Annotated in this window: 48 protein-coding genes, 4 pseudogenes and 1 riboswitch (2 of these 53 only partly in view); of the genes and pseudogenes, 15 read left to right on the top strand and 37 right to left on the bottom strand. The window is 70.5% G+C overall.

Translation table 11 applies throughout. The features are described from left to right. The 3 genes from AAFF41_RS40770 to AAFF41_RS40760 all read left to right on the top strand — a co-directional run. Positions 1-558 carry the final stretch of a Glu/Leu/Phe/Val dehydrogenase dimerization domain-containing protein gene (locus AAFF41_RS40770; protein ID WP_319752081.1) on the top strand. 669 nt of this gene lie to the left of the window's left edge, so only the last 558 of its 1227 coding nucleotides appear in the window; the start codon falls outside the window, past its left edge; the stop codon is at positions 556-558. Between the two features lie 134 nt (positions 559-692). After that, a complete protein-coding gene (locus tag AAFF41_RS40765) occupies positions 693-1112 on the top strand; it encodes a hypothetical protein (RefSeq protein WP_319752080.1) in 420 nt (139 codons plus the stop codon). A 46-nt stretch (positions 1113-1158) separates the two neighbouring features. Next, positions 1159-1758, top strand: a complete 600-nt coding sequence (locus AAFF41_RS40760; RefSeq protein ID WP_319752079.1) for a TetR/AcrR family transcriptional regulator — start codon at positions 1159-1161, stop codon at positions 1756-1758. Positions 1759-2074: 316 nt separating this feature from the next. Here the strand turns inward: AAFF41_RS40760 and AAFF41_RS40755 are convergent, their stop codons facing one another. The 4 genes and pseudogenes from AAFF41_RS40755 to AAFF41_RS40740 all read right to left on the bottom strand — a co-directional run bounded on the left by AAFF41_RS40755 (position 2075) and on the right by AAFF41_RS40740 (position 7002). Then, complete coding sequence (locus AAFF41_RS40755) at positions 2075-2860, bottom strand: SGNH/GDSL hydrolase family protein (RefSeq protein ID WP_319752125.1); 786 nt, start codon at positions 2858-2860, stop codon at positions 2075-2077. A 46-nt stretch (positions 2861-2906) separates the two neighbouring features. Beyond that, entirely contained in the window at positions 2907-3506 is a 600-nt protein-coding gene (locus tag AAFF41_RS40750; protein ID WP_319752078.1) for a DUF6250 domain-containing protein, read from the bottom strand. After that, positions 3490-4470 carry a M23 family metallopeptidase gene (locus AAFF41_RS40745; protein ID WP_319752077.1) on the bottom strand — a complete coding sequence of 327 codons (981 nt, stop codon included), beginning with the start codon at positions 4468-4470 and terminating at the stop codon, positions 3490-3492. Before AAFF41_RS40745 ends, AAFF41_RS40750 begins: the two co-directional genes overlap by 17 nt. A 4-nt stretch (positions 4471-4474) precedes the next feature. Further along, positions 4475-4631: riboswitch (cyclic di-AMP (ydaO/yuaA leader) on the bottom strand. Between the two features lie 302 nt (positions 4632-4933). Beyond that, a pseudogene (locus AAFF41_RS40740) lies at positions 4934-7002 on the bottom strand (alpha-galactosidase). A 182-nt stretch (positions 7003-7184) separates the two neighbouring features. Here AAFF41_RS40740 and AAFF41_RS40735 point away from each other — a divergent pair. After that, on the top strand, positions 7185-7982 hold the full coding sequence (locus AAFF41_RS40735; protein WP_319752075.1) for a tyrosine-protein phosphatase: 798 nt from the start codon (positions 7185-7187) through the stop codon (positions 7980-7982). Positions 7983-8022: 40 nt separating this feature from the next. Here the strand turns inward: AAFF41_RS40735 and AAFF41_RS40730 are convergent, their stop codons facing one another. From AAFF41_RS40730 to AAFF41_RS40640, 20 genes and pseudogenes are all read right to left on the bottom strand, one after another. After that, positions 8023-8139, bottom strand: coding sequence for a DUF6126 family protein (locus AAFF41_RS40730; RefSeq protein WP_054232722.1), 117 nt, complete (start codon positions 8137-8139; stop codon positions 8023-8025). Between the two features lie 59 nt (positions 8140-8198). Continuing rightward, on the bottom strand, positions 8199-8852 hold the full coding sequence (locus AAFF41_RS40725) for a helix-turn-helix domain-containing protein (protein ID WP_319752073.1): 654 nt from the start codon (positions 8850-8852) through the stop codon (positions 8199-8201). A 155-nt stretch (positions 8853-9007) separates the two neighbouring features. After that, positions 9008-10408 (bottom strand): aspartate aminotransferase family protein, encoded by a 1401-nt coding sequence (locus tag AAFF41_RS40720; protein ID WP_343325612.1) that lies wholly within the window; start codon positions 10406-10408, stop codon positions 9008-9010. Continuing rightward, the gene (dxs, locus tag AAFF41_RS40715; RefSeq protein WP_343325611.1) at positions 10405-12333 is read right to left on the bottom strand and encodes a 1-deoxy-D-xylulose-5-phosphate synthase; all 1929 of its coding nucleotides are present in this window, start codon (positions 12331-12333) and stop codon (positions 10405-10407) included. The genes AAFF41_RS40720 and dxs overlap by 4 nt, the downstream gene beginning before the upstream one ends. Before the next feature lie 28 nt (positions 12334-12361). Further along, a complete protein-coding gene (gene ispG / locus AAFF41_RS40710) occupies positions 12362-13519 on the bottom strand; it encodes a flavodoxin-dependent (E)-4-hydroxy-3-methylbut-2-enyl-diphosphate synthase (RefSeq protein ID WP_319752070.1) in 1158 nt (385 codons plus the stop codon). A gap of 4 nt (positions 13520-13523) precedes the next feature. After that, positions 13524-14546, bottom strand: coding sequence for an adenosyl-hopene transferase HpnH (gene hpnH / locus AAFF41_RS40705; protein ID WP_054232727.1), 1023 nt, complete (start codon positions 14544-14546; stop codon positions 13524-13526). 5 nt (positions 14547-14551) lie between these two features. Beyond that, the gene (locus tag AAFF41_RS40700) at positions 14552-15193 is read right to left on the bottom strand and encodes a phosphorylase family protein (RefSeq protein ID WP_319752069.1); all 642 of its coding nucleotides are present in this window, start codon (positions 15191-15193) and stop codon (positions 14552-14554) included. Then, positions 15193-17217 (bottom strand): squalene--hopene cyclase, encoded by a 2025-nt coding sequence (shc, locus tag AAFF41_RS40695; RefSeq protein ID WP_343325610.1) that lies wholly within the window; start codon positions 17215-17217, stop codon positions 15193-15195. Before shc ends, AAFF41_RS40700 begins: the two co-directional genes overlap by 1 nt. A 151-nt stretch (positions 17218-17368) precedes the next feature. Further along, positions 17369-18496, bottom strand: a complete 1128-nt coding sequence (locus AAFF41_RS40690) for a polyprenyl synthetase family protein (RefSeq protein WP_079064752.1) — start codon at positions 18494-18496, stop codon at positions 17369-17371. After that, positions 18496-19914: a hydroxysqualene dehydroxylase HpnE gene (gene hpnE / locus AAFF41_RS40685; protein WP_319752064.1), complete on the bottom strand. Its 1419-nt coding sequence runs from the start codon at positions 19912-19914 to the stop codon at positions 18496-18498. Before hpnE ends, AAFF41_RS40690 begins: the two co-directional genes overlap by 1 nt. After that, entirely contained in the window at positions 19911-20042 is a 132-nt protein-coding gene (locus AAFF41_RS51850; protein WP_351519792.1) for a DUF6380 family protein, read from the bottom strand. Before AAFF41_RS51850 ends, hpnE begins: the two co-directional genes overlap by 4 nt. An 8-nt stretch (positions 20043-20050) precedes the next feature. Beyond that, the gene (gene hpnD, locus AAFF41_RS40680; RefSeq protein WP_054232732.1) at positions 20051-21001 is read right to left on the bottom strand and encodes a presqualene diphosphate synthase HpnD; all 951 of its coding nucleotides are present in this window, start codon (positions 20999-21001) and stop codon (positions 20051-20053) included. Next, entirely contained in the window at positions 20998-21900 is a 903-nt protein-coding gene (hpnC, locus tag AAFF41_RS40675; protein ID WP_343325609.1) for a squalene synthase HpnC, read from the bottom strand. The genes hpnD and hpnC overlap by 4 nt, the downstream gene beginning before the upstream one ends. Positions 21901-22258: 358 nt before the next feature. Further along, on the bottom strand, positions 22259-23119 hold the full coding sequence (locus AAFF41_RS40670; protein WP_388413961.1) for an ABC transporter ATP-binding protein: 861 nt from the start codon (positions 23117-23119) through the stop codon (positions 22259-22261). Beyond that, entirely contained in the window at positions 23025-23954 is a 930-nt protein-coding gene (locus tag AAFF41_RS40665) for an ABC transporter permease (protein WP_319752062.1), read from the bottom strand. The genes AAFF41_RS40670 and AAFF41_RS40665 overlap by 95 nt, the downstream gene beginning before the upstream one ends. Positions 23955-24076: 122 nt before the next feature. Continuing rightward, the gene (locus AAFF41_RS40660) at positions 24077-24949 is read right to left on the bottom strand and encodes a glycosyltransferase family 2 protein (RefSeq protein WP_415925976.1); all 873 of its coding nucleotides are present in this window, start codon (positions 24947-24949) and stop codon (positions 24077-24079) included. Positions 24950-24957: 8 nt separating this feature from the next. Then, positions 24958-25737 (bottom strand): CDP-alcohol phosphatidyltransferase family protein, encoded by a 780-nt coding sequence (locus tag AAFF41_RS40655; RefSeq protein WP_319752060.1) that lies wholly within the window; start codon positions 25735-25737, stop codon positions 24958-24960. Further along, on the bottom strand, positions 25715-26776 hold the full coding sequence (locus tag AAFF41_RS40650) for an iron-containing alcohol dehydrogenase family protein (RefSeq protein WP_319752059.1): 1062 nt from the start codon (positions 26774-26776) through the stop codon (positions 25715-25717). Before AAFF41_RS40650 ends, AAFF41_RS40655 begins: the two co-directional genes overlap by 23 nt. Beyond that, on the bottom strand, positions 26764-27516 hold the full coding sequence (locus AAFF41_RS40645; protein ID WP_054232739.1) for a phosphocholine cytidylyltransferase family protein: 753 nt from the start codon (positions 27514-27516) through the stop codon (positions 26764-26766). Before AAFF41_RS40645 ends, AAFF41_RS40650 begins: the two co-directional genes overlap by 13 nt. Beyond that, positions 27513-29305 (bottom strand): annotated as a pseudogene (locus AAFF41_RS40640) (DUF5941 domain-containing protein). Before AAFF41_RS40640 ends, AAFF41_RS40645 begins: the two are co-directional and overlap by 4 nt. Positions 29306-29663: 358 nt before the next feature. On the opposite strand from AAFF41_RS40640, the pseudogene galE reads away from it, so the two are divergent. From galE to idi, 4 genes and pseudogenes are all read left to right on the top strand, one after another. Beyond that, positions 29664-30649: pseudogene (gene galE / locus AAFF41_RS40635) on the top strand (UDP-glucose 4-epimerase GalE). Between the two features lie 128 nt (positions 30650-30777). Then, on the top strand, positions 30778-31716 hold the full coding sequence (locus tag AAFF41_RS40630) for a cation diffusion facilitator family transporter (RefSeq protein WP_319752057.1): 939 nt from the start codon (positions 30778-30780) through the stop codon (positions 31714-31716). A gap of 257 nt (positions 31717-31973) precedes the next feature. After that, positions 31974-32726 (top strand): annotated as a pseudogene (locus tag AAFF41_RS40625) (class I SAM-dependent methyltransferase); the annotation flags it as partial. A gap of 375 nt (positions 32727-33101) precedes the next feature. Continuing rightward, a complete protein-coding gene (gene idi, locus AAFF41_RS40620; protein WP_067361311.1) occupies positions 33102-33695 on the top strand; it encodes an isopentenyl-diphosphate Delta-isomerase in 594 nt (197 codons plus the stop codon). 40 nt (positions 33696-33735) lie between these two features. Here idi and AAFF41_RS40615 read toward each other — a convergent pair whose 3' ends face one another. Next, on the bottom strand, positions 33736-34242 hold the full coding sequence (locus tag AAFF41_RS40615; protein ID WP_097289359.1) for an ATP-binding protein: 507 nt from the start codon (positions 34240-34242) through the stop codon (positions 33736-33738). Between the two features lie 221 nt (positions 34243-34463). Continuing rightward, complete coding sequence (locus AAFF41_RS40610) at positions 34464-35048, bottom strand: HdeD family acid-resistance protein (protein ID WP_319752056.1); 585 nt, start codon at positions 35046-35048, stop codon at positions 34464-34466. A gap of 66 nt (positions 35049-35114) precedes the next feature. Between AAFF41_RS40610 and AAFF41_RS40605 the strand changes: the two genes are divergently transcribed. Beyond that, complete coding sequence (locus tag AAFF41_RS40605; RefSeq protein ID WP_319752055.1) at positions 35115-35930, top strand: enoyl-CoA hydratase/isomerase family protein; 816 nt, start codon at positions 35115-35117, stop codon at positions 35928-35930. Here the strand turns inward: AAFF41_RS40605 and AAFF41_RS40600 are convergent. Both AAFF41_RS40600 and AAFF41_RS40595 read right to left on the bottom strand, forming a co-directional pair. Further along, positions 35917-36552, bottom strand: a complete 636-nt coding sequence (locus AAFF41_RS40600; RefSeq protein ID WP_343325608.1) for a DJ-1/PfpI family protein — start codon at positions 36550-36552, stop codon at positions 35917-35919. The two genes, AAFF41_RS40605 and AAFF41_RS40600, sit on opposite strands and share 14 nt — an antisense overlap. A gap of 50 nt (positions 36553-36602) precedes the next feature. Further along, a complete protein-coding gene (locus AAFF41_RS40595) occupies positions 36603-37556 on the bottom strand; it encodes a GlxA family transcriptional regulator (protein ID WP_319752052.1) in 954 nt (317 codons plus the stop codon). Between the two features lie 111 nt (positions 37557-37667). On the opposite strand from AAFF41_RS40595, the gene AAFF41_RS40590 reads away from it, so the two are divergent. From AAFF41_RS40590 to AAFF41_RS40580, 3 genes are all read left to right on the top strand, one after another. After that, entirely contained in the window at positions 37668-38534 is an 867-nt protein-coding gene (locus AAFF41_RS40590; RefSeq protein ID WP_319752051.1) for an SCO6745 family protein, read from the top strand. Between the two features lie 88 nt (positions 38535-38622). Beyond that, positions 38623-41016, top strand: coding sequence for a Tex family protein (locus AAFF41_RS40585; RefSeq protein ID WP_319752050.1), 2394 nt, complete (start codon positions 38623-38625; stop codon positions 41014-41016). A gap of 109 nt (positions 41017-41125) precedes the next feature. Next, entirely contained in the window at positions 41126-41695 is a 570-nt protein-coding gene (locus AAFF41_RS40580; RefSeq protein WP_319752049.1) for a putative glycolipid-binding domain-containing protein, read from the top strand. Position 41696: 1 nt separating this feature from the next. On the opposite strand, the gene AAFF41_RS40575 is transcribed toward AAFF41_RS40580, so the two are convergent. After that, on the bottom strand, positions 41697-43337 hold the full coding sequence (locus AAFF41_RS40575; RefSeq protein ID WP_319752048.1) for an ABC-F family ATP-binding cassette domain-containing protein: 1641 nt from the start codon (positions 43335-43337) through the stop codon (positions 41697-41699). A gap of 109 nt (positions 43338-43446) precedes the next feature. Further along, on the bottom strand, positions 43447-44472 hold the full coding sequence (locus AAFF41_RS40570; protein WP_319752047.1) for an oxidoreductase: 1026 nt from the start codon (positions 44470-44472) through the stop codon (positions 43447-43449). 66 nt (positions 44473-44538) lie between these two features. Between AAFF41_RS40570 and AAFF41_RS40565 the strand changes: the two genes are divergently transcribed. Next, on the top strand, positions 44539-45513 hold the full coding sequence (locus tag AAFF41_RS40565; RefSeq protein WP_343325607.1) for an FAD-dependent oxidoreductase: 975 nt from the start codon (positions 44539-44541) through the stop codon (positions 45511-45513). A gap of 13 nt (positions 45514-45526) precedes the next feature. Here the strand turns inward: AAFF41_RS40565 and AAFF41_RS40560 are convergent, their stop codons facing one another. Further along, the gene (locus tag AAFF41_RS40560; protein ID WP_319752045.1) at positions 45527-47491 is read right to left on the bottom strand and encodes a Xaa-Pro dipeptidyl-peptidase; all 1965 of its coding nucleotides are present in this window, start codon (positions 47489-47491) and stop codon (positions 45527-45529) included. Between the two features lie 180 nt (positions 47492-47671). Here AAFF41_RS40560 and AAFF41_RS40555 point away from each other — a divergent pair, with 180 nt between their 5' ends. Continuing rightward, entirely contained in the window at positions 47672-49171 is a 1500-nt protein-coding gene (locus AAFF41_RS40555; protein WP_319752044.1) for a M1 family metallopeptidase, read from the top strand. A 93-nt stretch (positions 49172-49264) separates the two neighbouring features. On the opposite strand, the gene AAFF41_RS40550 is transcribed toward AAFF41_RS40555, so the two are convergent. From AAFF41_RS40550 to AAFF41_RS40540, 3 genes are all read right to left on the bottom strand, one after another. Continuing rightward, on the bottom strand, positions 49265-49741 hold the full coding sequence (locus AAFF41_RS40550; RefSeq protein WP_143610026.1) for a F0F1 ATP synthase subunit B family protein: 477 nt from the start codon (positions 49739-49741) through the stop codon (positions 49265-49267). A gap of 134 nt (positions 49742-49875) precedes the next feature. Next, positions 49876-50355: a macro domain-containing protein gene (locus AAFF41_RS40545; protein ID WP_319752043.1), complete on the bottom strand. Its 480-nt coding sequence runs from the start codon at positions 50353-50355 to the stop codon at positions 49876-49878. A 43-nt stretch (positions 50356-50398) separates the two neighbouring features. Continuing rightward, the gene (locus tag AAFF41_RS40540; RefSeq protein WP_319752041.1) at positions 50399-51865 is read right to left on the bottom strand and encodes an amino acid permease; all 1467 of its coding nucleotides are present in this window, start codon (positions 51863-51865) and stop codon (positions 50399-50401) included. A 267-nt stretch (positions 51866-52132) separates the two neighbouring features. Here AAFF41_RS40540 and AAFF41_RS40535 point away from each other — a divergent pair, with 267 nt between their 5' ends. Beyond that, a complete protein-coding gene (locus tag AAFF41_RS40535) occupies positions 52133-52876 on the top strand; it encodes a MerR family transcriptional regulator (protein WP_319752040.1) in 744 nt (247 codons plus the stop codon). A 51-nt stretch (positions 52877-52927) separates the two neighbouring features. Here AAFF41_RS40535 and AAFF41_RS40530 read toward each other — a convergent pair whose 3' ends face one another. The 3 genes in view from AAFF41_RS40530 to AAFF41_RS40520 are tightly spaced (at most 58 nt apart) and all read right to left on the bottom strand, a layout consistent with a single transcriptional unit that may run on beyond the window. Then, a complete protein-coding gene (locus AAFF41_RS40530) occupies positions 52928-55102 on the bottom strand; it encodes a 3-hydroxyacyl-CoA dehydrogenase NAD-binding domain-containing protein (protein WP_319752039.1) in 2175 nt (724 codons plus the stop codon). Between the two features lie 58 nt (positions 55103-55160). Beyond that, on the bottom strand, positions 55161-56375 hold the full coding sequence (locus AAFF41_RS40525) for an acetyl-CoA C-acetyltransferase (RefSeq protein WP_343325606.1): 1215 nt from the start codon (positions 56373-56375) through the stop codon (positions 55161-55163). A 30-nt stretch (positions 56376-56405) separates the two neighbouring features. Then, positions 56406-56453 carry the end of an acyl-CoA dehydrogenase family protein gene (locus AAFF41_RS40520; protein ID WP_319752037.1) on the bottom strand. The gene runs 1095 nt beyond the window's last position, so only the last 48 of its 1143 coding nucleotides appear in the window; its start codon lies beyond the right edge, outside the window — the gene reads right to left on this strand; its stop codon occupies positions 56406-56408.

Below are 56453 nucleotides of genomic sequence, written 5' to 3'. Positions count from 1 at the left end.
CGCGCGGGCCTCGACATCGTCGCCGTCGCGGACGTCAAGGGCACGATCGCGAACCCGCACGGGCTGGACATCGACGCGCTGCTCGCGGCGCGGGACGCCTACGGGACGGTCGACCGTGGCGCGCTGCGCCCGGCCGACCAGGAACTCCCCGGCGACGCCTGGCTGTCCATGGACGCGGAGGTACTCGTTCCCGCGGCGGTCTCGTACGCCATCGACACCGAGAACCAGCGGCAGATCGGCGCCCGCTGGATCGTCGAGGCGGCCAACATGCCCGTACTGCCCGAGGCGGAGGAGCTGCTCGCCGCGCGCGGGGTCGTCGTGCTGCCGGACGTCGTGGTCAACTCCGGGACGAACGCCTGGTGGTGGTGGACGCTCTTCGGCGACATCGGCGCGGACGCGGACGAGGCGTTCGCGTACACCCGGCGTTCCATGCGCGACCTCATCGGCCGGATGCTGGCCCGCGCGGAGGCCGACGGGACGACACCGCGGGCCGCGGCGCACGCCATCGTCGCCGACCGGCTGCCGGTGATCGCGGAGCGGTTCGGCTGGTACCGCTGACGGGGGCCCTGCCGTCATTCCCCCTGGGGAATTGAGGCGCGGGGCCGGTGACAGCAGAGTCGGTGGAGCGAGGGCGCGCGAGCGCGAGTGACCGCCCCTCCCCACACGAAGACCGACTCGTAACGGGAGTATCCATGCCCAGCATCGACCCGCAGGACCTGATCGAGCGCTACATCGGCGTCTGGAACGAGCCCGATCCCGAGATCCGCCGCAAGACCGTGGACGAACTCTGGGCTCAGGACGGTCTGCACGTCCTCCGGCCACCCCAGCAGATGCGGGACACCGCGGTGGGCCTCGGCTTCACCACCGCCGTCCTGGAGGCCCGTGGCCACGACGAACTGCACACGCGCGTGACCCGCGCCCACGACGAATTCGTCGCCCCGGGGACCTACGTCTTCCGGATCCAGGAACCCGCCCAACAGCTGCGGGACGTCCTCACGTTCCGCTGGGAGTCCTTCCACACCGGGGAGGGACGGGCCACCGGCGGTGGCCGGGAGTTCCTGGTCCTCGACGAGGACGGCCGCATCCGGTTTGACTACCAGTTCGTCGACTGACCCCGCCGAGCATTAGGGTTACCGCGTGGCGAGGGTGCGGTTGAGCGTGGCGGAACGGCGCGAGGAGTTGCTGCGCGCCGCCATCGAGCAGATCGAGGCGCGGGGCGTGGCGGCGGTGCGGATCGCCGACGTGGCCTCGGTGCTCGGGGTGAGCAACGCGTTGGTGCTGTACCACTTCTCCACCAAGGAGAAGCTGGTCGCCGCCGCGTTCACCTACGCGGCCGAGGACGACCTCGCCCATCTGCGCAAGCTGCTCGGCCGTCGTACGTCGGCGCTGCGCAGGCTGCGCGCCGCCGTGCGCTGGTACGCGCCGACCGGCCAGGCCAAGGGCTGGCGACTGTGGATCGAGGGCTGGGCGGCCGCCCTGCGCGAGCCCGCGCTTCAGGAGGTCACGCGTGATCTCGACAAGCAGTGGAAGGCCGCGATTACCGAGGTGATCGCGGAGGGAGTGGCGGCCGGCGAGTTCGCGTGCCCGGATCCCACGGGTTCCGCCCTGCGGCTGACGGCGCTGCTCGACGGGCTCGCGGTGCAGATGACCGCCTACACGGGAGCGGTGTCGCGGGCGCGGGCCCAGGAGTGGGTGGACGAAGCGCTCGCCCGGGAACTGGGGCTCGCGCGGGAGGCGTTGACGGCCGCGGTGCGCTGAGGGGCGCGCCGGGGCACACGCCCGGACGGCTCGGTTCGGCCGTCGCCGCCCCACCGCCCACCCAGCGGGTCGGTGCGGCTGCTGCCGACCCGCCGCCGGGCCGTCCATCTCGTCGGCCGTCGGCTCACTGCCACCCGAGTCGGCTCCGCCCACCGCCGAACCACCGGGGAGGCGTGTACGGGGCACGTCCGACCCGGCGACAGCCGCCGCGCCGCAACGGCCGCAGGCGCGGCGGCGAGTTCGGCCCGGGCCCGCCTGACGGGCACCCCGTCGAGGCGGAGGCGTCCAAACCACCGGCACGTCGGAGACCCGTCGTTCAGGCCACGGACTCGATCCGCATCTTGATGTCGACCGGCGAGAGGCTGCCCTTGGCGGCCACGTGGTCACCGGAGGACTCCCCGCGCAGTCGGCGCCCGATCCACGGGACGAGGTACTCGCGCGCCCAGTGGATGTCGTCGCGCCGGACCTCGAGCGTGCCGCGGGGCGGCAGCGGAGGCCAGGGCTGGTCGGGATCCGCGGGCACTTCGAGGCCGAGGACCTGACCGGCACGCAGCGCGACCCGGGTGTGGCCCTCGGGCGAGAGGTGCAGGCGGTCACCGTCCCAGGCGCGGCGGTCCTGGATCGTCTTCAGGGACCACAGGTCGAGGACCGGACAGCCGTACCGGTCCGCGATGGCCCTTACGTGCCCGTTGTACGTGGCGATCTTGCCGCGCAGATGCTTCAGCACGGGGACGGTACGGGTGTCGAAGCCGGTCGTCACCATGACGGTGCCGACGGCGGAGGTGAGGTCGGCGACCGCGCGCTCGAAGCGCTCGGCGACCTCGTCGGGGTCGGTGCCCGGCCGGATGATGTCGTTGCCGCCCGCGCAGAAGGAGACCAGGTCGGGGGCGAGTTCCTTGGCGTCCCGGAGCTGGTCCTCGACGATCTGGTCGAGCAGCTTTCCGCGTACGGCGAGATTGGTGTAGGTGAAGGAGCCTTCGGGCCGCCGGTCGGCGAGGAGCACCGCGAACCGGTCGGCCCACCCGACGAAGGCTCCGTCGGGGCCGGGGTCGCCGACGCCTTCGGTGAAGCTGTCCCCCACCGCCACGTACGACCCGATCACTGATCTGTTGTCACTCTTCGAATCGTCTGCCACATCGGCCCATGATTCACCTTTCGATGTGAGCTACGCGACCGTAGGAAGGGGTTGACGGGTGGTGAGATAAGCCACTCGTAAAGTGTGACCGAACCCGGAATAAGGCTCTTTCAGGAGTGGTTGAACAGCCGCCACGCCTGGAAGCCCTCGATCCGGAAGTGGCTCCATGTGGTCCGGAGCCGTATCCGACGTAGTACGTCTTCAGGTAGTCGTATTCGGCCAGGGCGCCGCCCCGGGGCGTGGCGAAGAGGTCGTCCGGGGAGCGGACGTCGACGGCGTTCCAGAAGTTGTCGAGGTCGGAGACCCGGTCGTTGACGCCGCCCTCGGAGACCGGTGTGGCGGTGTACTCGATGGCGTAGGGCCCTTCGAGCCGCTGCTTGAACCAGACCGTCGCACCGCTCGGTACGTCGATCTCCAGGACGCCGTGCGAGGCGGTGACCGTGCCGCCGTCCTGCAGTTCGGCGACCCACTGGCCGAGGCCTCGGCGGAAGCCGTCGTGAGCGATGAGCCGCCCGCGACGGTGGCGCGGCGAACCGAGGGCCGGACTCCGCGATCGCGGGGTCCGGCCCTCGAAGACGTGAGAGGCGCGGCGGGCGTCAGCCGACGGCGACACCGTGCGCGCGCAGGTACGCGACCGGGTCCACGTCCGAGCCGTAGTTCGGGGTGGTGCGGATCTCGAAGTGCAGGTGCGGACCGGTGACGTTGCCGGTCGCGCCGGAGAGGCCGATCTGCTGGCTCTCGGTCACGGTCTGGCCGGTCGAGACGGACAGGGCGGACAGGTGGGCGTACTGCGAGTACCGGCCGTCGGCGTGCTGGACGACGACCTGGTTGCCGTACGCACCGCCCCAGCCGGCCGATACGACGGTGCCGGCGGCGATGGCCTTGACGGTGGTGCCGGTCGGGACCACGAAGTCCACACCGGTGTGGTAACCGCTGGACCACATGCTGCCGGCGACCTTGTAGCCGGTGCCGATGGTGGCGCCCTCTACCGGCAGGGTGTAACCGGTGTTGGTGGCGGCGCCGGTGGCCCGGGGTGCGGCGGCCTGGGCCTTGGTCGCGTCCGCCGCGCCGGACGACCCGGTGGCCGACCGCGCCGACGATCGCGTGGACGTCGTGGCGGACGACTGCGTGAACGACTTGGTCGACGGCTTGGCGTCGTCGGTCGACACGGCCCTCTCGCCGATCGTGAGCTTCAGGCCGGGGTGGATCAGCGAGGGGTCACTGCCGATGGCCTGGCGGTTGTCGGAGTAGAGCTTCTGCCAGCCGCCGCTGAGATGCTGCCGCTCGGCGATCTTGGCGAGCCAGTCGCCGACCTTCACCGAATAGGTCTTCACCGAGGCCGTGGAGGTTGTCGCGGACTTTTCCGAAACCGTCGCGGACTTTTGAGGAACCGTCGCGGAGGAAATCGTCGCGGCCTTTTCCGGAGTGGACGAAACCGCGGCCGTAGGCGTCATGGCATGGGCGCCGGCGGCCCCCATCAGCGGCAGCGCGAGCGCGGCGCCACCGGTTCCGGCCACGGCGATCGAGCGGGAGAAACGCTGGGACTTGGGTCGGCGGTGCTTACCCTTCGCAGGCATGACGAATTCCTCTCCGGCGCCTGCGAGGTGAGCTGTCGGGTGCGGGCTGGAGATGCCCGGCCACGCGGCTGCGCGGCTATACCCCTAGCCGTTCCGGAGACCGGAACAGGCGTGGTACCTGTGGGTCCCCCGCTCCTGCCGGTTACCGGTGGGTGTGCGGATACCGGGCGGCGGCAGGATTGGGCGTCCGTCCGGATTGAGGGCGAACGTAAGCGAGATGGGGGCGCATCGCCAACCATGTGGCTTTTCTGTGCGGGTGCCTTTCTTGATCCATGCCGGAATTCCGGTCACCCTCCGTGGACAATGATCTCCCCCGCCTCTCAACCCGCCTGGAAATTCAGGCGGATCGAGAAAGCGGGCCCGCAACGCATCGTCACGAATATGACGCTGCTCACCCGCGCCACACCACGGTCCCTTATCCCAGATCCAGTTGGAATCAAGGCATCAAAAAAGGACAGAACGCTCACATGCGACGCAGTCGGATAACTGCCGCATCGAAGTCCCCGCGCAGCCCCGTCCGCAACCCGTGATGCAACAGCACCGCACCTCGGTGCACTTCACCCGTTTCACGGCATTCGTACGCGGCGCTCGGATCGAGCCCGCGCAACCGGAGCGGGGCGACCGGCTCGCCGTGACGCTGGGCCTGGAGCAGGGCGAGGACGACGGTCTCGTCGCCGTGGACGTACTGCACCGCACTCAGCCCGCCCTCCGGAGGCCGCAGCCGGTAGAGGTCCCCGCGCTGCACGACCGGCCGGATCTCCTTGTAGAGGTCCACCCACTCCCGCGCCTCGACGAGCTCCGCCTCGCTCCAGTCGGCCAGGTCACCGCCGACCCCGAGTACCCCGGCCATGGCGCTCACGAACCGGAAGCGCAGCGAGCTGATCCGACCGTTGAGCTGCGCGTTCGGACTGTCCGTGACCCAGGCGGCCATGATCCGGGCCGGGTGGATCTGGCTGAAGCCGTGCTGGATGGCGAGCCGGTCGAGCGGGTCGGTGTTGTCGGAGGTCCACACCTGGTCCGTGCGCGCCATGACGCCGAGGTCGATCCGGCCGCCACCGCCCGAGCAGGACTCGAAGGCGACCCCGGGATGCTCCGCGCGCAGCCGGCCCAGGAGCCCGTACAGAGCCTCCACGTGCTCGACCCACAGCTTCTGCGGGTACGGCTCACCGGGCCAACCGGCGTCCGTGAAGCAGCGGTTGAAGTCCCACTTCACATAGTCGATCGGGGCGCTCGAGAGCAGACCGTCGAGCTGCTCCCACAGGTACTCCTGGACATCCGGGCGGGCGAGGTTGAGTACGAGCTGGTTGCGGAACTCCGTCCTGGTCCGCCCCGGCTGGAACTGCACCCAGTCGGGGTGCGCGCGGTACAGCTCACTGTCCGGATTCACCATCTCCGGCTCGACCCAGATCCCGAACTGCATGCCGAGCGCGTGCACGTCGTCGGCGAGCGGCTTCAGCCCCTGCGGGAAGCGGTCCGGGTTGGGCGTCCAGTCGCCGAGCCCGGCGCGGTCGCTCGTCCGTGCCCCGAACCAGCCGTCGTCGACGACGAAGAGCTCGACGCCCATCTCCGCGGCCCGCCGGGCCAGCTCCCGCTGCCGTTCCTCGGAGATGTCGAAGTGGGTGGCCTCCCAGGAGTTGAAGAGCACCGGCCGGTCCTGGTCCGCGTCCGGGATCACGAACGCCCTCTGGTACGCGTGCCAGGTCCGGCTCGCCGCGCCGAAGCCGCCGTCGCTCCACAGCCCCGCGAAGACGGGGGTGGTGAACGACTCCCCCGGCTCCAGACGCAACAGTCCGGAGTCGTCGTACCCCGCGCCGCCGGAGATCTGCACGCGCGCGTCGGGGAGTTGGGCCACGCAGATGCGCCACGAGCCCGACCAGCCGAGCGCGCACGCGTAGACCTCTCCGCGCTCCTCACTCGCCCCGCTGTCCAGCGCGACCCACGGCAGGTGCTGGTGACCGGTGTGCCCGCGGCGGCTGCCGATGACCTTCTCACCGTAGGTGAGGGGGAGCGCGCGAGCCGGGACTCGGCCGCCCACCGCCCGTGCAGCTGGGAGAGGCGCCATCCGTCGCGCTCGGGCAGCGTCCAGGTCGCGGAGTCCGCCCGCAGCAGCTCCAGGGACGGTCCTTCGTTGGCCAGGGTCACCCAGCGCTCGACGACGTCGCCGCGCATCCGGTAGTGCAGGGTGATGCCGAGCCCGTCGTCCGCGAAGCGCAGCCGCAGTTCGTCGCCGTCGGCCTCGTACGCCCCGAAACGCCATTCGGTGCCGCGCCGCTCCTGCGTCCGCACGGACAGCGCCGGGCGTACGAAGCGGGGGCCGCCCTCGACGGGATACTCCTCGCGCCCGTCGAGCCGGGACTCGAAGGGTCGGTACGGCGGCCCGGGCAGGGCGGCCAGCGATTCTGCGTCCGCGAGGGTGATCCGTGGCCCCCAGTGGAGATGGAGCAGTTCGTCGAGGTCGGTCAGCCGTAGTGCGTAGCTGCTCGTGGGACCCGAAAGAAGCCACGTACGACCGTCTTCGCCGATTTCGATCATCAAACCCTCACAGATTCGAACATCCGCACTCAATCGCCAACATCATCAACGGCGTCTCACCCGGGAGGCAACGGCTGTGGACAACTTCATTGCCTGAGGAACCCATGTCGTATCGTCGAAAGCGCGATTCCCGTCGGCGAGCGTCGCCGAGCAGCGCCGGCGGTCCAATGGGAGGAGCCCCCGTGACGCAGCAGGTCCCGTCGACCGAGCCGGAGCTGGCCGGAGTGCGCAACTTCCGAGACGTGGGCGGCCTGCCCACCGTGGACGGCCGGCGAGTGCGCTACGGACGGCTGTTCCGCAGTGGCCATCTCGCGCACGCCACTGAGGAGGACGCCGCGTTCCTCTCCTCTCTCGGACTGCACACGATCTTCGACTTCCGCAATGCCGCGGACCAGAAGCTGGAGGGGCCGGACGTCGAGCTCCCGGGTGTACGGAACGTGAACCTTCCGCTCACCGACCCCGCCGACGGCAGCGAGTTCTGGCAGATGGTCCGCGACGGCGACGTCGAACAGCTGCGTGGGCACCTCGGCGACGGCAAGGCGGCGAACCGGATGATCGGTTCCTACCGCACGATCGTCAAGGACCGCACCGCCGAGCACTCGCACGTGCTGCACGCCCTGGCCGAGGACAGCGTGCCCGCGCTGATGCACTGCGCGGCGGGCAAGGACCGCGCGGGCCTCTCCATAGCCGTGACGCTCCTCGCCCTCGATGTCGAGCGCGACGCGATCGTGGCCGACTACCTGGAGTCGAACGCGACCCACCGCCGCTACAAGGTGCGCCGCAACGGCTCCTCGGAAGCGGCCCGCTCCCCCGAGGTCATGGAGCTGCTCAGCCCTCTGTTCGACGCCCGCGCCGAGTATCTGACCGCGGCCTTCGAGACGATCGAGGAGACCTGGGGCGGCATCGACGCCTATTTGGAGCGGGGACTGGGAGTCACGCCCGAGCATCGGGAGCGGCTGCGCGAGCGCCTGCTGGACTGAACCCTGGCTGCCCGAAGCCTGGGCTCCTGAACCCTGTGGGCTACTGGTTCTGCCCGCCCAGCTCGAACAGCAGATAGATGAAGGCCGCGAAGAGGTGGCCGACGGCGATGTAGATGAAGAGGCGTACCCACAGGGCGCGCGGGAACTTCTCGACCATGCGCCGCCGAGTGGCGGGGTCGGCGGATTCCGTCGGCTCCGGGGGTTGCGTGGATTCCGTCATGACAGCTCTCCCATGGTCGGGTGTCCTGCCGCCGGGCCGAGGCACAGCGCGGCGGTGGGGCTCTGCAGCAGGGTGTGTACGAAGAGGAGTTCGGCCCCCGACTGATCGGCGGCCGCGATGCGGTGCGGGGTCAGCGAGTCGAAGTGCGCGCTGTCCCCGGGCGCGAGCACCTGGGCGGTGTCCCCGAGGCGCAGCCGCAACCGCCCCTGGAGGACGTGGAGCCACTCCTCGCCGGGGTGGACGCGCACGATGTCGCCCTGCGAGCCGAAGGGGACGTGCACCCGCAGGGCCTGCATTCCGCGGCCCGGGGCACCGGCCTGCCAGTAGGTCCAGCCGCCCGCCTTGGTCGGCTCCATGTCGGCGGCCCGGACGATCGCGTCCCGTTCGGCGACCGTCTCGCCCAGCAGCTCCGAGACCGTCGTACCGTAGATACGAGCGAGTGCGAGCAGCATCGGCAGCGAGGGCTGGCGCTGTCCCGTCTCCAGTCGGGAGAGGTGGGCGGCCGAAAGGCCGGCGGCGCGTGCCGCGGCCTCCAGGGTCAGCGAGGCCCGGCGGCGCAGCGCACGCAGCTGCGGTGCGACGGCGGGCAGCGTCTCGGCTGCTGCGGACTCGGGCGGCGTGGCGGCCGCCCCCCACTCGACAGGGCTCATGTCCTCCATTGAGCCGCACTCTTGCCTCTCGGGCAAATTTCTTGCCTCTGAGGCAAACCCCCCAGCCCTGGCCGAGGCGGGCTCGTCCTCCGAGCCCGTCCCGATCCAGGGAGGGCTCCTGCTCCGAGCCCGCGCCGCCTCTTCGTGCCGCAGGGCTAGCGGTTCGCGACCGCCTGCTTGACCAGGGTTTTTCCGAAGTCCCACATCAGGCCGCCGCCGCTGTGCGCGTCGTCCATCACCGCGGTGAAGGCCTCCACGAACCGGTCCACGTCCCGTTCGCCGATGATCAGCGGCGGGATCAGCTTGATCACCTCCAGGTGGTCGCCGGAGACCTGGGTGAGGATGCGGTGCCGCTGGAGCAGCGGGACGACGACCATCTGCGCGAACAAGCCCTTGCGCGCGGCCTGCAGCATGGTCCAACGACTGCGCAGCTTGAGCGACTTGGGCCGACCGAACTCGATGCCGATCATCAGGCCCCGGCCGCGTACGTCGCTCAGCAGCTCGTACTTGTCGATGAGCGCCGCGAGCCGGGACCTGAGTTGTTCTCCCGTGGCCCGGGCGTTCGCGACGATCTGTTCGTTCTCCATCACGGAGAGCACGGCGAGGCCCGCCGCCATGGCCTGCGCGTTCGAGCCGAAGCTCGCGGAGTGCACGAGGACCCGGTCCATGGACGAGTAGACCTTCTTGAAGATCCAGTCCCTGCCGAGCGTCGCGCCGACCGGCACATAGCCGCCGGACAGCGCCTTCGCCACGCACACCAGGTCCGGTTCGACGCCCTCCTCGTGCTGGTAGGCGTAGAAGTCCCCGGTCCGCCCGAGGCCCGTCTGCACCTCGTCCGCGATGAGCAGCGCCTTGTGCCGGTGCAGCAGCTCCTGCGCGGCACGCAGATATCCGGGTGGGGCCTCGTGCACGCCCTTGCCCTGGATGGGCTCGACGATCAGCCCGGCGACATCCCCCTTCTTCAGCTCCCGGGCCAGAGCGTCCAGGTCACCGAGCGGAACGGCGGTGTCGGGCAGCAGCGGGGCGAAGCCGTCGCGGAAGCCGTCCTCTCCGTTGACGGACAGTGAGCCGGTGGTCAGTCCGTGGAAGGCGTGGGAACAGTAGAGGATCCTCGTCCTCCCGGTGGCGTACCGGGCGAACTTGAGCGCGGTCTCCACCGCCTCCGTACCGCTGTTGCCGAAGAACACCCGCTCCAGGTGGGGACTGTGCGCGAGCAGACTCTCGCCGAGGAGCCCGGGCAGCGGCTGGCAGTCGAAGCGGGTGAGGTCGGCGAGCGAGGCGTCCAGGACGTCGTGCAGCGCCTTGCGGACGACGGGGTGGTGACGGCCCAGGCCCATCACCCCGAACCCGGCGAGCATGTCCAGGTAGTCGTTGCCGTCCGCGTCCCAGAAGTGCGCGCCCTCGGCCCGCTCGTAGACCTTGTCGAAGCCGATGGTGTGCAGCATGCGCGGGAGCTGGTGGTTCAGGTACTTGGTGTGCAGCTCGTAGCGCTCGGCTCCGCGCTCGGCGAGGAGCGCGCCGAGGTCGAACTCCCCCTTCTCCGCAGGGTCGGTCATTCCTGTTTCTCCTTGGACAACTCATCCTCGAACGGCGTGTCCTTCGACAGCGCGTCCTTGACGGCCAGACCGGCGCTGATCCGCCCGGCGATCTCGACGGGCGTGAGACCTATGTCGGCCAGCACCTCCCCGCGCTTGGCGTGCGCGAGGAACTGCTCGGGGATGCCGAAGCGCCGCACGGGCACGTCGACCTCGGCGTCCCCGAGCGCCAGCGCGACCGCCGCGCCGACGCCGGCCGCCCGGCTGTTGTCCTCGACGACCGCGACGAGCCGGTGCTCGGCGGCGAGGCCGGGCAACGCCGGGTCGACGGGTTTGACCCAGCGCGGGTCGACGACCGTGCAGCCGACCCCACGGGCCTCCAGCAGCTCGGCCGCCTGGAGGCAGACCGGCGCCATCACGCCGACGGCGACCAGGAGGACCTGCGGGGTGTCGTCGGAGCGGTGCAGGACGTCGAGCCCGCCCAGATGGTCGACCGCCGGGATCGCGGGGCCCACCGACTCCTTCGGGAAGCGGATCAGCGTCGGCGCGTCGTCGACGGCGACCGCCTCCCGCAGCTGGGCCCGCAGCTGGTCGGCGTCGCGCGGCGCGGCGATCCTCAGGCCCGGCACGACCTGGAGGATCGACATGTCCCACATGCCGTTGTGCGAGGCCCCGTCGACGCCGGTGACCCCCGCCCGGTCGAGCACGAAGGTCACTCCGCAGCGGTGCAGCGCGACGTCCATGAGGAGCTGGTCGAAGGCCCGGTTGAGGAAGGTCGCGTAGACGGCGACGACCGGATGGAGACCGCCGGTGGCGAGCCCGGCCGCCGACACCGTGGCGTGCTGTTCGGCGATCCCGACGTCCCACACCCGGTCGGGGAACCGTTCGGCGAACTTCCCGAGCCCCACCGGGTGCAGCATGGCCGCCGTGATCGCCACGACGTCGTCCCGCTCCTCGCCGATCCGGAGGATCTCGTCCCCGAACACCGAGGTCCAGGACGGCCCGCCCGAGGGCGCGAGCGGCTCGCACGTCAGCGGATCCATCACACCGACCGTGTGGAAGTGGTCCTCCTCGTGCGCGAGCGCGGGCTCGTAACCGCGCCCCTTCTCGGTCAGGCAGTGCACCAGCACCGGCCCGTGGAACCGTTTCGCCCGGCGCAGCGCGGACTCCACGGCCCCGACGTCGTGCCCGTCGATCGGCCCGACGTACTTGAGCCCCAGGTCCTCGAACATGCCCTGCGGCGCGAAGGCGTCCTTGAACCCCTTCTTCGCGCCGTGCAGCGACTCGTAGAGGGTGTGTCCGACGACGGGGGTGCGCAGCAGTACGTCCTTGCCCCAGGCGAGGACCTTCTCGTAACTGTCGGTCGTCCGCAGGGTCGCGAGGTGGTTGGCGAGACCACCGATGGTCGGCGCGTACGAGCGTTCGTTGTCGTTGACGACGATGATCAGCGGGCGGTCCTTGGCGGCGGCGATGTTGTTCAGCGCCTCCCACGCCATGCCGCCGGTCAGCGCGCCGTCGCCGATGACCGCGACGACATGGCCCTTCTCGCCCTGCACCTGACGGGCCTTGGCGAGCCCGTCCGCCCAGCCGAGCGCCGTGGAGGCGTGGCTGTTCTCGATGATGTCGTGCTCGGACTCCTCACGCGAGGGATAGCCGGACAGGCCACCCTTTCCGCGCAGCTTGGAGAAGTCCTGGCGTCCCGTCAGCAGCTTGTGTACGTAGCTCTGGTGGCCGGTGTCCCACAGGAGGCGGTCGACGGGTGACTCGAAGACCCGGTGGAGCGCGATGGAGAGTTCCACCACCCCCAGATTGGGTCCGAGATGACCGCCGGTCCTGGCCACCGCGTGCACCAGGAACTCCCTGATCTCTTCCGCCAGTTCACCGACGTCCGCCTCGGACAGCGCCTTCAGGTCGCGTGGTCCCCGGATGCTCTCCAGAATCGTCACGCTCGGGCCCCCTCTCGGTCCGTGCTGATCAGCTCACGGTGACGGCGGGTTCGCCGGAGGCGACGCCGTCCTTCTCCATCTGCTCGGCGATCTTCATCGCTTCCTCGATGAGGGTCTCGACGATCTTCGACTCGGGCACGGTCTTGATGACCTCGCCCTTGACGAAGATCTGCCCCTTGCCGTTGCCGGAGGCGACCCCCAGGTCCGCCTCCCGCGCCTCGCCGGGGCCGTTGACGACGCAGCCCATGACCGCGACGCGCAACGGGACCTCCATCCCCTCCAGACCGGCCGTGACCTCGTCGGCCAGCTTGTAGACGTCCACCTGGGCGCGTCCGCAGGACGGACACGAGACGATCTCCAGGCGGCGCTGCTTCAGGTTCAGCGACTCCAGGATCTGGAGGCCGACCTTGACCTCCTCGGCGGGCGGGGCGCTCAGGGAGACCCGGATGGTGTCCCCGATGCCCTCACCGAGCAGCGCCCCGAAGGCCACGGCGGACTTGATCGTGCCCTGGAACGCCGGGCCGGCCTCCGTCACACCGAGGTGCAGCGGATAGTCGCACTGGGCGGCGAGCTGCCGGTAGGCGTTGACCATCACCACCGGGTCGTTGTGCTTCACCGAGATCTTGATGTCCCGGAACCCGTGCTCCTCGAAGAGGGACGCCTCCCACAGCGCCGACTCGACCAGCGCCTCGGGGGTCGCCCTGCCGTACTTCTGCAGCAGCCGCCGGTCGAGCGACCCGGCGTTGACCCCGATCCGGATCGGCGTCCCGGCGTCCGAGGCGGCCCGCGCGATCTCGCGGACCTTGTCGTCGAACTGCTTGATGTTGCCCGGGTTCACCCGCACCGCCGCACAGCCCGCGTCGATGGCCGCGAACACGTACTTGGGCTGGAAGTGGATGTCCGCGATCACCGGGATCTGGGACTTGCGGGCGATGGTCGCGAGGGCGTCCGCGTCGTCCTGCGTGGGGCAGGCGACGCGCACGATCTGGCAGCCGGACGCGGTGAGTTCCGCGATCTGCTGCAGGGTGGCACCGATGTCCGACGTACGCGTCGTCGTCATCGACTGCACCGAAACGGGTGCTCCGCCCCCGACCGCCACCGCTCCGACCTGGATCCGCCGCGACACACGGCGTTCGGCGATCGGCCGGACCGGCACCTCGGGGAGGCCCAAGGAAACGGCGGTCATGTCGTCACCCGCGGCTTTCCGTGAAGGTCTCGCGGGCGGCGCGCAGCGACTCCTTGAGGGAGCCCATCGTGGCGAGGACGGCGGTCGGCTCGTAGCCGCAGTGCGCCATGCAGTTCGCGCACCGCTCGTCCTTGCCGCGCCCGTAGGAGTCCCAGTCGGTTTCCTCCAGGAGCTGCTTGTACGTCTGCACGTACCCGTCGCTCATCAGGTAGCAGGGCCGCTGCCAGCCGAAGAGCGAGTAGCTGGGGATCGCCCACGCGGTGCACGGGAAGTCGACCTTGCCTTCCAGGAAGTCCAGGAAGAGCGGGCTCTGGTTGAGCCGCCAGCGGCGCCGGTTGCCGCCAGCGAAGGCCTTCTTGAACAGCTCCCGGGTCTGCTGGACGCCCAGGAAGTGCTCCTGGTCGGGCGCCTTCTCGTAGGCGTAGGCGGGCGAGAGCATCATCTCGTCCACCTTCAGGTCGTCGTTGAGGAAGTTGAGGACCTCGATGACGGTCTGCGGGGTGTCGGTGTTGAAGAAGGTCGAGTTGGTGGTGACCCGGAAGCCGCGCCGCTTGGCCTCCTTGATGGCCGCGACCGCCTCGTCGAAGGTGCCCTCCTTGGCCACCGACTCGTCGTGCCGCTCGCGCAGCCCGTCGATGTGCACGGCCCAGGCGAAATACGGCGAGGGCTTGAACTTGTCCATCTTCTTGCGCATCAACAGCGCGTTCGTGCACAGGAAGACGAATTTCTTCTTGGCCACCAGCTGCCGCACGATCTCGTCGATCTGCGGGTGCATCAGCGGCTCGCCCCCGGCGATGGAGACCATCGGCGCGCCGGATTCGAGGACCGCTCCCACGGCTTGGGCAACGGGCATGCGCTGCTTGAGCACCCCCGCCGGGTGCTGGATCTTGCCGCAGCCCTCGCATTTGAGGTTGCAGGCGAAGAGGGGTTCCAACTCGACCAGCAGCGCGAACTTGTCCCGCTTCCTGAGCTTCTGTTCAAACAGGTACGCAGCGACCTTCATGGACTGCCGAAGCGGCATGGCCATCTGGCTCACCTCCGGGGGAGCAACAAAGAACGGTGCCATTCAAAGAAAGCGGGAAGGACGGCACGAAGAACACGGAAAGCTGATATTCCACCGCGTACTGTGCCGATTCGGACGAGTTCATGTTCTGGAGCGTCCACGACCACCCGTACGGCCGCAACCGGGCGTACGCCCGCACGCACGGCGCTGTGGAGCGTTGCCGCGGATTCCATGTCGACCGCGATCGCGCCGGTCGCGAGCAGCTCCGACCGCTCGTGACCTCGGACGACGTGATCGGAGCCGGTGAGTGGCCCGGTGTGGACGGTGCGCCCGGGCACGGTGCGCACGAGTTCCTTGACGAGTAGTTCGGTGCCCACGCACGGGGTGCTGCCGCGTGGGTCCCGGGTCTCCTCGGCGACCACCAGGTCACCGGGGTGCATGCCCGGGGCGAGCCCCGCGCAGAAGCCCGTGGCCAGGACGGCGGCCTCGCTCAGCGCCGGGTCGGCCAGGATCCGGGTGACCGAGCGTTCGGCGGCCTTGGGCCCCATGCCGGTGCGCAGCACGGTGACGGGCCCGTCGGCCCCGGTACGGTCGCCGCTGCGCAGGGCGAGGTGCTCGATGCCGAGCGCGCAGGCGATCAGCAGCGGGGCCGGATCGGGCTTTGTGCTCATCAACCCCCCTTGACCTCGGCGAACGACTCGCCGTGGACGAAGCTCGGTTCGCCGTGGACATAGCGGCCGAGCGCGGTGAGCGGGAAGACCTGCCGGTAGAGGTGGTAGTTGATCGAGAAGTCCCACGGGAACCCGGTGCCGGTGAAGTACGGCTCGTCCCAGGAGCCGTCCGCCAGCTGGGTCTCCGCGAGCCAGGCGATCCCGCGTTCCACCGCCTTGGAGCTCCGCTCCCCCGCGGCCAGCAGGGCGAGCAGCGCCCAGCCGGTCTGGGAGGCGGTCGAGGCGCCGCGTCCGCTCCACTCGGCGACCTCGTGGTAGGAGCGCAGGTCCTCGCCCCAGCCGCCGTCGTCGTTCTGGACGGTCTCCAGCCAGGCGACGGCCCGGCGGATCGCCGGATGCGAGGCGGGCAGTCCGGCGGCCACGAGCGCCGGGAGCACCGACCCCGTTCCGTAGACGTAGTTGACGCCCCAGCGCCCGAACCACGAGCCGTCCGGCTCCTGGTGGGCGAGCAGCCACTCGATGCCCCGGCGGGTGCGCGGGTCGTGCGAGAGCCCCTCGACCGCGAGCATCTCCACCACATGGGCGGTGACGTCGGCGGACGGCGGGTCGATGACCTCCCCGAAGTCGCAGAACGGGAGCCGGTTGGGGAAGGCGCTGGTGTTGTCGACGTCGAAGGCGCCCCAGCCGCCGTCCTTGGACTGCATACCGAGGTTCCAGCGCACGCCGCGCCCGATGGCGTGCTCGACGCGCTCCGGGTCGTGGTGGCGGACGCGGCGCAGCGCGAGGGCGACCTCGGCGGTGTCGTCGATGTCGGGGTAGTTGTCGTTGTGGAACTCGAAGGCCCAACCCCCGGGCGGAAGGTGGGGCCGCTTCACCGCCCAGTCCCCGGGCCGCACGATCTCCTCACCGAGCATCCAGTCCGCGGCCTTCACCAGCTGTGGATGGTCGGCGGGCAGGCCCGCGTCGGCGAGCGCGATGGTGGCGAGGCAGGTGTCCCAGACCGGTGACTGACAGGCCTCGATCATCCGGGCGCCGTCCTCGCGCCAGACGGCGAACCGGTCCAGCGACGCCAACCCCTCACGCATCACGGGGTGTCGGAGGTCGTAGCCGAGCAGGTGGAGCGCGATGACCGAGTACACCGCGGGTGGCTGGATGCCGCCCCAACAGCCGTCGTTCTCCTGCCGTTCGATGATCCAGCGCGCCGCCGTGTTCATCGCGGCCCGGCGCAGCCTGCGCGGAACGACCTTGCGGTACTGGTGCAGGGCCTTGTCGAGGCGCTGGAAGACCCCGTCCCAACTCGCAGCGGGGGCGAGCGGTTTGACCGGGTTGGGGTCGCCCGCGTCGGTGTGCAGCTCGTCGAGCGGGAACGGCGCGGGCCGCACCGGGCGCTTCGCCGAGACGATGGTCAGCGGCACGATCGTCTGCCGCGCCCAGCAGCCGAAGTCGTAGATGTTGAGCGGCATCCACTTCGGGAAGTAGATGAGCTCCGGCGGGAGTTCGGGCAGGTCGTCCCACTTCCACCAGCCGAACAGGGCGAGCCAGATCCGGGTGAAGACGCGGGCCGAGGCGATGCCGCCCCGCTCGCGGATCCAGGCGGCCGCCCTCGCCATGTGCGGCTCGTCCGGGGCGTCCCCGGCCAGCCGCAGGGCGACGTACGCCTCGATGGTGGCGGACAGTTCTCCGGGGCCGCCGTAGAAGGTGGCCCAGGTGCCGTCCTCGCGCTGCTCGCCGCGGATGAACAGCCCGGCGGCGCGTGTGGTCGTCTCGTCGCGGATTCCCAGGAACTGACGGAGGAGCAGGTCCTCGGCGTCCATCGTGACGTTCGTCTCGAGGTCGCCCTTCCACCAGCCCTCCGCGTCCTGCCGTGAGAGCAGGAAATCGGTGGCGCGCTGTATGGCGTGCGTGGCGACGTCTCGGGTCTCGACTGCCCCGGCCGCCACGGGAGTCGTCTCTGGGTGGATTTCGCTGGCCGCGGCAGCGCGGGGCGGCAGTGCCCCGGTGCTTCCGTCGGTCGTCGCTGTCATGGCTTCCCCTTCGTGCAGTGGTACGACTCTGCTGGGTCCGCCGTCGGCCGGTGCGTCTGTCTCATGGGGGTCCCACCCTGCTCGAACGGAGTTGAGAGCTTGGGGGAGGCACCGGCCGGCGACTACGCGAGGTTTATTCGACCGATAGTGATCATCTCTTCCGTACGACGACGAAGTCGGCGAGCGCCACGAGCTGGGCCCGCACCTGGTCGGGCATCTCCACGGCGTCCAGGGCTTCGATGGCGATGGTGTGCTGGCGGCGTGCCTCCTGGGCGGTCCACTCGCGGCCGCCCGCCTCCTCGATGAGCGCGGCGCGCACGGCGAACTCCTCCTCGGAGAAGTTCTCGAAGTCGCTGGCCTTGGCGTCCTCGGCGAGCAGTTCGCCGAGCCGCTCGGAGGCGGGCCCGCCCGCGGCGAGGGCCGCCACGACCGGCAGGGACTTCTTGCGTTGGCGCAGATCGCTCCAGGTCTGCTTGCCGGTGGCCTCCGGGTCGCCCCAGATGCCGAGGAGGTCGTCGACGGCCTGGAAGGCCAGGCCGAGGTGGTAGCCGTACTTCTCCAGCGTGTCCGCGGTGCGGTCGTCCGCGCCGCCGAGGACCGCGCCGATGGAGCAGGCGCAGGCGAGCAGGGCGCCCGTCTTGTTGCCCTCCATCTCCAGGCACTCCTCGACGCTGACGCGGTCGCGGTGCTCGTAGGAGATGTCCTGGGCCTGGCCGTCGATGAGGGCGCGGGTGGCGCTGGTCAGCCGGCGGGTGGCGCGGCCGGCCTCGACGGTGCCGAGTTCGAGGAGGATCTCGTTGGCCAGCGCGAACAGGGCGTCGCCGACAAGGATCGCCTGGGCGGGGCCGTGCACCTTCCAGACGGTGTCGCGGTGGCGGCGCTGTTCGTCGCCGTCCATCAGGTCGTCGTGGAGCAGGGAGAAGTTGTGCACGAGCTCGACCGCTACCGCGCCGGGCACGCCCACCTCGGGGGCGGCACCGGCGGCCTGCGCGGACAGCACGGCCAGCGCCGGGCGTACGGCTTTGCCGCCGTCGCCGTCCGCGGGATTGCCCTGGGCGTCGATCCAGCCGAAGTGGTAGGCGGCGACGGTGTCCATGGGCGACGCCAGGCGGTCGACGGCCGCCTTCAGCACCGGTGTGGCCAGGGTCCGGCCGCGCTCCAGGAGCGCGGTCACGTCCACCGCGTCGGCAGCCTTGTCGGCCGGGGGCACAGTGGGCACAGTCTCTCCTCTTGTTGCGGTACCGGGGGTGCGGGGGTCTGCCGCGCGCTCGTCGAGCATCAGGCCGCCTCCTCGAACGCGAGGAGGTGGTCGCGGGGCCGGCCCAGGGCGCCCAGGGCGGCTCGCGCCGCACCGGCGCCGCTGCGGACCGCACTCTCCATGGTCGCGGGCCACCCGGTGGCGGTCCACGCGCCGGCCAGATAGAGGCCGGGGGCTCTGGTGCGAGCGCCGGGTCGCAGCCGCCCGACGCCTGGGGTGGGGGCGAACGTCGCGGTGCGCTCCCTGGTCACGAAGAAGTCCGTCACCTCCGCGCCGCGCGCGGGGGGCAGCAGCCGCTCCAGCTCCGGCAGATAGCGCTCGCGCAGCACGGCGACGGGTTCGTCGATCTCGTCCTGGGCGGCCGACTGCGACAGGGCGAGGTACTGCCCCTGCCGCAGTCCGGACGCGTCGGTACGGTCGAAGACCCACTGCACCGGGGAGCCGAGGGCGGCGAAGAACGGTCGCGCGAGCACCTTCCGGTCGTAGACGACGTGGACGTTGAGGATCGGCGCGGTGCCGATCTCCAGCAGCCGTTCGGGGGCGTCGAGCGCTCCCGCGGGCAGCAGATCGTGGGCCTCGCGCTGGGGTACGGCGAGGACGACGGTGTCGGCGTCGAGCGTCTCGCCGGGAACCTGAACGCTCCAACGCCCGTTCTCGTTAAGGGAGATGGAGGTGACGCGTGTACGGACTTCGGTACGCACGCCCGCGGAGTCGAGCGCCTTGCGGGCCAGGGTGTCGTGCAGTTCGCCCAGCGGGACACGTGCCCAGCCGATGTCGGCCGCACCCGGGTCGGACAGCAGACCGGTCTTGAACACCATCGCGGCGAGCCCGAGCGAGGAGTCGCCGGCCACCGCGTTGAGGGTGGCGACCCCCACCAGGTCCCACAGTGCCTCGACGGCACGCTCCGACTGACCGTGCTCGGCGAGCCATTGGCCGAAGTTCTGGTCGTCGAGGGCGGGATCGTCGAGATCGAGCGCTTTGAGCGCCAGTGCGGCGCGGCCGACCTTGGCGCGCTCTGCGAGAGACAGATGCTGATAGGTCGCCAGGCTGCGCGCGAGATGCAGTGGTACGGGCAGCGCGCTGCGGCCGATTCTGCCGAGCCGCCGCCCGGGTTTCGCCTCGGCGTCGAGAACGGGCACGTCGAGACGATCCTGCAGGGGCGCGAGCGAGGCCCCCTCGATGCGGTCGAGGAACCACCGGTAGGCGGTGCAGCAGCGCAGATACACATGCTGTCCGTTGTCCACGGTGAGTTCGCCGCGCTGGAAGGAGAAGGCGAGCCCGCCGAGCCGCGGCCGGCCTTCGAGCAGGGTGACACGCACCCCGGCGTCGGCCAGTGCGAGCGCGGCGGTGATTCCGGCCAGGCCGCCGCCGACCACTACGGCGGCGCCAGCCCCTTCCGGGCGGCCCGAAGCCCCCGTGGGCTGCGTGTCCTCGCTCATCGTGCACCCTCCCCAGCGGCCGTGCCGCGGTGATTGAACGGTGCACGGCAGGCCATCGCAGTCAGGGACGCCACCCGGCGCCGGAGGGTTGCGTGCCGCTTTTCGCCGGTGGAATCACCTTGGCCCATATTGTCCATCAGGTACGCCTCCTGACGGTACGCCGGGAGACATGCCGGGCGTCCAGACCGGAGAGGCCGCGCACGGCGACGTACGCCTTCTCGCGCCCCGGCAGCGAGACGCGGCCGCGCAGCACGGCCTCCGGCTCGCGCTCGATGCGGTCGAGAAGCCGCCGGTAGATGCCGGCCATGGCCGCGACACAGGCGCCGCTGCGCCGGTCGAGCATGGGCAGCAGCCGGTAGCCCTCGGCGAAAAGGGTGCGGGCCCGTCGCACTTCGAAGTGGACGAGGCCCGCGAAGTCGGAGCCCTCGGGCGGGGTCGGGCCGTTGAATCCGGCCGAGCAGCCGAACTTCGCGAGGTCGTCGGCGGGCAGATAGGTACGCCCGCCCGCGGCGTCCTCCCGTACGTCCCTAAGGATGTTGGTGAGCTGGAGCGCGAGCCCGAGCGTGTCCGCATACTCCGGCGCGCGCTCGGCGCCGCGCGCCCCCGGTTCCGTACCGAACACGCCGAGCGAGAGCCGCCCGATCGCCCCGGCCACGCACCGGCAGTACACCTTCAGGTCGTCCCAGGTCTCGTACGTCTCACCGCGTACGTCCATCAGGACGCCGTCGATGAGTTCGTCGAGGCCGCCCAGCGGCACCGGGAAATACGCGGCGGTGTGGCTGAGGGCGACCGCGACCGGGTCGGTGTCGTCCTCGTCGACCCGGCCCTCGCGGATCCGGGCGAGCAGAGCCCGGGTGTCCTCGAGCCGCGCCGCCTTCACATCCGTTGCCAGCGCGCCGTCGCCGATGTCGTCGACACGCCGTGAGAACGCGTAGAGCGCCGACATCGCACGACGCTTGGGCGTCGGCAGAAGTCTGATGCCATAGGCGAAATTACGAGCCTGCTGACCGGTCACTGCCTCGCAGTAGCTGTAAGCGGCGAGTACCGGTGCGGACACGTGTTGTTCCGACTCCACGGTCCGGATCACCCCTCTCCTCGCAGAGTCACTCCCACCTCGCGCAGCAACTGGAGCTTGCCGGGCTTGGGCGGGCCGGGAAGTACGTCGTATTCGGCGGCGGCGATCGCGCGGATCGCCGCCCTTCCCCCTGCCACGAACCCCGCGAGCAGCAGCTTCAACCTGCCGTGGACGCTACCCACGAGGGGGGTGCCTTCATTCAGGAGGTGGAGCGCGCGTTCTGCTTCGTATGCAACCAGCGCGCGCACCGATGCGCCCGCTGTGGCCGTGGCGAGATCCGCCTCCTGGACATGGAAGCGCTTCATGTCCTCGGCCGGCAGGTAGATGCGGTCGCGGCTGAGGTCCTCGGCGACGTCCTGGAGGTGCTCGACGATCTGCAGCGCCGTGCACACCGAATCCGAGCGGCGGATCCGCTCGGGCGTGGAGGTGCCGGTGACGGACAGCACCAGGCGGCCGACAGGATTGGCGGACAGCTCGCAGTAGGCCACGAGGTCGTCATAGGTCTCGTAGCGCTTGATCAGCTGGTCCTGGCGGTTGGCCGCGATCAGCCCGAGGAAGGGTTCGGGGGTGAGGTCCGTGCGGCGGACCGTGGGCTGCAGGCGGCGCAGCAGCGGGTGGTGCGGCGTCGAGTCGAACACGCGGTGCAGGTCGGCCTCGAAGGCGTCCAGGAGTACGAGACGGTCCTCGGCCTCGTCGGGCGACACGCCGAGCAGCCTGGCGTCCCCGCCGCCCGGGGCGAGATCGCCGTCGCCGATGTCGTCGACGAGGCGGGCGAAGCCGTAGACGGCCATCAGGTCGTCGCGCCAGGCCTGGGGCAGGAAAAAGGGTGCCACGGGGAAGTTCTCGCCCGCGGCCTTGTCGAGCGTTCCGCGCTCTGTCTCACCAGTGCGCGCCGTACCGGCTTGGGTCACCGCTCGCCGCCCGGCGCGGGGACGGCACACGCGTCGCGGAGCTGGAGAGTTTCCGTAGCCATTGCCGTCACATCTCCCGTTCTACACTGCCGACCCAATAGTGCCCTTTTCGGACACGCCGCCCGGGACTCCGCGCGGCGCGCCGGTGCCGGGTGTCGCGCAGTATCGCCCCACTTGCCGCGATTCAGCACCGGTACAGCTTACGTTGTACAACGCAGCAAGGTTCGTCGGGGTGTCCTGCACATCACAACAACACACCGATTGGTGTCAAGATTCCTAAGGCCAGCAGGAGTTGGCGTTTCCTTTGCAGACGCAGGGCCCCGCCGAATCGTTGCGGCGGGGCCCTGCGTACTACGAGCTACTTGCCCGTGAACTTCTCGTACTCCTTGAGGACCTCTTCGGTCGGACCGTCCATCCGCAGCTCACCGCGCTCCAGCCAGAGCACGCGGTCGCAGGTGTCCCGGATCGACTTGTTGTTGTGGCTGACCAGAAACACCGTGCCCGCGCTCTTGCGCAGCTCCCGGATCCGCTCCTCGGAGCGCTTCTGGAAGGAGCGGTCTCCGGTGGCGAGGGCCTCGTCGATCATGAGGACGTCGTGGTCCTTGGCGGCCGCGATGGAGAAGCGCAGCCGCGCCGCCATGCCGGAGGAGTAGGTGCGCATCGGCAGGGTGATGAAGTCGCCCTTCTCGTTGATCCCCGAGAAGTCGACGATCTCCTGGTAGCGCTCCCTGATCTGCTCGCGGGACATGCCCATCGCGAGCCCGCCCAATATGACGTTGCGTTCGCCCGTGAGGTCGTTCATCAGGGCCGCGTTCACGCCGAGCAGCGAGGGCTGGCCGTCGGTGTAGACCTTGCCCTTCTCTGCGGGCAGCAGACCGGCGATGGCACGCAGGAGCGTGGACTTGCCGGATCCGTTGGAGCCGATCAGGCCGATGGCCTCGCCGCGGTAGGCCGTGAAGGAGACGCCCTTGACGGCGTGCACCTTGCGTACGCCCCGCTCCTCGCCGCGCTTGATGATGCGGCTGAGGGCGGCGGTGGCGCTGCCCTTGCCGGTCTTGGCGCCGTTCACGCGGTAGACGATGTGCAGCTCGTCCGCGATCACGGTCGGGATGTGGGATGTCTGCTCAGCCACGGCCGTACCTCTCTTCCGCCTTCCAGAAGTACACGAACCCGCCGGCGGCGACGACCACGGCCCAGAAGGTGGCGATGGCCCACACATGGGGCGGCAGGTGCGAGGCGCCGTAGCCGTCGATGAGGGCGTAGCGCATCAGGTCCATGTAGATGGCGGCCGGGTTCACCTGGAGCGCGCGGATGAACCACTCGGGCCGTCCGACGAGCATGTTGCTGATGGAGAACATGACGCCCGAGGTGTACATCCAGGTGCGCAGGATGAACGGCATCAGCTGGGCGAGGTCCGGCGTCTTGGCGCCCATGCGCGCCACGATCAGCGCGAGGCCGGTGTTGAAGAGGAACTGCAGCACCAGCACCGGGACGATCAGCAGCCAGGACAGACCCGGCGCGCTGCCGAAACCGATCACCACGACGAAGAGCACGATCATCGAGAACAGCAGCTGCTGGAGCTGCTGGAGCGCGAAGGAGATGGGCAGCGAGGCGCGCGGGAAGTGCAGCGCGCGCACCAGCCCCAGGTTGCCCGAGATCGCTCGGACGCCCGCCATGATCGAGCTCTGCGTGAACGTGAAGACGAACACACCGGTCACCAGGAACGGGATGTAGGTGTCGTGCGACATGCCCCGGCTGGCCTTGAGGATCACGCCGAAGATGAAGTAGTACACGGCCGCGTTCAGCAGCGGCGTCGCCACCTGCCACAGCTGGCCGAGTTTGGCCTGGCTGTACTGCGCGGTGAGTTTCGCCTGCGAGAAGGCGAGGATGAAGTGCCGACGCCCCCACAGCTGACGCACGTACTCGACGAGTCCGGGCCGCGCGCCGCTGACCGCGAGCCCGTACTTGGCGGCGATGTCGGCCGCGGAGAGCCCGTCATCGGGGGACGGCCGGTCGCTCACTGCGACAGCTCCGTCATGCGTTGTCTCACTCACAAATGGAAACTTTCGTCTTCATGATGCGCACGGCCTGGTCGGGCAGGGGCTGAGGGCACGGGACACCGGAGTACGGCGAACGTGCTCCCGGGAACGAGCTTGTCAGATGGCGTAGCCGCTTGTCAGATGACAGGAGGACGACCTAGGCGGCTCAGCCGCCACACCGTACGCCACTTCATGGGACGCCGGGGCCCGCAGGGACTGGTCCAGCCCTCCTTGAAACCGCCGAACCACGCCTTCAGGGCTGGTCCCGAGGGGCGACGGGCCAGGGTCAGGAGCATCCAGACCCCGAGGTAGACGGGGACGAGCGGCGCGGGAAGGTTTCGGCGCGCGAGCCAGACACGGTTGCGGGCCACCATGCGGTGGTACACCGCGTGCCGCGAAGGGGCGGTCGTGGGGTGGTACAGGACCATGTCGGACCGGTAGTCGATCATCCAGCCCGCGTCGAGGGCCCGCCATGCCAGGTCGGTTTCCTCGTGGGCGTAGAAGAACTCGTCCGGTAGTCCGCCGACCTCGGCGAAGACCTTCGTACGGACCGCGTTGGCGCCACCGAGGAAGGTGGTGACGCGCGAGGAGCGCATCGGGTCGGAGGCGCGCAGCCGCGGTACGTGGCGGCGCTGGGTCTCCTTGGTCTCGGGATCCGCGATCCGGAAGCTGATGATGCCCAGCTCGGGGTCGGCGGCGAAGGCCCGGCGGCACAGCTCGGCGGTGTCGTGGGTGGCGAGGAGGCCGTCGTCGTCGAGGAAGAGCAGGATGTCGACGTCCGTGCCACCGGGGCCGAACGCCTCGATGCCCACGTTGCGGCCGCCGGGAATGCCGAGGTTCTCGGGCAGCTCTACGGTGCGTACGCCGTCGGGGACGTCCGGGACGGGCGAGCCGTTGCCGACCACGACCACCTCGACCCGGTCGCCGTCCTGCTTGGCGACGGAGTCCAGCAGGGCTCGGAGCTCGTCGGGGCGGTTGCCCATGGTGATGACGACCGCGCCGACCTTCATCGCCGTACTCACTTCAGCCTGCTGGAGACGAGGATGGACACGAGGTGCAGCACGGTCTGGAGGAGGGCGATGCCGGCCAGGACCGCGACGCCGAGGCGGGTGAAGAACAGGTCTCCGCGCACCGAGTCCACGATGGCCAGCACCAGGATCAGCAGGGACGCCTCGATGCCGAGCACCAGCCGGTGGAACTTCAGCGCGGCGGCGGCCCTGCGGGCCAGTGCCATGCCGGACGAGCGCGGCTCGGACGCCGACTCCTTGACCGGCGGCAGGCCGCCCTGGTGGCGGGCGACGCCGACGAGGTCGGTCTCGGCCTTGATCAGGATCGCGCCGAGGGCCGCCAGGGTGCCGAGGAAGGCCCAGAGCCAGTCGATCCGCCCGGACCCCCAGGGATCGGCGGCGCGCAGGCCGAAGCCCACGAGCACCGCGGCGTCGGTCAGATAGGCACCGACCCGGTCCAGGTAGACCCCGCCGAGCGAGAACTGCTTCTTCCAGCGCGCTATCTCACCGTCGACACAGTCGAGCAGCAGGTAGAGCTGGACCATGAGCACGCCGAGCACGGCGCCCGGGATCCCCGGCACCAGCAGGGCCGGGGCGGCGAGCACGCCGAAGACAGTCATCAGGTACGTGAGCTGGTTGGGCGTGATCCTGGTGTTCACCAGGTAGCGGTCGCAGCGCAGCGAGATCTCTCGCATGTACAGGCGTCCCGCCCAATGCTCACCGCTGCGCCGGTCCTTCACCCCTGCGGGATGAACGACGGGGCGGAGCTCAGCTACTGATGGCCTTGGCATAGTCGGAGTAGATGTCCTTGATCTGGTTGGGTTTCAGGTCGAGGTGTTCGAGGATCGTGTAGCGGCCCGGCCGGGTCTGCGGAGCGAACTCCACGACCTGCACGAACTCGTCCACGGTGAACCCGATCTCCTCGGGCAGTACCGGCAGCCCGTGCCGGCGCAGCACCTCGGCCGTGTACGCCGACTCCTCGTGCGCCCCCCGCAGGTACATCGCGAAGGCCGCGCCCAGGCCGCACTGCTCGCCGTGGCTCGCCGCGCGCTTGGGGAAGAGGAGGTCGAAGGCGTGGTTGATCTCGTGGCAGGAGCCCGAGGCGGGCCGTGAGTCGCCCGAGATCGACATCGCGACGCCGGTGAGGACCAGCGCCTCGGCCAACACCTGGAGGAAGTCGTTGTCCCCGATGCCGCCCGGGTGCCGCAGCACCGCCTCGCCGGCCTGACGGGCCATCGCGGAGGCGAGGCCGTCGATCTTCTCGCCGTTGACGCGGTGGGAGAGTTCCCAGTCCGCGATCGAGTTGATGTTGGAGATCGCGTCGCCGATGCCGGCTCGCACGAAGCGCGCCGGTGCCTCGCGGATCACATCGAGGTCGATGACGACCGCGATCGGGTTCGGCACACCGTAGGAGCCGCGGCCCGCGTCGTTGTCGAGGGTCGCGACGGGCGAGCACAGGCCGTCGTGCGCGAGGTTGGTGGGCACGGCGACCAGCGGGAGACCGACGCGCGCCGCGGCGAACTTCGCACAGTCGATGATCTTGCCGCCGCCCAGGCCCACGACCGCGTCGTAGTGGCCGGCCTTGATGGCACCGGCCAGCCGGATCGCGTCGTCGAGGGCGCCGCCGCCGACCTCGTACCAGGTGGCGCCGGGCAGGGCCGGGGCGATCCGCTCGCGCAGCTTCGCGCCGGAGCCGTTGCTCACGGCGACGGCCAGCTTGCCGGAGTGCGAGATCCGCTGGTCGGAGAGCACGCTCGCCAGGTCGTCCAGGGCACCCGGGCGGATGTCGACGACGACCGGGGAGGGGATGAGCCTTGTCAGTACTGGCACGCGATCTCCCGTCCCTTGGCGAGGTCGTCGTGGTTGTCGATCTCGACCCACTTGACGTCACCGATCGGCGCCACGTCGATCGTGAAGCCGCGGTTGACCAGCTCCTGGTAGCCGTGCTCGTAGAACTGCTGCGGGTCCGTCTCCCACACCGTCTTCAGGGCGTCGGCCAGGTCGGCCGCGGCGTCGCCCTCGATGAGGGTGACGCCGATGTACTCGCCGGTGGCCTCGGCGGGCTCCATCAGCTTGGTGATCTTCCGGACGCCCTTGTCGGGGTCCACGACGACCTTCATCTCCTCGTCGGCGAGCTTCTTCACCGTGTCGAGGGCGAGGATGATCCGCTTGCCGTCGCCGCGGGCGGCCAGCAGCGTCTTCTCGACGGAGACCGGGTGCACGGTGTCGCCGTTGGCGAGGATCACACCGTCCTTGAGGGCGTCACGGCCACACCACAGGGAGTAGGCGTTGTTCCACTCCTCGGCCTTGTCGTTGTCGATGAGGGTGATCTTGAGGCCGTACTTGGCCTCCAGGGCGTCCTTGCGGTCGTACACGGCTTCCTTGCGGTAGCCGACGATGATCCCGACCTCGGTCAGACCGATCTCGGCGAAGTTGCCGAGGGTCAGGTCCAGGACCGTGATGCTGTCCTCCATGCCCTCGGGTCCCACCGGTACGAGAGCCTTTGGGAGGCTGTCGGTGTAGGGACGCAGACGCCGTCCGGCGCCGGCCGCCAGCACGAGGCCGATCATGCGGGTTCTCCTTCATCGTGTACGGCGGGGGCCCCGGAGGACACCCAGAAGCGGATGCTCTCCACGAGCACCAGCAGCGCCACGGCCACGGCGAGCGCCGTGAGCGCGACCTTGAACTGTGCGGCGGTGAGCAGCGCGGCCAGGACGGTGACCAGCAGCGTCCTGCCTTCGTGCCCGCCGATGGCCCGCACCAGCCAGTGCGGGGGGCTCCGGCGTTGCCGCGGATGCGGTACACCGTGTCGTAGTGATGGTAGGCGACGGCGGCCACCAGGCCGAAAGCCGCGGGTAGCACTCCGTTCACATCGGCTTTGGCCGCCAGGACCAGAACGGTGAGGTATTCGGCGGCGCGGAAGAAGGGGGGCACCAGCCAGTCGAGGGCGCCCTTGAGGGGGCGGACGACGGCGAGGGCGGACAGGAGCACGTAGCCGACGGCGCACAGGACGGTCTGCCAGCCCGCGCCCCAGAGCAGGGCCGAGGTCACCACGAGGACGCCGCCGACGGCGGCACTGACGGGCGCCGCGACACGGACCGTGCCGCGTGCGAGGCGCGCCAGCAGTTCGACGAGCGGTCCGCTGTCCGCGAGATCCGCCAGCGCCTGCGCCGCCCGGTCCGTGCGCCGGGCCTTGCGGGTGAGCGAGCGCAGTACGCGGCCCGCCGTGGTGTACGTCGCGGCGAACGCGCAGCCGACGAGCAGCACGTAGAAGGTGATGCGGGGGGTCGTCAGCGCCGTGAGGACGGCGATCATCGCCCATCGTTCGCCGATGGGCAGGACTATCATCCGGCGCACCCAGACCGTCCAGCCGACGCTGTCGAGCTTGTCCGAGAGTGCGGCGGTGGGGCTGGTGTTGGCGGTGGCGTCGTGGTTCGCCTCGTTGAAGGAGAAGTCCACGACGTGCCGACAGGTCTGGAGGATCATCGCGCCGAGCGCAAGGGCCCATACGTCGTCGCCCCCGCGGGCGGCTCCGAGGGCGAGGCCCGCGTAGTAGGCGTACTCCTTGGCGCGGTCGAAGGTCGCGTCCAGCCAGGCGCCGAGCGTCGAGTACTGGAGCGAGTAGCGGGCGAGTTGCCCGTCCGTGCAGTCCAGGACGAAGGAGAACAGGAGCAGCAGCCCGGCCGCGACGAATCCGGCGCGGGTGCCGGTGGCGGCGCAGCCCGCGGCGATCAGCGCGGTGAGCAGGGAGGCGGTGGTGACCTGGTTCGGGGTCAGGCCGCGACGGGCGCACCAGCGGGCGATGTAGCGCGAGTACGGGCTGATGCAGTACGTGGTGAAGAAGCCGTCGCGGGCCTTGACGGCGCTGCGCAGGCGTACGGCCTCGTCGTCCACGGCGGACACGGCCTGCCGGGCCTCGTTGCGCTCCTGCGGGTCGGCGGGGACCGCGGCGACGAGCGTGCCGAGTTCGGGGCGGAACACGGCGACGCCGTCCGCGTCGAGGGCCGCGGTGAGCCGCTCGGCGAGGTTGTCGGTGGCGACGGCGAGGCCGCCGGAGGCAGAGCTCTCACGGGCCACGGCACGGGTCAGCGCCCGGCGGGCCTCGGGCTGTACCGATACGGCGCCGGGCAGTGCGGAGGCCGCGAACCGTGGGTCCGTGAGGCCGAGGCGCAGTGCGTGCAGGTGCCCCACGAAGCGGGCGTCGACGACGGCGACCCGATGGTCCGCCGGTACGGCGGCCAGCAGTGTCTCGGCGTCACCGGCTTCGCCGGCGAGCCGCACGTCGAAGCCGAGCGACCGCAGATCGCTCTCGAGCGACGATCCGGGGACCGGCTGGCCGGTGAGGATGGCGGTCGACAGCGAACTCACTCCCTGGGTGCCGACGCGGCCTTGCGCCGGGCGTGTACGTGGTGGGAAGGCCCCGGCCCCAGGCCCGAGGGGGCTCAGGCCGCTGGGCGGCATGTCGGCAGAGGCTATCGGATGATGAGAAGCAGGCGTTCATCGCCCGTTCACTGCGCGATCAACCACATCTGCGTACCGCCTCCGCCGCGATCATCATCGGTGATCCGGGGGCCGTGTCACAAACCCGCACTCGCGGAACGCATTATTCGCGTCATTGATCACGAATCCCTCCGGACCGTTCCGTAGAGGGGCAGGAGGGTCGGATCGGTGGCCGGGACCGGAGCCACCGGCGGCGGACGACATAGGGTGGTCGTCCATGACATGGCTGATCACAGGCGGGGCCGGATACATCGGGGCACACGTGGCGCGCGCGATGGCGGAGGCCGGGGAGCGCGTCGTCGCCCTCGACGACCTCTCGGCCGGGGTTCCGAACCGGCTTCCGGAGAGCATTCCTCTGGTGCAGGGCTCGTCGCTGGACGGGGACCTGCTCAAGCGGGTCCTCGCGGAGCACGCGGTCACGGGTGTGGTGCATCTCGCCGCGCGCAAGCAGGTCGGCGAGTCCGTGGCCCAGCCGACGCGTTACTACCAGGAGAACGTGGGCGGGCTCGCGACGCTCCTGGAGGCGGTCGCCGGGGCCGGCGTCGAGCGCTTCGTCTTCTCCTCGTCCGCCGCCGTCTACGGCAACCCGGATGAGGACCTCATCACGGAGGACACCCCCTGCGCGCCGATGAGCCCGTACGGCGAGACGAAGCTCGCCGGGGAGTGGCTGGTCCGCGCGGCGGGCCGGGCCCACGGCATCGCGACCGTGTGCCTGCGCTACTTCAACGTGGCGGGTGCGGCCACGCCCGAGCTGGCCGACACCGGCGTGTTCAACGTGATCCCGATGGTCTTCGACCGCCTCACCCGCGACGAGGCCCCGCGGATCTTCGGCGACGACTACCCGACGCCGGACGGCACCTGCGTCCGCGACTACATCCACGTCGCCGACCTCGCCGAGGCGCACCTCGCGGCGGCCCGGCGGCTGGCCGACGGCGCGACGGGGGACCTCACGGCGAACATCGGCCGCGGCGAAGGGGTCTCGGTACGTGAACTGCTCACGCTGATCGGCGAGGTCAGCGGGGACACCCGGCGACCGGTCGTCGAGCCGCGCCGGCCCGGGACGCGCCGCGCGCGGTCGCCTCGGCCGACCTGGCCGCGCGGGAACTCGACTGGAGTGCGCGGCGCGGGGTCCGGGAGATGGTGGAGTCGGCGTGGCAGGGGTGGGTGCTGCATCACCCCGGGGCACTGGATCAACGATCTTGACCATGCTCTGACCTGCGGATCGTTTCCGCAGGTCAGAGCATATGACAACGGTGTTCAGTGCCGCGTTGCCCGATACCCCCCACCCGTAGTTCACTGTGATCCCGGGCAGAGCACAGGAGGCGGCTTCCATGGGGGCTGGACACGATCACGGGCACGCCCACGGCGCGCCCACCACCGGCACGGCCGCAGCCGCGTACCGCGGGAGGCTGCGGGTCGCGCTGTCGATCACGCTCACCGTGATGGTGGTCGAGTTCGTCGGCGGACTCATGGCCGATTCCCTCGCGCTCGTCGCCGACGCGGCGCACATGGCGACGGACGCGGTGGGGCTGGGCATGGCGCTCCTCGCGATCCACTTCGCCAACCGGCCGCCCAGCGGCAACCGCACGTTCGGCTACGCGCGGGCCGAGATCCTCGCCGCGCTCGCCAACTGTCTGCTGCTGCTCGGTGTCGGCGGCTACGTCCTGTACGAGGCGATCCACCGCTTCGTGACACCCGCGGACACCGAGGGCGGTCTGACCATCGTCTTCGGTCTGATCGGTCTGGTCGCGAACACGATCTCGCTCACGCTGCTGCTGCGCGGCCAGAAGGACAGCCTGAACGTGCGCGGCGCCTTCCTGGAGGTCGTCGCGGACGCACTGGGTTCGGTGGCGGTGATCATCTCCGCCGTGGTGATCATGTCCACCGGCTGGCAGGCGGCCGACCCGATCGCCTCGATCCTCATCAGCATCATGATCGTCCCGCGCACCTGGAAGCTGCTCCACGAGACGCTCGACGTGCTCCTGGAGGCCGCGCCCAAGAACGTCGACATGGCGGAGGTGCGCGCCCACATCCTGGCCCTGCCCGGCGTCGAGGACGTGCACGACCTGCACGCCTGGACCATCACGTCGGGCATGCCGGTCCTCTCCGCCCACGTGGTCGTCAGCTCCGACGTCCTGAACGCCATCGGCCACGAGAAGATGCTCCACGAGCTCCAGGGCTGTCTGGGCCACCACTTCGACGTGGAGCACTGCACCTTCCAACTGGAACCGAGCGGGCACGCGGAGCACGAGGCGAAGCTCTGCCACTGAGAGGCTCCATCGGGACGCTCTTGATCCAGCGGGCTCTCAAGAGGCACCTGATCCAGCGGGCTCTTAATTCGCGGGTGCGGTCGGCGCCTGCGGTGCTAGCGTGGCCGCGGATTCGAGGAAGAGGTGGGTTGATGACTGTCGCGTTCGGTGCCGCTGCGCGCGGCGACAGGTGCGTCCCCATCCTCCGGGTCCACGGCTGACCCACGCCGAGCGGCGTGCGCGGCGGCCCGGGCCCCCGCAACCAAAGGTTTCCCACGTTGTCCGAGCATCACGACTCGTCCGACCGCGACGCCCGCCACCAGGCCTTCTTCACCCTGCGCCACCGACTGCCCCGGCAGGGCCCCGGCTCCGACGCCACCACCCGTCACCTCCTCTCCCTCGCGGGCCCGCTGCCCGCCCGTCCCCGCGTCCTCGACCTGGGCTGCGGCCCCGGCCGCTCGGCGCTGCTCCTGGCCGCCGAGGCCGCGGCCGAGGTGACGGCCGTCGACCTGCACGAACCGTTCCTCGACGAACTGCGGACGGCCGCCGAGGCCCGAGGGCTCACCGCCTCGATCGACACCGTCAACGGGGACATGGGAGATCTCACCCACCCCGACGGCTCGTTCGACCTGGTCTGGGCCGAGGGCTCGGCCTATCTGATCGGTTTCGACACCGCCCTGCGCCACTGGCGGCGACTGCTCGCCCCCGGCGGCACGCTGGTCCTCACCCACTGTGTGTGGACCACCGACACGCCGTCCGACCAGGCTCGCGCGTTCTGGGAGGACGACTCGCTGCGCACGACCGACCAGGACACCCGGGTCGCGCGCGACGCCGGGTACTCCGTACTGGGGGTGTACCTCCAGCCGGAGTCCGACTGGGACGAGTACTACGACGCCCTCGGCGTCCACGCCGACGTGGCCGATGTCTCCAGGCCCGGCATGGCCGAGGCGGTGGCGGGCGCCCGGGCGGAGATCGCCATGCGCCGCGAGCACGGGAGCGAGTACGGCTACGTGGGCTATGTCCTGCGTCCGGTCACCGTCGGCGCCTGACGCGTCCCGTCCCGCCCGGTGCCCGGGCCGGCGCCTGCGTCCGTCGCCGTACGGAGGGTGCGCCGCGCACCGGGGTGAACCCGCCGCGGACTACGGCATCCGGCCCGGGTCCGACGGGCAGGACGAGCACCAACTCCAGGGGGCCGGGAGAACATCTGATGGCCCCTGTCCTGGACGGTTCCCCGTCCGTGGCACCGGGCACGATCAAGTGTCCGGCCGCTTTCGGTGACCGACGGACGTCGGCCGCATGTCCCGCTCCGGGCTCCCGGAGCGGGACATGCGGGGAGCCGCGAAGTGCCGGGAGTGCCGGTTTCGTACGGCAGACTTGGGGCTCGAAGACCGATGCGAAGGATGGGTATGCCGATCACACCTGCCACCGCGACGCACAGTTCGTCGAACGGCACCGTTGAAGCGATCTTGCTCGAGCTGGTCGACGAGGACGGCAACACGATCGGCACGGCGGAGAAGCTCGCCGCCCATCAACCACCGGGACAGCTGCACCGGGCCTTCTCCGTGTTCCTCTTCGACGAGCACGGCAGGCTGCTCCTCCAGCAGCGCGCCCTGGGCAAGTACCACTCCCCCGGTGTCTGGTCCAACACCTGCTGCGGCCACCCCTACCCCGCCGAGGCGCCCTTCGCGGCGGCGGCCCGGCGGACGTACGAGGAGCTAGGCGTCTCGCCCTCGCTGCTCGCGGAGGCGGGCACGGTCCGCTACAACCACCCGGACCCGGAGTCGGGCCTGGTGGAGCAGGAGTACAACCACCTCTTCGTCGGCATGGTGCAGTCGTCGCTGCACCCCGATCCGGAGGAGGTCGGGGACACCGCGTTCGTGACCGCCGCCGAGCTCATGGAGCGGCATGCGAAGGACCCCTTCTCGGCGTGGTTCCTGACGGTCCTGGACGCGGCCCGTCCGGCGATCAGAGAGCTGACGGGCCCGTCCGCCGGCTGGTGACGGACCCGTCCTCGCGAAAACGCCCCGAGAGCGCCAGGCCCTAGACGATGCTCGGAGTGAGCGGCAGGGCGGCCCAGATCACCTTGCCGCCACTCGTCGTGTGCTCGACGTCGCACACCCCGCCCGACTCCCGGGCGACCTCCCGCACCAGCAGCAGCCCACGGCCACCGGTCTGGCCGTGGTCGGCCTCCAGGGCGGTGGGGCGGTAGGGGTGGTTGTCCTCCACCGACACCCGCACCCACTCGGCTCCCACGGCCACCTCCACGGCGAGCATCGGGGACAGCAGTGCCGCGTGCCGCACCGCGTTCGTGACCAGTTCGGAGACGATCAGCAAAAGCCCGTGGACGAGGTCGTCCGAGACGGGCACTTGTTGACGGAAGAGCAGGTCACGAACGGCGTGTCGTGCCTGCGGAACCGAGGCGTCGATGGCGGGAGCGGTGAACCGCCACACCCCCTCGTACGGCAGCGGACCCGGCGGTCTCCGATCAGGAGGCACATCCCCGGCGCCTTCAGGGCGGGAGTCGAACCCCCGCCCGTGGTTCTCCATCGTCCGGTCGCCACCCTTGCGCTCGATTGTCACCACACGTCGAGTGTTGGTAACGCGCTGGTCCGGACCGCATCCCTGAACAGAAGTCAGCGACTATCGACGGCTTCCGACCGTTGATGCACGGCACCGTCGGCCGTGCGACCACTCCTGTCCGTGTGGTGTCTGCTTCGAGAACTATTCGGGTTGTACGGGTTGGGCGCCGGGCTCGCCCGTTTCGTCCGTCACCGGTCGCGCCCCGAGACCAGATGTACGATGCGCCGCCCGCCGAAGCCGGTGGCGATCAGGCCCAGCCCGTCGAAGAGCAGCGCGAGCGAGAAGAAGCAGCCGATGACGTACTTGCTGCTGCTCGGCCAGTTGTCCAGCACCAGGATGCCGAGGAGCAGGTCGAAGACGCCCTGCAGGAGCGTCCAGCCGAACTGCGCACCGCGCACCACGAGGCTGCCGACCACCCGGAACACCCCGCCGGTCAGGAACAGCAGGGCCGCGAACATGGTGAGCGCCTCGGCCGCCGCGTCCGGGCGGCGGATCACCACCACTCCGGCCGCGATGTTCAGGGCCGCGACCACCACCCCGAGCCAGAAGAAGTTGGTGCCACGGGCCTGGACGGCGTGCAGCAGTCCGACCGCGCCGCCGATCAGCAGCAGCCAGCCGAACAGGATCATCGAGGTCAGGGTCGCCACGCCGGTGTAGACGAGCCCGACGAGCCCCGCGATCACCAGGATCACGCCGAACGCGGCGGTCCAGCTGAAGCCGCGGGTCAGTTTCGTGGTCGCGTCGCTCGGCGCCCTGTCCTTGGTCCTGACCATCAACGCCTCCTCGCGCCCGGCCCCTTCTTGATCGTACGTTCGAGGGTTGCGGATAGCATCCGGCGTATGGAGCCGCAGCTGCTGCACAGCGTGGGCGACGGGGTCGCCACCGTCGTCATTCACCACCCGGCCAAGCGCAACGCCATGACGGCCGACATGTGGAGGGCGCTGCCGCCCCTGCTCGACGGGCTCGCCGCCGACCCGGACGTCCGCGTCCTCGTGCTCACCGGCGAGGGCGGCACCTTCTGCGCGGGGGCCGACATCTCCACGCTGCGGGGCTCCTCGGACGAGGCGCAGGGGCTCGCCGTGCACGCCGAGGAGGCGCTCGCCGTGTTCCCCAAACCGACGCTCGCGGCGATCCGCGGGTACTGCGTCGGCGGCGGGTCCCAGCTCGCGGCGGCCTGCGATCTGCGGTTCGCGGAGGAGGGCGCGCGGTTCGGAGTGACGCCGGCGAAGCTGGGGATCGTCTACGCGGCCTCGGCCACCCGGCGGCTGGTGTCGCTGGTGGGTCCGGCGACCGCCAAGTACCTGCTGTTCTCGGGCGAGCTGATCGACACCGAACGGGCGCTGCGCACGGGTCTGGTGGACGAGGTGCTGCCCGAGGGCGAACTCGACAAGCGGGTCGGGGAGTTCACCCGCGTCCTGGCCGCGCGGTCGCTGCTGACGCAGGCGTCCGCCAAGGAATTCGCCCAGGGGCGGACCGACCGGGACGCGTACTGGGCCGAGCAGGCGCGCGGGAGCGACGAGACCGCGGAGGGCGTCGCCGCGTTCCTGGAGCGCCGGCCGCCGCGCTTCACCTGGACCACGCCGGTGTTCACCACCGCGACCACTGAGGCGTCCACCGCGACCGCTCCGCCGTCCACCGCGACTACTCCAGGATGAAGCGGCTCTTCGCCCGGAACTCCGCCACCAGATGTGCGGGAGCCTTCCGGGGCGACCCGGCGTCGTAGGGCGGCTGCGGGTCGTACTCCGTCAGCAGCTGTACGGCCTGTGCGTGTTCGTCGCCCGCGATCCGTCCGAGCAGGGCGAGCCCCATGTCGATGCCGGACGACACGCCGGCCGCGGTGACGTACTTCCCGTCGAACACCACCCGCTCTCCGGTCGGCTCGGCACCGAACCGCTTGAGGTGGTCGAGGGCCAGCCAGTGCGAGGTGGCCCGGCGGCCCTCGAGCAGCCCCGCGGCGGCCAGCAGCAGGGAGCCGGTGCACACGGAGGTCGTCCAGGTGCTCGTGGCGTCGGCGGCGCGCAGCCAGTCCAGCAGGACCCGGTTGTCCATCTGCGGGGTCTGGCCCGGTCCGCCGGGGACCACGACGATGTCCGGGCGCGGCACCTCGGCCAGGGTCCTGTCGGCGGTCAGGGCCAGGTTGCCGCTCTCGTTGCGGACGGCGCCGGTGTGCTCGGCGACGAAGACGGTCTCCGCGTCGGGCAGGCGGCCGAGGGTCTCGTAGGGTCCCACCGCGTCCAGGGCGGTGAAGCGGTCGAAGAGGACGATGGCGATCTGCATCGGGTTCCTTTCCACGGGTGAGTGGGCCGGGGTCGTCAGGTGAGGGCCGGTCAACGGGTGGGGGCGGGGCGGAAGCGGCGCCGGTACTCCGCCGGTGCCGTGCCGAGCGTCTTCACGAAGGCACGGCGCATCGCCTCGGGGGTGCCGTAGCCGCAGGCGCGGGAGATCCCCTCGACTCCGTCGGCGGTGTCCTCCAGGAGGCGCCGGGCGTGTTCGAGGCGCACGCGGTCGACGTACCGCCCCGGGGTCATGCCCGTCTCGGTCTGGAAGGCGCGGGCGAAGTGCCGGGGCGAGAGCCGGGCGCGGAGGGCGAGCGACTCGACGGACAGGTCGTCGCCCGGGTGCTCGGTGATCCACTGCTGGACCTCGCGGAGCGGTTCGCGCCGCGCCGTCTGCGCGGCCAGCTGGGCGCTGAACTGGGCCTGATTGCCCGGGCGCCGCAGGAAGACGACGAGGTGACGGGCGACCGTCAGGGCGGCCTCCCTGCCGAGGTCCTCCTCCACGAGCGCGAGGGCGAGGTCGATGCCGGAGGTGACGCCGGCCGAGGTGGACACCTGTCCGTCCCGCACGTAGATGGGGTCGGGGTCGACCTCGACGGCCGGGTGGTCACGGGCGAGCTTGTCGCAGTACGCCCAGTGGGTCGTCGCGCGCCGACCGTCCAGGAGGCCCGCCTCGGCGAGCGGGATGGCCCCGGTGCAGACGGAGACCAGGCGCTCGGCGCGCGGCCCGTGCGCGCGCAGCCAGTCGGTCAGCCGGGGGTCGGGGCGCCGGGTGCCCCGGCCGCCCGGGACCAGCAGGGTGTGCGGGGCGGGCGCGTCGGCGAGGGTGTGGTCCGGGACGAGGGTGAGGCCGCTGGTGGTCCGCACGGGTGCGCCGTCCAGGGAGGCGGTGTGGATGCGGTACGAGCCGGCGCGGAAGGCCTCGGCGCCCGCGAAGACCTCCACGGGGCCCGTGACGTCGAGGCTCTGCACATCGTCGAAGAGGACCACCAGGACTGTTCGCATGGTCTCGATTCTTGGCGGGCGGGGCGATGGCCGCAAGGACGAGTACCCCACCTTTCCTGCCATCGCCCCTCCCGCCTTCCCCGCGTACCGACCAGTCGGTAACCTTCGGGCATGACCACACCTCTGCCGGAGCGCGCCGGGCGGCGCTGCCACAACGTCCTCAACCCGCTGCACTCGACGCACTACTTCTCGCCGGATCTGGGACGGGAGCTTGCCGACGTCGGGATCGAGGACAGCAACGGCGCGTACTTCGCCGTGCGTGCCGCCGCCATGGGGGCGGTGGGTCCCGGCACGGTGACGGCGACGTTCTACAACTTCCGCCACGAGCTGGTGGCCCGGCATGTGCCCGCGGTGTGGGAGAAGGCCTCCCCACAGACCGTCCTCGCGGCACGCGCGCGTGCCGTCGACGCGACCTGGCGCCGGCTCCTCGGCGAGGACGTCCTCACCTCCAAGGAGGTCGCCGAGGCGGCGGAGCTCGCCCTGCGGGCCGCGGAGGGCTGCACCAGGACCGCGCGTCCGCTGTACGCGGCGCACGCCGACCTGCCCGTGCCCGACGCGCCGCACCTCGCCCTCTGGCACGGCGCCACGCTCCTGCGCGAGCACCGGGGCGACGGTCACCTCGCGGCGCTGCTCGACGCGGAACTCGACCCGGTCGAGGCCCTGGTGAGCCACACCGCCACCGGCAAGGGCATGGCTCCGAAGTGGGCACTGGGCACGCGCGGCTGGTCGCGGGCGCACTGGGACGCGGCGGTCGAACGGCTGCGCGAGCGCGGACTGCTCGACTCGGGGGGCGAGTTGACCGAGGCGGGGGTGGCCCTGCGCAAGGAGATCGAGGACCGCACGGACCGGCTGGACCGTGCCCCGTACGAGCATCTGGGCGCCGCGGGCGTGGAGCGCCTCACCGAGCTGGCACGGGGCATCCTGATGCGGGCGCTGGCGGCCGGCGCGTTCCCCGAAGGTATGACCGGCAAGGGCTGACAGCGCCGATCGGCGCCCTGATCCCCCGTTGTCGGTGTCACCTGCCACAATTGCCGCGCAACCTCAGTGGAGAAGGCGGTACGGGATCGTGACGACACCCCTCGTAGGGTCCATCGAAGGCAGGATCGCCGAGGAGCTCGGCGTACGGGAGCGGCAGGTCAAGGCCGCCGTCGACTTGCTCGACGGCGGGTCGACGGTGCCCTTCATCGCCCGCTACCGCAAGGAAGCGACCGAGATGCTCGACGATGCGCAGCTGCGCACCCTCGAGGAGCGGCTGCGCTATCTGCGGGAGCTGGAGGAGCGGCGCACGGCGATCCTCGAATCGGTGCGCGAGCAGGGCAAGCTCACCGAGGAGGTCGAGGCGCAGATCCGGGGCGCCGAGACGAAGGCGCGGCTCGAGGACATCTATCTGCCGTTCAAGCCGAAGCGGCGCACGAAGGCGCAGATCGCGCGCGAGGCGGGCCTGGAGCCGCTGGCCGAGGGCCTGCTCGGCGACCCGTCGGTCGACCCGCTCGCCGCGGCGACGGCGTTCGTCGACGCGGACAAGGGCGTCGCCGACCCGCAGGCCGCGCTGGACGGCGCCCGGTCGATCCTCACGGAGCGGTTCTCGGAGGACGCCGACCTGATCGGCGAGCTGCGCGAACGCATGTGGGTGCGCGGGCGTCTGGCCGCCAAGGTGCGGGAGGGCAAGGAGGAGGCGGGCGCCAAGTTCGCCGACTACTTCGACTTCGCCGAGCCCTTCAAAGACCTGCCCTCGCACCGCGTCCTCGCCATGCTGCGCGGTGAGAAGGAGGAGGTCCTCGACCTCGTCCTGGAGCCCGAGGAGCCCTCCGAGCAGCCCGGTCCCTCCTCGTACGAGGGAATCGTCGCCCACCACTTCCAGATCGCCGACCGCGGCCGCCCCGGCGACAAGTGGCTCACGGACACCGTCCGCTGGGCCTGGCGCACCCGCATCCTCGTGCACCTCGGCATCGACCTGCGCCTTCGCCTGCGCACGGCCGCCGAGGACGAGGCGGTGAACGTCTTCGCGGCGAACCTGCGGGACCTGCTGCTCGCCGCCCCGGCGGGCACCCGCGCGACGCTGGGTCTCGACCCCGGTTTCCGTACGGGTGTCAAGGTCGCCGTGGTCGACGCGACCGGCAAGGTCGTGGCGACGGACGTCATCTACCCGCACGTCCCGGCCAACAAGTGGGACGAGGCCATCGCCAAGCTCGCCCGCCTCGCCAAGGAGCACGCGGTCGAGCTGATCGCGATCGGCAACGGCACGGCGTCCCGCGAGACCGACAAGCTCGCCGGTGAACTCATCACCAAGCACCCGGAGTTGGACCTCACCAAGGTGATGGTGTCCGAGGCGGGGGCTTCGGTGTACTCGGCGTCCGCGTTCGCCTCGCAGGAGCTGCCCGACATGGACGTGTCGCTGCGCGGCGCCGTCTCCATCGCGCGCCGCCTCCAGGACCCGCTGGCCGAGCTGGTGAAGATCGACCCGAAGTCCATCGGCGTCGGGCAGTACCAGCACGACCTGTCCGAGGTGAAGCTCTCCCGGTCCCTGGACGCGGTGGTCGAGGACTGTGTGAACGGCGTGGGCGTGGACGTGAACACGGCTTCCGCGCCGCTGCTCGCCCGCGTCTCCGGCATCACCTCCGGGCTCGCGGAGAACATCGTGGCGCACCGCGACGCCAACGGCCCCTTCACGTCCCGTACCACCCTCAAGAACGTGGCCAGACTCGGCCCGAAGGCGTACGAGCAGTGCGCGGGCTTCCTGCGCATCCGGGGCGGGGACGACCCGCTGGACGCGTCCAGCGTGCACCCGGAGGCGTACCCCGTGGTGCGGCGGATGGTGAAGACGGCGGGCAGCGAGGTCGCCTCCCTGATCGGCAACACCGGTGTGCTGCGCTCGCTCAGGCCGACCGACTTCGTGGACGAGACGTTCGGTCTGCCGACCGTCACGGACATCCTGAAGGAGCTGGAGAAGCCCGGGCGCGACCCGCGGCCCGCCTTCAAAACGGCCACCTTCAAGGAGGGTGTCGAGAAGATCTCCGACCTGGCCTCCGGGATGGTGCTCGAAGGGGTCGTCACCAACGTGGCCGCGTTCGGGGCCTTCGTGGACATCGGCGTCCACCAGGACGGTCTGGTGCATGTCTCGGCGATGTCGAAGACGTTCGTGAAGGACCCGCGCGATGTGGTGAAGCCGGGTGACATCGTCAAGGTGAAGGTGCTCGAGATCGACATCCCGCGCAAGCGGATCTCTCTCACGCTGCGGCTCGACGACGAGGCGACTCCGTCGGATCAGCAGGGTGGGGGTGGCCGTCCGCAGCGCGGCGGGCGGCCTCCGCAGCAGCGCCAGCAGCAGCGTCAGCCGCGGGGCGGGGCGGGCGGAGGCGGTGGCGGTTCGCGGCAGGCCGCTCCGCCGCCGGCCAACAGTGCGATGGCCGACGCGTTGCGGCGCGCGGGGCTTGTCGATCCCAAGAAGGGCAGGCGCTGAGCCACTGAGGGTGCAGGGGTGACTGCGGGTGATCAGTGGCTGAGCGCGCCGTTCCCCGCGCCCCTGACGGGGCGGCGCTTGCACGAGCCCCGCTCCTTACAGTGACCGTATGGCCGACTCGCGTGTCATTACCTGGGAAGTCACGGAGAGCAAAGGGTTCGAGACCTCTTGGATCATGTCCGGTGCCCGCTCTCTGCGGGCGCGCGGGCGTGCTGTCGGGACGGTTCCCGAGCCGTACTGGATCTCTTACGAGCTCGACACCGTCGACGGGTTCGTGACCCGGCGGCTGTGTGTGAGCGCCGAGACGGCCTGGGGTACCCGCTCGCTGGACCTGCGGCACGACGGTGAGGGGCACTGGACGGCCGACGGGGACTGGCTGCCCGACCTCGGTGGCGCCCTCGACTGCGACCTGGGCCTGTGCCCGCTCACCAACACGATGCCGGTGCTGCGCCACGGGCTGCATCTCCGGCCCGGTGAGCGGGAGTTCCTGATGGCCTGGGTGTCGGTGCCGGACCTGGCCGTGCGGGCGTCGCAGCAGACGTACACGCATCTCGGGCGCGCCGGGGACGGCGGGCGCGCGCGTTTCTCGTCCGGTGACTACCGCAGCGATCTGGAGTTCGACGCGGAGGGGTACGTCGTGGACTACCCCACGATGGCGCGGCGGCTGGCCACGGCCTAGATCAGCGCTCCGTCACCTTGCCCGCCGCCACTTCCAGCCGGCGCGTGGTGTGGACCGCGTCGAGCATGCGGCGGTCGTGGGTCACGAGCAGCAGCGTGCCCTCGTACGTGTCGAGCGCCGCCTCCAGCTGTTCGATCGCGGGGAGGTCGAGGTGGTTGGTCGGCTCGTCGAGGACGAGGAGGTTGACGCCACGGCCCTGGAGGAGGGCGAGGGCCGAGCGGGTGCGCTCGCCGGGAGAGAGGGTGGCCGCCGGGCGCAGGACGTGTTCCGCCTTGAGGCCGAACTTGGCCAGCAGGGTGCGGACCTCGGCCGGTTCGGTGTCGGGGACGGCGGCGCTGAACGCGTCGAGCAGGGACTCGGAGCCGTGGAAGAGTTTGCGGGCCTGGTCGACCTCGCCGACGACGACGCCGGAGCCGAGGGTCGCGTGACCGGCGTCCAGCGGGACCCGCCCGAGCAGGGCGCCGAGCAGGGTCGACTTGCCCGCGCCGTTGGCGCCCGTGACGGCGACCCGGTCCGCCCAGTCGATCTGGAGGGTCGCGGGGCCGAAGGTGAAGTCGCCGCGTCGCACCTCGGCGTCGCGCAGGGTGGCGACGACGGCGCCGGAGCGCGGTGCGGCCGCGATCTCCATCCGCAGCTCCCACTCCTTGCGCGGCTCGTCGACGACGTCCAGGCGCTCGATCATGCGCTGGGTCTGCCGGGCCTTGGACGCCTGCTTCTCGCTGGCCTCGCTCCGGAACTTGCGGCCGATCTTGTCGTTGTCGTTGTTCGCCTTGCGCCGGGCGTTCTTCACGCCCTTGTCCATCCAGGAGCGCTGCATCTGGGCGCGGCCTTCGAGGGCGGAGCGCTTGTCGGCGTACTCCTCGTAGTCGTCGCGGGCGTGCCGGCGGGCGGTGTCGCGCTCCTCCAGGTAGGCCTCGTAGCCGCCGCCGTAGAGCGTGATCTGCTGCTGGGCGAGGTCGAGTTCGAGCACCTTGGTGACCGTGCGGGTCAGGAACTCGCGGTCGTGGCTGACGACGACGGTGCCCGCGCGCAGCCCGGAGACGAAGCGTTCGAGCCGCTCCAGGCCCTCCAGGTCCAGGTCGTTGGTGGGCTCGTCGAGGAGGAAGACGTCGTAGCGGGACAGGAGCAGGGAGGCGAGTCCGGCGCGGGCCGCCTGGCCGCCGGACAGGGACGTCATCGGCTGGTCGAGGTCGACGCCGAGCCCGAGGGTGTCGGCGACCTCCTCGGCGCGCTCGTCGAGGTCGGCGCCGCCCAGGTCGAGCCAGCGCTCCAGGCTCTCCGCGTACGCGTCGTCCGCGCCCGGCGCGCCGTCGACGAGTGCCTGCGTCGCCTCGTCCATCACGCGCTGGGCCTCGGCCACGCCGGTGCGCCGGGCCAGGAACTCCCGGACGCTCTCGCCCTCCCGCCGCTCCGGCTCCTGCGGCAGATGGCCGACGCTCGCCGACGGCGGGGACAGCCGCAGCTCCCCCTCCTCGGGCGTGAGCAGTCCGGCGAGCATCCGCAGCAGGGTGGACTTGCCCGCGCCGTTGGCACCGACGAGTCCGATCACATCGCCGGGCGCGACCACGAGGTCGAGCCCGGAGAAGAGCGAGCGGTCGCCGTGCCCGGCGGCGAGGTTCTTGGCGACGAGAGTGGCAGTCATCAGGGGGCCGATCCTAACGGCCCGGCCGCCCCGGCTGCGTCTCCGTTTCCGTGGGGGGCCACGTCCCGGTTTCCGCGCGGGGCCGCACCCCCGTGTCCGTACGGCCCGCTCAGTGGGCCATCGCCTCCACCAGCACGCTCCCCGAGGTCCGCGCCACGAGGAAGGACTCCCCCTTCACGGCCTTGGCGTCCAGGGCGATCCGGTGTCTGCCCGCCTCCAGAATCCCGTCGAAGACCTCCTGCGTGTGCGTGCGGTACAGCCGGTCGAGGCGGTACGCGGTGATCTGGACCCGGCAGGTGGAGGTGACCTCGATGCCCGCCTCGCCGTCGGCGGCGACCAGGCGGGTGAGGCGGCGCAGCTCGTGGGGACTGCGGTCCAGGGCGTGCTCGATCTGAGCGACGAGGAGCGGGACGACGGGGGCCAGGCCGTCGACATAGGCGACCTCGACCCCGGCCCGCTCGAAGGACCCCCGTACGGCCGCGCGCTCCTGTTCGCCGATGGCGCGCCCGAAGGCCACCGCGCCGTACTCGCGGAGTTCCTCGGCCGGGACGTCGGTGGCGTCGCGGGTGATGTCGGCGCCGATGCCGATGGTGCGCAGGGCGGCGGCGAGCTTGGCGAGCACGGCGACCCGGGCGCCGATGAGCAGGACCCTGCGGCGCGCCCCGGGGTCGCCGAGGAGCAGCGAGTTCAGGGCGCTGCGGTACTCGGCGCCCTGGAAGCGGAACGGCCCTATCCCGTGGTAGCCGTTGAGCTCCAGATCGGCGTGTTCGCCGGTCTGCCAGGCGAAGTCGCGCCACACGTAGTCGTCGCGGGAGTCGTCCTTCTCGATGACGGCGGTCACGGCACCGCATTCGATGCCCTCGCACTCGGGACAGCCGTAGATCACGTAACGGCCGTCTTCGAGCGGGGCCTCGGCCTCCAGGAGGAGGCTTCGGACCTGTGCGGTGAAGATGGCGGGTGGTACGTCGGAGGCGAGCGGGGACACCGCGTCGAGGTCGGAGAGCTGGTACAGCAGCGGGCGGCCGTCGACGATGAAGTCGACGAAGTCCCGGTGCACTTGGTAGTCACCGTTGGCGAGGACTCCACCGGCACGCATCGCCGGTGCCAGGCCGAAGGTCGCGTACTCGGCAGACATGCTGTGAGTATCCCCAGACTGGGAGTGATGTGAGCACGGCATGACATATTCCGCTAACGTCCCGCCATGGACAACGCACCCAGCGGTGACGTGATCGTGGTCGGAAGTGGTGTGGTCGGGTTGACGACGGCGATCGTCCTGGCCGAGCGCGGCCGGCGGGTACGGGTGTGGGCGCGGGAGTCCGGCGAGCTGACCACCTCGGCCGTTGCCGGCGCGCTGTGGTGGCCGTATCGCATCCGGCCGAAGGCGCTCGCGGGTGAATGGGCCCTGCGATCACTCTCCGTGTACGAGGAGTTGGCGGCCCTGCCGGATGAGACGGGCGTACGCGTGGTCGAGGGTGTACAGGGCGAGACGCGACTGGACGAGCTGGAGCCGTGGGCTGCCCGGGTGCCGGGGCTGCGGGCGACGACGGCCGAGGAGTACCCGGGTACGGGGCTGTGGGCGCGGCTGCCGCTGATCGACATGCCGGTGCATCTGCGGTGGCTGCGCGAGCGGTTCCTGCGGGCGGGCGGGATGATCGAGACACGGACGGTGACCGATCTCGCGGAGGTCGAGGCGCCGGTCGTCGTCAACTGCACGGGGCTTGGCGCCCACACGCTCGTACCGGATCCGGCCGTACGGCCCGTGCGCGGGCAGCTCGTGATCGTGGAGAACCCCGGGGTCCGTACCTGGCTCGTGTCGACGGACAGGGACGCCGGGACGACCACCTATGTCTTCCCGCACCCGGACCGCCTCGTGCTGGGGGGCACGACCGACGACGATGACTGGTCGCTCGTGCCGGATCCGGCGGCGGCCGAAGCGATCGTCGAACGGTGTGTGGCGCTGCGGCCGGAGATCGCCGGGGCTCGCATGCTGGGCCATCGGGTGGGGCTGCGGCCGGTGCGTGACACGGTCCGGCTGGAGCGTGAAGTACTGCCCGACGGACGGGTGTTGGTGCACCACTACGGTCACGGCGGCGCGGGCGTCACGGTGGCCTGGGGCTGTGCGCGGGAGGCGGCCGGGCTCGCGCTGGGCGAGGAACCGGCCGCCGTGCGCCCTTGAGGGGGTCAGCGGATCAGCGGGTCTCCCCCGGGACCCGGAGGGCACTGCTCGGATGGCGTACGCCGTCGAGGCCGGCCGTGCTCGTCGCGGCGGCGGTGGATCCCGACGTCGCCTTGGCGAAGGCCTCGGCGCCGCCGACGAACGGCACGCGGGCCGACGTACGGGACAGGTCCAGCGTGAGGGTCGGAGTGGTCGACGGCGGGTCGATGAGGTCCTTGTCGGTGCCCGCGACGATCAGAGCGAGCCGGTGGCCCGCCGGGACGACGTGGTCGGTGGCGGCCAGGTCGAGCGTGATCGTGTACGCCTTGCCCGGGGTGAGCGGGACGCCCTTGAGGTCGGAGGCGTAGTTGCCGAGGTCGGCCCAGCCGCGGCTGAAGACCGTGGCGGCCACATCGGTCTTCTTCGCCTGGGTGACCTTGTAGCAGGAGCTGTCGCCGGTCGTGCTCGGACCCCAGCAGGTGCGGTCGGTGACGGTGGTGATGCCCTCGCCGCCGTCGGCGTAGTCACGGATGGTGTCCGGGCCCAGGTCGACCAGGACCGCGGAGAGGTGAGCGGTCGAGGTGGTCGGCGTGGCGGTGACGGTCACCGTGGAGGAGCCGGACAGCCGCAGGTCCCGGGTCAGCGGCTTGGTGACGAATCCGGCCTTCTCGGGGCTGGACCGGTCGATGTGGGCGGCCCAGTCGGTCTCGCCGAGCTTCGGGTCGTCGGTGAAGGTCTCGCTCCCGGAGCCCGTACGCAGACCGAGGGTGCCGACGCCCGCCTGGGTGCCCGTGCCGGGGCGGAGTGTCGTCGTCTGCGTCCCGCGGGGCGGCCAGACGCTGGAGGTGGCCCACTGGTCGGGGTGGCGCTCGATGTCTGCCATGGGCTCGTGGTCGATGCCGTTGTCGTAGCCGAGGAGTTCGTGGTCGAACCAGCGGTGCAGGGTGTCGACCCAGGCGCCGCGGCGGAAGTCGAAGGGGTCGACATGGCCGGTCTGCGAGAGCCAGATCTTGCGCTCGACGCCGTTCTTGGCGAGGGCGCTCCACCACTGGCCGAAGTTCTTGGTACGGACGTTGAGGTCCTGCATGCCGTGCACCAGGAAGACGCTCGCCCTGACCTTGCCGGCGTCCTTCACGTAGTCGCGCTCGGACCAGAACTTGGTCCAGTCACCGGTGCGCGGCGCCCCGTCGACGAGCTTCTGCTGCACGGCGGCGCACTTGGCGGTGGCCTCGGGGCTGTCGACGTAGCCGGAGAGCCAGTCCGGGCCCGAGTCGTACAGCGGGGCGCCCTTGGCGAAGTAGTAGTCGTACCAGGAGGAGATGGCGCTGATCGGCACGATGGTCTTCAGGCCCTTGACGCCGGTCGCGGCGACACCGTTGGCGATGGTGCCGTCCCAGCTCTTGCCGATCATGCCGGTTCTGCCGTTGGTCCAGGTCGCCTTGGCCCGGTCGGCGCCGGTACGCGTCGTGTAGCCCTTGGCCCGACCGTTGAGCCAGTCGACCACGGCTTTCGCGGACTGGATGTCGGAGCGGCCGCCGACGTCCACACAGCCGTCGGAGCGATTGGTTCCGGCCAGGTCGACGCCGACGAAGGCGTAGCCGCGCGGTACGAAGTAGTTGTCGTAGAACAGCGGCATCTGGACGACGTCGCCGTTCGCGTCGTACGTCTTGAGCTGGCTCTCGTTTCCGCGCCCGCAGCAGGCGTAGTACGGGCTGGCGTCCATGATCACGGGAACCTTGCGGCCCTGCTGGGCGAGTTCACGGGGCCGGACGATGTCGACGGCGACGCGGTCGGTCTTCCCGTCCCCGTCGCCGTCGAGGCCGGTGTCCACCCAGACGGATTCGCGGATCGCGTTCTCGTACGAGTAGACCGGGGTGCTCTCCCGGGGCGCGCCGTGTGCGGCGGCGGGGGCGAGGAAGACGGCCATCAGGGCGGCGGTGGCCGCCGTCGCGAGCGATCTCCAGGTCGTGAAGCGCATACGGCGCGCTGGTTTCGGCATGCGCGGAAGGTACCCCGGTCAACTCCGGTACAAAAGAGGGTCCCTGGAGGCAGCAGGGCCCGAATCGGTCATGACGGCCGAATGGCGATCGTGTGACAGGAGGGGCGATGGACAGGGTGACGGGACAGGGAGTCAATAGGCTCCGAACCGTCCTCGTTCCCCCATGACTTGGAGCTCTCCGTGCACCGCAGACTCATCGCCCCGGGCGCGCTCGCCGCCTCCCTGCTGCTGGCGATCCCGGCATCGGCGGCGGACTACACCCCCGGGGCGCCCGGTATCGGCGACCCCTACTACCCGGCCTACGGCAACGGCGGATACGACGTCTCGCACTACGACCTGCGGCTCCAGTACCAGCCGGCCACCGACGAGTTGCAGGGAACGGCGACCCTCCTGGCCACCACCACGCAGGACCTCTCACGCTTCGACCTCGACTTCCTGCTCGACGTGAGCGAGGTGCGGGTCAACGGGGCGAAGGCCTCGTTCACCACCTCGGGCCAGCACGAGCTGGAGATCACCCCGGCGACTCCGCTGCCGAAGGGCACGCCCGTCACGGTCGTCGTCCGTTACAGCGGGGTGCCCTCGACGAAGAGCGCGTACGGCTTCTCGACCTGGCACCGCACTCCGGACGGGGCCGTCGCGGCGGACGAGCCCGAGTCGGCCTGGTGGTGGTTCCCCAGCAACGACCATCCGAGCGACAAGGCCACGTACGACGTCTCGGTGGCGGTGCCGGACGGTACGCAGGCGATTTCCAACGGCACGCTCCAGTCGACGAGTTCACGGCTCGGCTGGACCCGCTACAGCTGGCGGTCCAACAAGCCGCAGGCGACCTATCTCGCGACGCTCGCCATCGGAAAATTCGACATCACGACGGGCACGACGGCCGCCGGCGTCCCGGTCGTCAACGCGTACAGCAAGGACCTCGGCGACAACGACGGGGCCGCGCGGGCGAGCGTCGAGCGGACCGGGGAGATCGTCGACTGGCTGACCGGCTACTTCGGCCCGTACCCCTTCAGCTCGGTGGGCGGATACGTGCCGAACACCACCACCGGGTACGCGCTGGAGACCCAGACCCGCGTCTACTACAGCCCCCGGCAGTTCGCGAACGGCTCCAACACCTCCGTGGTCGTCCATGAGCTGGCGCACCAGTGGTACGGCGACGACGTGTCCCTGAAGGGCTGGAAGGACATCTGGATCAACGAGGGCTTCGCGCGGTACGCGCAGTGGCTGTGGTCCGAGCACGAGGGGGAGGGGACGGCGCAGGAGCTCGCGGACTACGTGTACGCCTCGCATCCGGCGGACGACGCCTTCTGGAAGGTCGCGCCGGGTGACCCCGGTCCGGACAACCAGTTCGACACCGCGGTCTACGACCGGGGGGCGGTGGCGGTGCAGGCGCTGCGCAACGAGGTCGGGGACGACACGTTCTTCGCCATCCTGAAGGGGTGGCCGCGGGAGCACGCGTACGGGAACGCGTCCGTCGGGGACTTCCGGAAGTACGCGGAGAAGGTGTCGGGCAAGTCGCTCGCCACGCTCTTCGACACCTGGCTGTTCGAGCCGTCGAAGCCGGCGGCGCCCGCGGCGAGGGGTGCGTCGATCGCGGTGGCCCCGGCCACGGCGGGGGCCCCGGCGCAACCCAGGTCGTGGAAGAAGATCGCGGCGACCGACTCCGTCCACTCCGGCTGAACCGGCACCGCCGTCCCGTCAGCGGGGCTTCGCCCACTCGCCCGCCCTTCCGTCTCTCAGGGCGGGCGAGTGGGGGCCGTTCACGTACGGGCGTCAGTTGCCCTGCTCCACCGGGGCCGCGATCCGCTCGCCCACGATGCGGCTCGCCAGCTCCGAGGCCAACTCCGATACGGACATGCGGAGTTCGGCGTCGGCCGCCGCGCACTCGGACTCGATGCGGGCGCGACCGTCGGCCACCACGGCGTCACGTTCGCGCTGCCCGTCCGCGCGGGCTTCGGCGATCAGGGCGTAGCCCTGTTCGAGGGCCTGCTGGCGGATGCGGGCGGCTTCGTGGCGGGCCTCGGCCAACAGGGCCTCGGTTCCCAGACGCTCACTCTCGGCGCGGGCGCGCACGGCTTCGGCGCGCTCCTTGGCGCCGTTGATCGCGTCGTCCCGCAGTTCGAGCGCCCGGTTCATCCGCGGGAGCACGCGGGCGACGAACACGTAGATGAAGGCGAACAGCGCCAGGGCGTAGCCCAGGTCCTGAACCTTCGGGTTGAGTGGACCTATCGGGTAGGGGATGAGTTCCATGGCCGTGACTTACCCGCTCATGCGTGCGAACCAACGCGCATCTGCGCCAGAGTTGACCGAAAACAGCCCTTCCGGCCGACCCCGGTGGCCCGTCGTCGGCGCGAGCAACCACGCGCCCAGCCTTCGGACCCCGCTCACTCCCCGTGGTCGTACACCGTCACCGCCACCCCCCGCTCCACCAGCCGTCGCAAGATGAGCGGTTCCACCCGGGACCAGTCGCCGCCGGCCAGACCGCAGCCGATACGGGGCATGTGGACGGACGCGTCGAGTTCGGCGGCCTTGATCGCCACGTGGGCGAGGCCTGTGTCGATCGCCTCGTAGCGAACGGGGACGCCCTTGCTGCCGGTCCGAATGCCCCGCTGGCCTATCAGGTTCGCCACCCACACGTACTTCTCGACCTGGACGAACTGGGTCGCACCCAGCCCGAAGTCGTTGTGCGCCCGGTCCCGGTGCCACGCCCGGTACGCCGCCTCCGGCTCGGGCCAGCGGCGCGACAGGGCCAGGACGAAGCCCTTCCCCCAGCCCCCGATGTCATTGCAGACATGGGCGATCAGCTTGACGCCCTTGACCGATGGAGTGGTGGCGTCACCCCGGACATATGCGATCTCCGACATGACGCCACCGTAGGCGCCGCCACTGACAGCGGCGCACGACCTGCTACTTCGTCAGCTCGCTCAGTTCCTGGTCCGTGGTCTTCGAGACCCGGTGGCGGATCGCGAACCAGCCGCCGACCAGCAGGGCCGCGATCACCGGGATGAGGAGCAGGGTCTTGCGTCCGACCTCGGGGTCGTTCCCCATCAGGCCGAGCACGGCCAGCAGGAAGGCGATGGTGACGATCTCGGTCACGGGGCTGCCGGGGAGCCGGAAGGACGGGCGGGTGACCAGACCGTCCTTGGCGCGGCGGACGAACACCAGGTGACAGACCATGATGATCACCCAGGTGCTGATGATGCCCAGGGACGCCACGTTCAGGACGATCTCGAAGGCCTGGCTGGGCATGAGGTAGTTCAGGCCGACGCCGAGCACGCACACCGCGCAGGTGAGCAGGATGCCGCCGTACGGGACCTGGCTGCGGTTCATCTTCGCGGTGAACCGGGGCGCGGAGCCCGCCATCGCCATGGAGCGCAGGATGCGGCCGGTGGAGTACAGGCCGGAGTTCAGGGACGACATGGCCGCGGTGAGGACGACCAGGTTCATGACGTCACCGGCACCCTGGACGCCGATCTTCGACAGGACGGTGACGAAGGGGCTCTCGTCGGCCGAGTAGACCGAACCGGGCAGCAGCAGCGCGAGCAGCACGACCGAGCCCACGTAGAACAGGCCCACGCGCCACATGATCGAGTTCACCGCGCGCGGGACGACCTTCTCCGGCTCGGCGGTCTCGCCCGCGGCGACACCGACCAGCTCCAGGGCCGCGTAAGCGAAGATCACGCCCTGCATCACCAGGACGACCGGCATGATCCCGTGCGGGAGCAGACCGCCGTGGTCCGTGATGACGCCCAGGCCGGGCTTCTGACCGCCCACGTCGTGGTGCGTGGCCAGCAGGAAGATGCCGACCAGCATGAAGGAGACGAGGGTGGCGACCTTGACGATCGCGAACCAGAACTCCATCTCGCCGAAGATCTTCACCGAGATCAGGTTGACGGCCAGGACCACCGCGAGGGCGATCAGCGCCAGCACCCACTGCGGGATGTCGGTGAAGAAGCTCCAGTAGTGCGTGTAGAGCGCGATCGCGGTGATGTCGGCGATGCCGGTCGTCGACCAGTTGAGGAAGTACATCCACCCGGCGACGTACGCGCCCTTCTCGCCGAGGAACTCGCGCGCGTACGACACGAAGGACCCGGAGGACGGCCGGTAGAGGACCAGCTCGCCGAGCGCGCGCACGACGAAGAAGGCGAAGACTCCGCAGACGAGGTAGGCGATCGCCAGCGCGGGTCCCGCGGTGTGGAGTCGGCCGCCGGCGCCGAGGAAGAGTCCGGTGCCGATCGCGCCCCCGATGGCGATCATGTTGACGTGGCGGGCCTTGAGGTCCTTGCTGTAACCGGCGTCGCCCGCGTCCGCGGGCGTGCGGGCCGCGTCGGTGCGGGGTGCGGCCTTGGCCGTGTCTACGGCGTCCTTGCTCACGCGTGGATCTACTCTCTGGTGCGCCCACGCACCGAGTACGCGGGTTTCCGGATGTGCCTCGGCCCGCACCACCCCTGACGCGGCGCAGACCAAGGAGCAACCTTCCCCGAGGCATCCCCCCGGATGCGATGGCACAGCTCACACCGCGGAACATCTCACATGGTGATCAAGGGGTGCAGAACTCGTCGACAGCGCTTTCACAGGACCGGTGAGACAGCAATACTGTTGCACCTGATCGCTGCACCATCGAAGAGGCGAGGACCTGCCATGACGACGGACACCGAGGAGCCGACGCTCACGGTCGACGAGCTGGCCGCACGCGCGGGCGTCACGGTCCGTACGATCCGCTTCTACAGCTCCAAGGGACTGCTCCCGCCGCCCGTGATCGGACCCCGGCGGGTGGGGCACTACAGCCAGGAGCACCTGGCCCGGCTCGCGCTCATCGAGGAGCTGCAGCGCCAGGGCATGACGCTCGCCGCGATCGAGCGCCATCTTCAGCAGCTGCCGGCCGACCTGAGCGCCCAGGATCTCGCCCTTCACCGTGCCGTGGTCGCCTCCTGGGCGCCGGACGCGGCGGAGGACGTGACGCGCGAGGAACTGGAACGGCGGGCCGGCCGCCCCCTGGGCGAGGAGGACCTGGAGCGGCTGGTCGCGATGAACATCATCGAGCGGGCCGAGGGCACCACCGGCACCGCGCACTCCTCGGGCTCCCCGGCCGCCCCGGACTCCTTCCGCGTGGACCCGGCGCTGCTGGCGCTCGGCGTCCAGCTCCTCGACGTACCGCTCGCGCACGAGTCGATCCTCGCCGCGCGCGGCGTCCTGCTGGAGCACTCCCGCGCCGCGGCACGCGAGCTGTCCGCGTTGCTGCGCGAGGCGGTGGGCGAGCACGAGTCGGTGGCGGCGGTGAAGTCCCTGTCGGCCCACATGCAGCCGCTGGTGGTGCAGGCGCTGCTGACCACGTTCCAGCGCTCCCTGAAGGCGGAGCTGCGGGAGTGGCTCAAGGAGTCCTGAGCCACTGAGGACTCCTGACCCACACCCGCGCGCCTCCTGCTCGGCGATCCGTCAGCTGTCGCTGAACCTCTCGCCCGTCTCCGCCTTCTCGACGAGCAGCGCGGGCGGCGTGAACCGCTCCCCGTAGCGCTCGGCGAGTTCACGCGCGCGGGCCACGAATCCGGCCGGACCTCCGTCGTAGCCGTTGATGTACTGGAGCACGCCGCCGGTCCAGCCCGGGAAGCCGATCCCGAAGATGGACCCGATGTTGGCGTCCGCGACGGACGTGAGCACGCCCTCCTCCAGGAGCCGGACGGTGTCCAGCGCCTCGGAGAAGAGCATGCGCTCCTGCATGTCCTTGAACGGGATCTCGTGACCGGGCTTGGTGTAGTGCTCCCGCAGGCCGGGCCAGAGCTTGCCGCGCTTGCCGTCCGCGCCGTACTCGTAGAAGCCCGCGCCGCCGCTGCGCCCGGTGCGGCCGAACTCGTCGACCATGCGGTCGATGACCGCCTCCGCCGGGTGCGTCCGCCAGGTGCCGCCCGCCTCCTCGACGGCCTGCCTGGACTCCTTGCGGATCTTGCGCGGCAGGGTGAGCGTCAGCTCGTCCATCAGGGAGAGGACCTTGGCCGGGTAGCCCGCCTGGGCCGCCGCCTGCTCGACGGAGGCGGGCTCGATGCCCTCGCCGACCATCGCGACGCCCTCGTTGATGAAGTGGCCGATGACGCGGGAGGTGAAGAAGCCGCGCGAGTCGTTGACGACGATCGGGGTCTTCTTGATCTGCCGTACGAGGTCGAAGGCGCGCGCCAGTGCCTCGTCGCCGGTCCGCTCGCCCTTGATGATCTCGACGAGGGGCATCTTGTCGACGGGCGAGAAGAAGTGCAGTCCGATGAAGTCGTCCTGCCGATCCACGCCCTCGGCGAGCACGGTGATCGGCAAGGTCGAGGTGTTGGAGCACAGCAGCGCGTCGGGCTCGACGACGTTCTGGATCTCCTGGAACACCTTGTGCTTGAGAGCCGTGTCCTCGAAGACGGCCTCGATGACGGCGTCGCAGCCGGCCAGGTCGTTCGGGTCGGCGGTGGGCGTGATGCGGGCGAGCAGCTCGTCGGCCTTCTCCTGGGTCGTACGGCCCCGGGAGACGGCCTTCGCGCAGAGCTTCTCGGAGTAGGCCTTGCCCTTGGCCGCCGCGTCCGCCGACACGTCCTTCAGGACGACGTCGATGCCCGCGCGGGCGCACGAGTAGGCGATGCCGGCGCCCATCATCCCGGCGCCCAGGACGGCGACCCTGCGGACCTGGCGCGGCGCGATGCCCTGGGGACGGTTGGCGCCGGAGTTGACCGCCTGGAGGTCGAAGAAGAACGCCTGGATCATGTTCTTCGAGGTCTGCCCGGTGACCAGCTCGGTGAAGTAGCGGGCCTCGATGACCAGCGCGGTCTCGAAGTCGACCTGGGAGCCCTCGACGGCGGCCGCCATGATGTTGCGCGGTGCCGGGTAGGGGGCGCCGTTGAGCTGCTTCCTCAGGTTGGCCGGGAAGGCGGGCAGGTTGGCGGCGAACTTCGGGTTCGACGGCGTGCCGCCCGGGATCTTGTAGCCGGGCTTGTCCCAGGGCTGGTGCGACTCGGGGTTGGCGTCGATGAAGGCGCGCGCCTTGGCGAGCATCTCCTCGGGATTGGCCGCCACTTCGTGGACGAGCCCGTTCTCCAGGGCCCGCTGCGGGGAGTACTGGGTGCCCTGGAGGAGCACCTTCAGCAGCGCGTCGGTGATGCCCATGAGGCGGACGGTGCGGGTGACGCCGCCGCCCGCGGGCAGCAGGCCGAGGGTCACCTCGGGCAGGCCGATCTTGGAGCCGGGGGCGTCGAGGGCGACGCGGTGGTGGGAGGCGAGGGCGATCTCGTAGCCGCCGCCGAGGGCCGCGCCGTTGATGGCGGCGACGACCGGCTTGCCCAGGGTCTCGATGCGGCGCAGGGAGGACTTGATGGCCGTGCCGGTGTCGAAGGCCTCCTGGGCGTTCTCCGGGCCTGCCTTGATCATGTCCTTGAGGTCGCCGCCCGCGAAGAAGGTTTTCTTGGCGGAGGTGTAGATGATGCCCCGGATGGAGTCCTTCTCGGCCTCGGCGCGTTCGGCGATCGCCGCGATCGAGTCCTTGAAGGCCTGGTTCATGGTGTTGGCGGACTGGTTGGGGTCGTCGAGGACGAGGGTGACGACACCGGTCTCGTCCTGTTCCCAGCGGATGGTGGTGCTCTCGGTCATGAGGAGGGTCTCCGTAGAAGCCGTTTAAGCCGTGGAAGTCTGGGGGTCCCGCCGGGGGTTACAGGCGCTCGACGATGGTCGCGATGCCCATGCCGCCGCCCACGCACAACGTGGCCAGGCCGTAGCGCTTGTCCTGGCGCTCGAGTTCGTCGACGAGGCTGCCGAGGATCATCGCGCCGGTGGCGCCGAGCGGGTGGCCGAGCGCGATCGCGCCGCCGTTGACGTTGACCTTGTCGAGGGACAGGCCCATGTCCTTCACGAAGCGCAGGACGACGGCGGCGAAGGCCTCGTTGATCTCCACGAGGTCGATGTCGTCGATGGTCAGACCGGCCTTGGCGAGCGCCTTGCGGGTCGCGGGCGCGGGGCCGGTGAGCATGATGGTGGGCTCGGAGCCGGAGACGGCGGCGGCGACGATCCGCGCGCGGGGGGTGAGGCCGTGGCGCTCGCCGACCTCCTTGGAGCCGATGGCGACCAGGGAGGCTCCGTCGACGATGCCGGAGGAGTTGCCCGCGTGGTGGACGTGGTCGATCTCCTCGACCCAGTGGTACTTCTGCAGCGCCACGGCGTCGAAACCGCCCAGCTCGCCGATGTCCGCGAACGAGGGCTTCAGCTTGCCGAGCGAGTCGGCGGTGGTGCCGGGGCGCATGTGCTCGTCGTGGTCGAGGACGACGAGCCCGCTGCGGTCCTTCACGGGGACGACGGACCGGTCGAAGCGGCCGTCCTTCCAGGCGGCGGCCGCGCGCTCCTGGGAGAGGGCCGCGTACTCGTCGACGTCCCGCCGTGAGAAGCCCTCGATGGTGGCGATGAGGTCGGCGCCGATGCCCTGCGGCACGAAGTTGGTGGCGATGTTGGTCATCGGGTCGGCGAACCAGGCGCCGCCGTCCGAGGCCATGGGCACACGCGACATCGACTCGACGCCGCCCGCGAGCACCAGGTCCTCCCAGCCGGAGCGGACCTTCATCGCGGCCAGGTTGACGGCTTCCAGGCCCGAGGCACAGAAGCGGTTCTCCTGGACGCCGGCGACCGTGTCGGGCAGTCCGGCGGCGATCGCGGCGATCCGCGCGATGTCGGAGCCCTGGTCGCCGACCGGGCCCACGACACCGAGCACGATGTCGTCGATCGCGGCCGGGTCCAGGCCCGGCAAGCGGTGCTGGATCTCGTGGATGAGGCCGACGACCAGGTCGATGGGCTTGGTGCCGTGCAGGGCGCCGTTCGCCTTGCCGCGCCCGCGCGGGGTGCGGATCGCGTCGTACACGTACGCTTCGGTGCTCACTGATAAGCCTTTCGGGGAGGGTGCGGAGGATCAGCCGAGCAGGGAGCGGCCGATGATCTCCTTCATGATCTCTGTGGT

The organism is Streptomyces mirabilis (assembly GCF_039503195.1).
Classification (GTDB): domain Bacteria; phylum Actinomycetota; class Actinomycetes; order Streptomycetales; family Streptomycetaceae; genus Streptomyces; species Streptomyces mirabilis_D.
The sequence above is the reverse complement of the archived record's forward strand: the minus strand, read 5'-3'. Positions and strand labels throughout refer to the sequence as shown.

Excerpts from the sequence above, each read along its gene's own strand:
- AAFF41_RS40765 (WP_319752080.1), top strand. The coding sequence starts at position 693 with ATGCCCAGCATCGACCCGCAGGACCTGATCGAGCGCTACATCGGCGTC.
- AAFF41_RS40745 (WP_319752077.1), bottom strand. The coding sequence starts at position 4,470 with ATGCCTGCGAAGGGTAAGCACCGCCGACCCAAGTCCCAGCGTTTCTCC.
- AAFF41_RS40730 (WP_054232722.1), bottom strand. The coding sequence starts at position 8,139 with ATGGTCGAGAAGTTCCCGCGCGCCCTGTGGGTACGCCTCTTCATCTAC.
- AAFF41_RS40725 (WP_319752073.1), bottom strand. The coding sequence starts at position 8,852 with ATGAGCCCTGTCGAGTGGGGGGCGGCCGCCACGCCGCCCGAGTCCGCA.
- AAFF41_RS40720 (WP_343325612.1), bottom strand. The coding sequence starts at position 10,408 with ATGACCGACCCTGCGGAGAAGGGGGAGTTCGACCTCGGCGCGCTCCTC.
- ispG (WP_319752070.1), bottom strand. The coding sequence starts at position 13,519 with ATGACCGCCGTTTCCTTGGGCCTCCCCGAGGTGCCGGTCCGGCCGATC.
- hpnH (WP_054232727.1), bottom strand. The coding sequence starts at position 14,546 with ATGGCCATGCCGCTTCGGCAGTCCATGAAGGTCGCTGCGTACCTGTTT.
- AAFF41_RS40700 (WP_319752069.1), bottom strand. The coding sequence starts at position 15,193 with ATGAGCACAAAGCCCGATCCGGCCCCGCTGCTGATCGCCTGCGCGCTC.
- shc (WP_343325610.1), bottom strand. The coding sequence starts at position 17,217 with ATGACAGCGACGACCGACGGAAGCACCGGGGCACTGCCGCCCCGCGCT.
- AAFF41_RS40690 (WP_079064752.1), bottom strand. The coding sequence starts at position 18,496 with ATGCTCGACGAGCGCGCGGCAGACCCCCGCACCCCCGGTACCGCAACA.
- hpnE (WP_319752064.1), bottom strand. The coding sequence starts at position 19,914 with ATGAGCGAGGACACGCAGCCCACGGGGGCTTCGGGCCGCCCGGAAGGG.
- AAFF41_RS51850 (WP_351519792.1), bottom strand. The coding sequence starts at position 20,042 with ATGGGCCAAGGTGATTCCACCGGCGAAAAGCGGCACGCAACCCTCCGG.
- AAFF41_RS40670 (WP_388413961.1), bottom strand. The coding sequence starts at position 23,119 with ATGTGTGGGCCATCGCCACCTTCTGGGCCGTGGTCGTCGCCGCCGGCG.
- AAFF41_RS40660 (WP_415925976.1), bottom strand. The coding sequence starts at position 24,949 with ATGAAGGTCGGCGCGGTCGTCATCACCATGGGCAACCGCCCCGACGAG.
- AAFF41_RS40655 (WP_319752060.1), bottom strand. The coding sequence starts at position 25,737 with ATGCCAAGGCCATCAGTAGCTGAGCTCCGCCCCGTCGTTCATCCCGCA.
- AAFF41_RS40645 (WP_054232739.1), bottom strand. The coding sequence starts at position 27,516 with ATGATCGGCCTCGTGCTGGCGGCCGGCGCCGGACGGCGTCTGCGTCCC.
- AAFF41_RS40630 (WP_319752057.1), top strand. The coding sequence starts at position 30,778 with ATGGGGGCTGGACACGATCACGGGCACGCCCACGGCGCGCCCACCACC.
- idi (WP_067361311.1), top strand. The coding sequence starts at position 33,102 with ATGCCGATCACACCTGCCACCGCGACGCACAGTTCGTCGAACGGCACC.
- AAFF41_RS40615 (WP_097289359.1), bottom strand. The coding sequence starts at position 34,242 with ATGGAGAACCACGGGCGGGGGTTCGACTCCCGCCCTGAAGGCGCCGGG.
- AAFF41_RS40610 (WP_319752056.1), bottom strand. The coding sequence starts at position 35,048 with ATGGTCAGGACCAAGGACAGGGCGCCGAGCGACGCGACCACGAAACTG.
- AAFF41_RS40605 (WP_319752055.1), top strand. The coding sequence starts at position 35,115 with ATGGAGCCGCAGCTGCTGCACAGCGTGGGCGACGGGGTCGCCACCGTC.
- AAFF41_RS40600 (WP_343325608.1), bottom strand. The coding sequence starts at position 36,552 with ATGCAGATCGCCATCGTCCTCTTCGACCGCTTCACCGCCCTGGACGCG.
- AAFF41_RS40595 (WP_319752052.1), bottom strand. The coding sequence starts at position 37,556 with ATGCGAACAGTCCTGGTGGTCCTCTTCGACGATGTGCAGAGCCTCGAC.
- AAFF41_RS40590 (WP_319752051.1), top strand. The coding sequence starts at position 37,668 with ATGACCACACCTCTGCCGGAGCGCGCCGGGCGGCGCTGCCACAACGTC.
- AAFF41_RS40580 (WP_319752049.1), top strand. The coding sequence starts at position 41,126 with ATGGCCGACTCGCGTGTCATTACCTGGGAAGTCACGGAGAGCAAAGGG.
- AAFF41_RS40575 (WP_319752048.1), bottom strand. The coding sequence starts at position 43,337 with ATGACTGCCACTCTCGTCGCCAAGAACCTCGCCGCCGGGCACGGCGAC.
- AAFF41_RS40570 (WP_319752047.1), bottom strand. The coding sequence starts at position 44,472 with ATGTCTGCCGAGTACGCGACCTTCGGCCTGGCACCGGCGATGCGTGCC.
- AAFF41_RS40565 (WP_343325607.1), top strand. The coding sequence starts at position 44,539 with ATGGACAACGCACCCAGCGGTGACGTGATCGTGGTCGGAAGTGGTGTG.
- AAFF41_RS40560 (WP_319752045.1), bottom strand. The coding sequence starts at position 47,491 with ATGCCGAAACCAGCGCGCCGTATGCGCTTCACGACCTGGAGATCGCTC.
- AAFF41_RS40550 (WP_143610026.1), bottom strand. The coding sequence starts at position 49,741 with ATGGAACTCATCCCCTACCCGATAGGTCCACTCAACCCGAAGGTTCAG.
- AAFF41_RS40545 (WP_319752043.1), bottom strand. The coding sequence starts at position 50,355 with ATGTCGGAGATCGCATATGTCCGGGGTGACGCCACCACTCCATCGGTC.
- AAFF41_RS40535 (WP_319752040.1), top strand. The coding sequence starts at position 52,133 with ATGACGACGGACACCGAGGAGCCGACGCTCACGGTCGACGAGCTGGCC.
- AAFF41_RS40530 (WP_319752039.1), bottom strand. The coding sequence starts at position 55,102 with ATGACCGAGAGCACCACCATCCGCTGGGAACAGGACGAGACCGGTGTC.